Raw genomic sequence first — 57,177 nt, 5'->3', positions numbered from 1 at the left:
TGCCGGGGGCTCCGGCACCCGGTTGTGGCCCCTGTCGCGCAAGCACTTTCCCAAGCAGCTGATCGACATCATTGGCCGCGATTCCCTGCTGCAGACCACCGTACGCCGCCTGGCCGGCCTCCATGGCAGCGCCAGCGCTGACGCCGCGCCGATCATCGTCTGCGGCGAAGCACACCGTTTCATGGCTGCGCAGCAACTGGCCGAGGCAGGGGTGGACGCGCGTATCGTCGTTGAGCCAGTCGGGCGCAATACGGCGCCGGCACTGACGCTCGCCGCGCTGCTGGCCTGCGAGCAGGGCAACGACAGCATCCTCGTCGCCATGCCCGCGGACCACGTGATTGCCGATGGCAAGGCGTTCCGCCTCGCCGTACTGCGCGCGGCACGCTTTGCAGAACAAGGGGCCATCGCCACACTCGGGGTGCCGCCTACGCGCGCCGACACGGGCTTCGGCTATATCCGGCTCGGTGCGCAGCTCGAAGGCATGGCACGCCGGATCGACGCGTTCGTGGAGAAGCCCGCCGCCGAACTTGCGGCGCAGTACCTCGCGTCCGGCGAATACTGGTGGAACAGCGGCATCTTCGTGGTGCGCGCCAGCACCTGGCTGACCGCGCTGCAACAGCTTCAGCCGGCGATGCACGTAGCCTGCGTGAGCGCCTGCACGGCCGGCCGCAGCGACGGCGCGTTCTTTTATCCGCACGCGGCGTCGTTCACCGAGGTGCCATCGGACTCGATCGACTATGCCGTGATGGAGCACCTGGCGCGCGCCGACGCGCTCAAAGGCGTTGTGGTCCCGCTGGAGGCGGGCTGGTCTGACCTCGGTTCTTGGGATGCCGTATGGGATGCCATCGACAAGGACGACGACTGCAATGCCGCGCGCGGCCGCGTGATGTTCGAGGGCGCCTCCTCGTGCTACGCCCATTCGGAGGGACGGCTGGTGGCCTGCGTGGGTACGGTCAATCTGATCGTGGTCGAAACCGCCGATGCCGTGCTGGTGGTGGACCGCTCGCGGGTCCAGGCGGTCAAGGGCCTGGTCGAGCGCATCGCGCGCCAGCATGGGCCGGAGGCCGAGACCCATCGAAAGGTTCAGCGGCCATGGGGCAGCTATGACTCGCTCGACCATGGCGAGCGCTTCCAGGTCAAGCGCATCGTGGTGCATCCCGGCGCCGCTCTCTCCTTGCAGTTGCACCACCACCGCGCGGAGCACTGGACGGTGGTCCGCGGCACCGCGCGGGTCACGCGTGGGAACGAGCAGTTCCTGCTCAGCGAGAACGAATCCACTTACATCCCCATCGGCGTGACGCACCGGCTCGAGAACCCCGGAAAGCTGCCGCTCGAGATCATCGAGGTGCAGTCCGGCGCGTATCTCGGCGAGGACGACATTGTCCGCATCGCCGACACCTACGGGCGCTGCGGCTGACGGCCGTCCGACAGCCGCAGCCAGCGCCAAGGGAGATCGACTGCAGTCCAACCTCTACCATGGAGCGTCGTCATGTTTACAGTGAAATCACTCTTTGCAAGATCCGGTATCGTCCCCAGCCGCCTGACCGCGGCCTCTGCTGCCGCGCCGGGCATGGAGACCGGCTTGTCCGGCGCAATGGCGGCATTCGGGGCGCCCTCGCAGCCGTTGCCAGCAGGCGTGGACCTGCGATTTCCGTCACCGCTGGGACTGGGCGCCAAGCGGGCGTTCGATGTCGCTGCAGCGCTTGCGCTGTTGCTGCTGCTGTCGCCACTGCTGGCCATGGTGGCAATGCTGGTGATGCGTGACGGCGGACCCTGCGTGTTCGGACACACCCGCGTTGGCGTGGATGGCAGGAAGTTCAAGTGCCTGAAGTTTCGTTCGATGGTGCTCAACGCAGACGCCGTGCTGAAGGAATTGCTGGCGACCGACCCGGCGGCGCGCGCCGAATGGGAAAAGGATTTCAAGCTCAGGAACGATGTCCGGGTCACCCCGCTCGGGCGCTTCATCCGGCGTACCAGCATCGATGAATTGCCACAACTGTGGAATGTTGTGCGCGGCGACATGAGCCTTGTCGGTCCGCGCCCCGTCGTCGAGAAGGAGCTCGAGCGGTACGGCGACGCTGCGGCGTATTACCTCCGCGTCCTTCCCGGCATTACCGGCCCCTGGCAGGTCAGTGGCCGCAATGAAACGGATTACGGGACGCGCGTCTCGCTCGACGTCGCCTACGTCAGGAACTGGTCGTTCCTGGGTGACATCGGAATCCTGTTCAAGACGATCGGGGTGGTCCTGCATGGCCGCGGCGCGTACTGACCAGCTGCGTGGCCGGATCCTGGCGGCGACGCTGCTGCCAGGCCTGGCGGCCCTCCTCGGCGCCTGCACGATGGCGCCGGGGATGTCGTTCCAGTCCCAGTCCGGTCCTCTGCCCGATGCCGCTCGCGCGACGCAGCCGTCGTCCGTGGGGACCGTACCCGAGCTGCCATCGATAAAAGGCGTGCAGTCGGTCACTCCCGACAACCTGGTCGAGATTACCGGCACCCTGATCGATGCACAGCAAGCCGCCCGGCCCCAGGGTGTGCCGCAGGAGGTTCGCGCGCTGTTCGACAAGCCACGCGCCTATGTATTGGGGCCCGGCGACGTGCTGAGCATCGTGGTGTGGGGCCATCCGGAACTGAACATGCCGGCGCTGCAGGTCACTAGCGGCGTGGATACTGCCGGCTCCAACGCGGTGGTAACCGGCTATACCGTGGACGCTCGCGGCATGGTGCAGTTCGCTTTCGTCGGCATGGTCCCTGTAGCGGGCCTCACCGAGGCTGATGCGCGCGAGCTCCTCGCCAGGCGCCTGTCCGAGTACGTGCGCAATCCGCAGATCACCCTGCGCATCCAGGCATATCGCAGCAAGCGCGTCTATCTGGACGGCGCCGTGCAGAGCCCCGGCCTGCAGATCATCAATGATGTGCCAATGACCCTACCCGAGGCGATCAATCGCGCCGGTGGCTTCACCGCGACAGCGGACCGCTCCTGGGTGGCCCTGACACGTGGCGACAAGACCGTACGCATCAACCTGCCAGACCTCATCGCCAAGGGCGGGAATCCATCCGACATCCTGCTGCGCGACGGCGACCTGGTACGTTTCTACGCCGCCACCGACAGCAAGGTTTTCGTACTTGGCGAAGTGGCACGGGCGTCCACACTGACGCTTAATAACGGCAAGCTGAGCCTGAACCAGGCGCTTGGCGATGCCGGTGGCGTCAGCCAGTACTCTGGCGACGCGCGACACGTGTATGTCGTGCGTGGGGACAATGGCAACAAGCCAGTGGTGTACCACCTCGACGCGAGTACGCCATCGGCGATGGCGTTGGCAGACGGCTTTTCGCTGCAGGCCAACGATGTGGTGTTCGTCGATGCGTCGGCGCTGGTTCGCTGGAGCCGCGTTGTCAACCTGCTGTTGCCCACCGCCCAGACTGCGACCGTCGGCCGGGCGCTTGTCCCGTGAAATCAGCGCCTATGCACGATCGATACCCACGCAGGAGTGCGGCATGAAGAGCCCTTACATCGCGAACCCGGTCTATGAACTGCCCGGTCGCGCACCGGCCCGAGCCCTGAACAATCTGACGACACTGTACGCCGGCAGGTGGCTGATCGTGGTCGCCACTTCCGTGTGCCTGCTCGCCGGAATCGCGTATGCGTTGTTCACGCGCCCCCTCTACCGCTCCGACATTCTGATCCAGGTCGAACCCAGTTCCATCGGGACCCGGTCCACGTCCGATGACCCCAAGCTGACCTCCGAGATCAAGCCGGACACGACTTCTGAAATCCAGGTGCTGAACTCGCGCATGGTGGTATCACGCGCGGTCGAGAAGCTCAAGCTGTATATCGAGGCCGGTCCCCGCTATGTGCCGGTGATTGGGTGGTGGCTCGCCGCGCGCACGGATGGCTTGTCGCATCCGCTCGGTGGCTACGTGTACGGCGCGGAACGCATCGACGTGGCGATGTTCGACGTGCCGGCTTCCCAGCAGGGCAAGGCCTTCGTGCTGACGCTCGGTCATGAGGGTGCTTATGTCCTCTCCCTGCCCGGCTCGTGGGACGCGCCGCTGCTAATGCTTCACGGCAAGGTCGGTATGCCGCTACATGCCGAAACCCTGCATGGACCGATCGACCTGCTGGTCCGCGCCGCCGACGGCGAGCCGGGCGCGAGCTTTTCGATCAGGCGCTACTCCGAGATCGCCACCACCGAATGGCTGCAACGGACCATGGCCATCGGGGAACGCGGCAAGCAATCGAGCATCATCGGCGTGGCGCTGGACAGCGTCGACCCGGTCCGCGCCAGCCAGATCCTGAATGAGGTGGGCAAGGAGTACGTCGAGCAAAACGTGCGACGCCGCTCGGAAGAGGCCGACAAATCCATTCGCTTCCTGGATGAGCAATTGCCGCAGCTCAAGCGGCAACTGGAGGAATCGGAAAGCCGCTACAACGCGTTTCGTGCGCAACAGGGCACCGTGGACACCAGCCAGGAGGCGCGCGCCCTGCTCCAGCAATCCGTGGAAGCCGAAACGCGCGTCGTCGACCTGCGGCAGAAGCGCCAGGAACTGTCCATCCGTTACACGGACAAGCATCCCGCACTGCTGGCACTCGACGGCCAGTTGCAGGGAGCCATGGCAGAGCTCTCTGTCATCGAGGCGCGTACGCGCAGACTGCCCCTGATCGAGCAGAAGGTCCTGCAATTGCAGCGCAACATGCAGGTGGACACCGAGCTCTACACGAGCCGCCTTAACGCCCGCCAGCAGCTTACCCTGGTGCGCGCCGGCAAGGTCGCCAATGTGCGACTGATCGACCCCGCGACGCCACCCGAGACGCCGATCATGCCGCGGCGCGGCGTCGCAGTGGGCGGTTCGCTGCTAACCGGTTTGCTGGCAGGCGTGGTCCTGGCCGTCCTCCGCCGCCGCGTGGCGGGTACCGTCCAGGACCGCGAGGAGATCGAGGCAGGCACGGGGCTGCCGGTTTATGCCACGGTGCCGCGCAGCCGACTGACTTCCGATTTCCGCCCTGCCTGGCCCCGCATGCTCGCGGGCAGCACAGACCGCACGTTGTTGCCCGATGCAGCGATCGAAAGCCTGCGCGCCGTCCGCACCACGCTGCACTTCGCCTTGAACGATGCACCCAACCGTGTGGTGCTGATCACCGGCCCTACGGGCGGGGTTGGCAAGTCCTTCGTAGCCGCCAATCTCGCCACGCTGGCGGGTGCCTCGAAGCGGCGGGTGCTGCTGATTGACGCCGACCTGCGCAATGGCGTGCTGCACAAGCGATTCCATGTGGACCGCGGTCCGGGACTGGCCGAGGTGATCGCTGGTACGAGCCGGTACGAGGACGTGCTTCGCCACGATGTATCGCACGGTCTCGATTTCCTGGCCACCGGATGGCACATGTCCGGGCCAAGCGAGCTGTTGCTGCAGCCAGAACTGACCACACTTGTTCAACGCGTTGCCGGCCAGTACGACATGGTGGTGCTTGACGGACCGCCATTGCTGCCGGTGGCAGATGCGCTTGTGCTGGGACGCATGGCGGGCACTGTCTTCATCGTGGCACGGCACCGGGTCACCACGGTGGAACAGATCGACGAAAGCACGCGCCGGCTGGCGCAGGCCGACGTCGCCGTACGGGGCGTGATCTTCAACGACTTCACCGGCCACCTGCACCGCTACAGCTATGCCTACGGTGCCGACGCGTCCCGCCCGGGCGCGCCTGCATGATCAGCGGAAATGAGCGGTAATCAGCAGAAAAAAGGCAGTTATGAAATACACCCATCACAAGCGCATCACGTTGGTCACCGTAACCTACGGCGCGCGCCTGCACTTTTGCGCCGAACTCTTGCAGCGGGCGTTCGAGCACGAGGGCGTGGCGCACGCTGTGATCGTCAGCAACAATTCCTCGTCCGACCTTAGCCGGCTCGAGGACGACTGGGGCGCGCGGGTTACCGTGATCCGGTTGCCGACCAACACCGGGTCGGCCAATGGCTATGCCGTAGGCATCGACGCAGCGCTCAGCCGCGACACGGACTACCTGTGGCTGATGGACGATGACAATGCCCCGTGCCCCGGCGCACTCGACGTCCTCTGCCATCAGCTGGATCGGCTGACGCGCGGATTTGGCCGCAACCGTGCGGCGGTGCTTGGCTTCCGCCCGGATCACCAGGCCGATATCGCGATGGGTGTGCCTGTGGCGCTGGCGATGCCGCCGCGCTCCAGCTACTTCGGCTTTCATGTGGCCCGCATTCCCTACAAGCTATGGCGCCGCACGCCGTGGGGCCGCCCGAAGCCGACGGACATGCCGGAAGTCCTGCCGTTGCCTTTTGCGCCGTATGGCGGCTTCCTCGGGCACCGCGATCTCTACCTCGATCTCGGCTTGCCGGAACGGCAGCTCGTGCTGTATGCGGACGACATCGAATACACATGGCGCCTGACCGCGCGCGGCGGCCGCATTGCGCTGGTAACCGGCGCCCGCCTGGAAGACCTGGAGGGATCGTGGAACGTCAAGCGAGACTGGAAGAATCATTTCGAGTGCCTGCTGTTGAGCCGGTCGGACTTCCGCGCCTACTACAGCAGCCGCAACCAGGCATGGTTCGACAAGCACTACTGGTCGACCTCCAGCCTGACATACCGCCTGAACCGCCTCGTCTTCCTCGCCCTGCTGCGGATCTACGGCAGACGTCATGGTGCTGCTGCCAGGCTCGCTCTGCTGGAGCGCGCGATCGCCGACGGCGAGGCATGCCGCCTCGGCTTGCACGCCGACTATTCCCTGTAGCCAACATCCACCGCAGAGGCCGTCATGCCGACCAACTCCTCCCCCGCCCTTCTGACGATCGTCATCTGCAACTACAACTACGCGCCGTACCTGGGGGGAGCCATTGACTCCGCGCTATGCCAGACGGCGCCAGGGGTCAGGGTAATGGTGATCGACGACGGCTCCAGCGATGGTTCGCGTGACATCATCCTGGGCTACGGCGACAGGATAGAAGCCGTGTTCCAGCCAAACGGCGGGCAGGTCTCGGCCTACAATCACGCGCTGCGTCGGCTCGATACGCCCTGCGTGATCTTCCTTGACGCCGACGACCAGTTGCAGCCGGACGCCGCCGAGGCGGTGCTGGCCGCCTTCGCAGCCGGCGACTATGTCAAGGTTCAGTTCCGACTGGAGGTAATGACCGAGGACGGGACCCTCACCGGGGTGCAGGTTCCGCAATCCAGCGACGTGACAGACTGCGGCATGCGGCTGCGGGACGGATGGCTGTACCCGTCACCGCCCGGGTCGGGAAACGCCTATCGCGTGGATGCACTCCGGCGCATCTTTCCTGTCCCGGTCACCGCAGACAACATACACGGTGCCGACTTCTACGCCATCTATGGCATTGCGCTGGTCGGCAGCGTTGGCTCGCTTGATCGTGCGCTCGGCCGCTATCGCGTGCATCGGCATACCACGGCGCAAGCAGGCGATGCGGGCAGCGCCAACCTGTCGCTCGCCAATGCCGAAGATGCACTGGCGGGAGCCAGGCAGTCTGCCCGGCGCTGGGCCATCCTGCGCGGGCTGGCCTGGGAACGGCTTGGCGTCGTCCTGCCTGCCGAATTTCTGGATTTCTCCGCGGAGAAGGCCCACTTTGCCACCCTTCTCCATGGCGCGCCGTTGACTCGGCGATGGCGCTGGTTCCGTCATGAGTCCAGCCGCTACTTTCATACGGTTGCCGCCAATCCCTTCTGGAGCGCGCGCAAGAAGCTCGCCGTATGGTGCCTGACCGCACTTTGCCTGGTGCCGGTGGCATCCATCAGCAATCGGGCGGTTCGCTACATCGCCAATCCCCTCGCCCGTGCGGGGTACTGAACCGTATCGGAAATGGCCACCGTGTCCGCCTCCGCAACCGTCTCCATCAACGGCCGCTTCCTGGGCAGGCGCGCGACCGGCGTCGACCGCTTTGCCTACGAAGTCGTACGCGGCATCGACCAACTCGTTGCGGACCACGACCCTATTACTGCCGGGCTGTCGTTCGAGATTCTGGTGCCGGCATCCGTCAAGGTGGATCCACAGCAGTTCCCGCACTTGCGGATCCGGACGGTCCATGGCGGCACGGGCCAATACTGGGAGCAGGTCAGCCTGGCGCTCGCTGCCCGCGGCACGCTGCTGCTGAACCTTTGCAACGCGGCGCCGTTGCTGTTTCCGAACCAGGTCACAGTCATGCATGACGCCGCGCCAGTACGGATTCCGCAAGCCTACACACGCGCGTTCCGCGCCTGGTACCGCATCATGGCACCGTGGGTCGGACGCATCGCGCGGCGTGTGCTCACTGTGTCGGAGTTCTCACGCCGCGAACTCTCCCAGGCCTATCGCATTCCCGACCGCAAGATCGGCGTGCTGCCAATGAGCGGTGATCACATGCAGCGCCTGCCGCAAGCCCCGGACGTCCGCAGAAAGTTCCAGCTATCGGGCCGGCCCTACGTCCTGGCTGTCAGTAGTGCCAGCCACCACAAGAACTTCAGGCTCGTGGTAGAGGCCATCGAGCTGCTCAAGACGACGGAATACGAAGTGGTCATCGTGGGGGCCACGTTGCCCGTGTTCCAGTCGGTGCAGCAGGTAGCGCCAGATTTCGTCAAACGCGTGGGCTATGTTGATGACGACGACCTCAAGGCATTGTTCCGCCATGCTGCCTGCTTTGTTTTCCCGTCGCTCTATGAAGGCTATGGCTTGCCCCCCGTGGAAGCCATGACGCTTGGCTGTCCGGTCCTTGCGTCCAATCTGCCTTCGGTGCGCGAGGCCTGCGGCAACGCCGCGCTCTATTTCCGCCCGACCAGCGCTCGCGAACTTGGCGAGCTGCTGACTTACGTCATGCGTGACAGCACCTTGCGAGACAGATTGCGCGCGCAAGGTTATGCCCACGTGGAACGGAATTCATGGCGCACCACTGCCGCCAAGCTACTTAGCGAGATCACTCCATGGCTCCCACGGCGATGAATCCTCCCCCATTGCGCACCGCAGACGAGTTCGGCAGGGTCGCGGTGGTACACGAGTGGCTGACTACCTACGCCGGCTCCGAACGCGTCCTCGAACAGATTCTGAAGATCTGGCCTGATGCCGACCTGTTCAGCGTGGTTGACTTTTTCCCGGACGCAGAGCGGGCCGTCCTGCAAGGCAAGCATGCCAGGACGTCCTTCATCCAGCACCTGCCGCGCGCCCGGCAGTCGTTTCGCGCCTATCTGCCCTTGATGCCGCTGGCGGTGGAGCAGTTCGACCTGTCCGGATACGACCTGGTGATCTCGTCCAGCCATGCCGTGGCCAAGGGCGTGATCACCGGCCCCGGCCAGCTGCATGTCAGCTATGTGCATTCACCGATCCGCTACGCGTGGGACCTGCAACATCAATACCTGGAAGAATCCCGCCTGACCCGTGGCCTCAAGAGCTGGCTGGCCCGCGCCATCCTGCATTACATGCGGATCTGGGACCACCGGACCGCACACGGTGTCGACCTGTTCGTGGCCAACTCCGCCTACGTCGCGCGTCGCATCCGCAAGGTCTACGGCTGCGATGCCTCGGTGATCTACCCCCCAGTCGATATTGAACGGTTCAGCCTGGGCGATCGCCGCGAGGATTTCTTCCTCACCGCATCGCGTCTGGTGCCGTACAAGAAGGTCGGGCTGATCGTCGAAGCCTTTGCTGCCATGCCGGACAAACGTCTGGTTGTCATCGGCGCCGGTCCTGATCTCGCACGCATCCGGGACATGGCGCCCTCCAACGTCCAGCTGCTCGGCTATCAGTCGACGGACGTACTGATCGACCATATGCAACGCGCCCGTGCCTTTGTCTTTGCAGCGGAAGAAGATTTCGGCATTGTGGCCCTGGAAGCGCAGGCGTGCGGGACACCGCTGATCGCCCTGGGACGGGGCGGTTCTCGCGAGACGGTCATTGACAGCCTGGACCGTAATATCCGCACCGGCGTCTTCTTTCCGCGCCAGACCGTAGAAGACATCGTGCGCGCCGTGTGCCGATTCGAGGAGAGCGGACCATTCAACCCTGCCGCATGCCGGCGCAATGCGCTCCAGTTCTCACCCGAGCGTTTCCGGCGGGAGTTTCTCGCCATGGTGCGCAGCGCGATGGCGCAGGCATCGACCACGCCGCTCGCAGGGATTGGCCATTCGGCTGACATCCAGCGCGACGTGGCAGCGTTGCCGGTGCCGGTGATCGCCGACACGCTCGAATCGCTGCCGCGCTGACGGAGCCGCTACGATGCCCAACACGCCCGATCACCATGAAGGCTATTGGTGGGAAGACCCCGCCAGGCTACTGCTGTACTTCATCCTGCCGCTATACATGCTGATTGCACTGGACCTGCTTGGCGAACAGAAGGCCATCGAGCGAGTCTACTTCACCAGCTTCCATGCTCTTGCCGGGGCCCTCTTTCTCGGTGTACTCACCGTCGCGGCATACGCCGAACGTATCCTCGTGCCGCCCGCCCGCGCCGAGCCCCCCGAAATTCCGGTACGAGTCCTTGATGCCATGTTCGGCCTCGCACTGGCCGGTTACCTGGTCATGATGGGCGGCGTGATCGCCCAACCTGCCATCCTCCTGTCCTTCCTGAACGGCGGAGCAAATACCTACGACGTCCTTGAACTGAAGGGCCGCATTGCCGGCATCAGCACGCTCACGCAAGCCACCGTGGCTTACGTGCCGCTGTACTTCTATGTCTTCCGCACGCCTGTGCGCGGCTTCAATCGTTACAAGGCCTACATGGTCGTGCTGGGCGTGCTGACGTTGTTGCGCAGCTTCATTTTTGCCGAGCGGCTCGCGCTGGTAGAGGTACTCCTTCCCTGGGCCCTGATGGCTGCCCGCTTCAGCAACCTCCCGAGGCACTCGGTGCTGCTCGCGCTAGGACCCTTCGCCGCGATCGTGCCGATGATCGGCTTCTTCATCGCGAACGAATACAGCCGCTCCTGGCAAACCTACTACGTCAACATCTACGACAACATCCTCGACTTCGCCCTTGAGCGGCTGGCGATGTATTACTCGACCGCGCTGAACAACGGCGCTGGCCTGCTGACGATCATGGGCTGGGGAACCGGCGAGCCAACCTTTACGTTCGACTGGCTCATCAGATTTCCCGTACTCGGGGAGTTTTTCCGGCCGCTAGTGGGTGGCGGCAACGGCTACGGGCTGTTTCTGAATAACTTTGGCGATCCCGAGTTCAACAATCCGTCCGGTATCTTCGTGCACTTCTACGAGTGGGGATGGTTCGCACTGCTGCTGGCAGCGCTCATGGGCTGGATGCTGGCACGCAGCTACGCCGGCTGGAGGGCGGGCGATGGCTTCTGGTGTTGCGCCCATGCCGTGCTGCTGGTGTCGCTGATGGAGATGCTGCGCGTGCCGAACCTGTTCAGCGGGCGGAACTTCGTGCCGCTCGCGCTGCTTTGGCTGGTCTTCCAATGCTTCGGTCAGCCGGCCCGACACCGGATCTCGCACAAGGTGCCCCCGCACCATGCCAGGCGCAGCGCCCCGCTACCGGGCCCACCATGACGTCTCCATATATCAACAAGCCCATGCCCCCATCGATCCGTGCGACCGCTGCCTACCTTCTCCTCATCCAGGCAGGCAACTACCTGTTCCCGCTACTGCTCTTACCGTTTCTGGGCCGAGTGCTTGGCGTCAAGGAGTTTGGCGTCCTGGCCTACTGCCAGGCGCTGGCGCAATACCTGATTCTGCTGACCGACTATGGCCACAATCTCACGGCGACCCGCCTGGTGTCCCTGCAACGCGACGATCCGCAAGCGGTAGCCGAGGTGTACTCAGCCACCATGGGCGCCAAACTGCTGTTGACCCTTGTGTCGGCGCTGCTCATGCTGGGCGCGGTGGGCATGGTGCCAAGCTTGAGGGAGCACTGGGAGATCCTGGCCGCGGCGTTCGTAGGCGTCGTCGCCAACGCGATCACTCCGTTCTGGCTGTACCAGGGGCAGGAGCGCATGAAGTCGCTCGTGCTGCCAAATTTCATCTCCAAGGCGGTCAGTCTTTCATGCGTCATCGCGTGGGTTCGGGGGCCCGGCGATGCAGCGCTGGCGGCGCTGGGGATCAGCATCGGCACTGCCATCCTGGCCGCCGCAGCGCTATGGGAGGTGCACCGGCAGCGCATTGCCACGCTGGTCGCCGTGCCAATGCGCGCGATCGTGGCGTCCTTGCGCGAGGGGTATCCAGTGTTCCTTTCCCTTGTGCTGGTCAGCTTCTACGTGAACTTCAACGCGATCCTGCTCAATTATTTCCACGGCCCGGTCGCGGTCGGGCAATTCTCCATGGCGGACAAGATCCGCATTGCGGGCCAGACTGTCTTTACCGTCATCGGCACCGCGTTCTTCCCGCGTATCAGCCAGTACAACGCCACGGATGCTGCCGCAGCGCAGGCGCTGATGCGCAAGGCCATGCTGGCGGTGTTCGGCAGCTCGGTGGCGATGTTCATCGCGATCGAGCTGTTCGCGGATCTTGGCATCCGGATGTGGCTGGGCGAACCGTTCCACGCCGCGATCTTCTTGCTGCGGCTGGAGGGCGTGCTGCTGCCGGTTACCAGCATTGCCTTTGTTTTCGGCAACCTTGGCCTGCTCGCGTTGGGGCGCCACCGCCTCGTGCAGAACATCTACGCGGCGGCGACGTTGCTCCATCTCGTTTATGTGGTCCCGCTTGTGTGGTACCTGGGCGCCGAAGGGACGGTGATTTCCGTCATCCTGACTGAAGCGTTCGGAGCCGCGGCCTTCGCGGTCTGCTATCGCCGCGAAACAGCTTCCAGCGCATCGATCCTGAAGATACAGGAAAGACCATCCACGACGGAGATTCAGGCATGACCCGAAAAGGCATCATTCTGGCCGGTGGATCCGGCACCCGACTGTATCCGGTCACGCAGAGCGTTTCCAAGCAACTGCTGCCGGTCTACGACAAGCCGATGATCTACTACCCGCTGTCAACGTTGATGACTGCCGGCATTCGCGACGTGCTGGTCATTTCCACCCCGCAGGACACCCCTCGCTTTGCCGGCATGCTCGGTGATGGCAGCCAGTGGGGTCTCGACATCCGGTACGCGGAACAGCCTTCGCCCGATGGGCTGGCGCAGGCATTTATCATCGGACGTGAGTTTGTCGGCCGGGATCCATCGGCGCTGATCCTCGGCGACAACATTTTCTATGGGCACGATCTCGCCAGACAACTGACCCGGACGAGCCGACGCGAGGAAGGCGCCACGGTATTTGCCTATCACGTCCACGATCCCGAGCGGTATGGCGTGGTCGAATTCGATGAAGACTTCCGCGCATTGTCGATCGAGGAAAAGCCCGCTTCGCCACGGTCCAGCTATGCGGTGACCGGTCTGTACTTTTACGACCATGAGGTGTGCGACATTGCGGCAGATATCCGGCCATCTGCCCGCGGCGAACTGGAGATTACCGACATCAATTCGCGCTACCTCGCAGCGGGCAAGCTAAGCGTCGACATCATGGGCCGCGGCTATGCCTGGCTCGACACCGGCACGCATGATTCGCTCATCGAGGCGGCGCTGCTGGTCTCCACGTTGCAGAAGCGCCAGGGGCTGATGGTGGCATGCCCGGAAGAAATCGCGTACCGTCATCGCTGGATCGATGCAGAGCAGTTGAGTCGGCTCGCCTCCCCGCTCGTAAAAAGCCACTACGGCAGATACTTGCTGCAACTGTTGGCGGAAACGCCGCGGGTCAGGTGACCATCTTGCGCAGATTGCGCCAACCGGGGGCGAAGCGCTGTGCGTGGGCTTCCCTCAACCCGAGCGTGCCTGGCACGCTGGCATCGAGGCCTGCAGGCCTTGGCGCAGGGAGGTACGCACCGGCGGCAGGCGGCCCGCGTCCGCGCCGGAAATCGGGATGGTGCCCGCGCTGGAACATCCTGGTGGGGCTGCGAGGCTCACACCATCGAGCGTATTGGCGTCGCAGATAAACTGCGTCGCCGTACAGTTTCGGTACTGCAGCGACAGGGCGAGGCCACCGATCGCAGCAAAGCGGTTGCCTGAGACGCGGACGCCGCAAACATTGTTCATGGCCCGGAATCCGTCGAACCTCGCGCGCGTTACCTGGTTTCCCGTCACCAGTACCTGCGTCACTGCTCCGCTGCCCGTGTTGATGTCGATAGCTGCATGGCCTGCGGCGGGACGGTCGTTCCCAGGTTGTGTCGCGTTCTGGTCGTCGGAGATGATATTGTTCGCGACCAGGACATTGGTCACGCTGGCCGTACGGTAGCCATCCTCCTGCGCCACCAGCACCGCCGCAGCCTTCTGCACACCTTCGATCCGGTTGCCGGCGACCGTCACGTCGGCACCGCCGACGATAGCAACGCCCCTGCCCCACGCGTTGCCTGCCAGATAATTTCCCGATACGTAGATGTTCTGGCTGAGCACACCGTCCCGCTGGTAGCTGACGATCCCCACCATGTCGTCGCCGGTGGCGGTGACCGCGTTGTCCTGCACGAGCACGTCGCGTGAACCGCCTGTGATGTGGATGCCGTCGGCCAGCGTGCCATGGACCTTGTTGCCGACCAGCGCAATGCTGCTGCCGCGCGAGACAAAGATGCCGACACTCGCACCGCCATTGATGTTGACATCGAGCACCTGGATGCCCTGTCCGTCCACGGCGACCTTGGTCGACGTGGCCGACTCGAGCCGCTGCGTGCCGATGCCCGTCAGCGTCACGCCAACCAGCGTCGAGTTCGCGCCAGTCATCATGATGGCCTGCTCGTCAGGGTTCGTGGCGACCAGCGTCGCGCCATAGCCCGATACCACAACCTGCTCGCCGCGCACTGCAAGCACGTGGCCCACCACATAGGTGCCCGGCGCCAGCACCAGGCGCTGTCCCGCCTGCAGGTTGTCGAGCGCCGCCTGCAGGCTATCTGCCTGGTCTGCGCCGCCGGGTGCAGGCTGCACCGATACATCGGCCGTCGCGCCTACCGCGGCGAACGCGCGGACCGAAGCTCGCGGACTACCGGTCAATACGGCGACAGTACCCGCGACCAGACCTGCCAGCATGGTGCCTGCGACGCAGGCTCTGCGTAGGGATGACTTCACGATGGCCTGCCTGGCTCAGCATCGATCACGGCCTTCAACGGGTTGCCGGGATGTTTCATCGCTGCCGCCTCCATCCAGTGCTGGTCGATTTTCCGCTTGCATCATAGCTTCTAAGGCTGACAGGAACGGCCGCCTGTCCGGAAGTGCCGAGAACTTGGCGGATATTGACGGACGTCGCGCGCATGCGCGGGGTAAGAAAGTCGGCCGAGAGTCGCATCGGCAGCAACGGTTGCCGTGTCGGCGCGATACGACACCGCCGTTCGCCTCACTGGCTATTCCGCCAATCCCTCGGCGCTATCGGACATGCGCCTGATTCTGCCCAGACTGCGGTCTATGCTTGCCGGAAGCTAGCGGAAGCTGTCGGCGTCGTTCCGTCAACCGAGGCCGGCTTAATGAAAAAGGGGGGCATATGAGGCTCGCGCACGTCGCCGGGGGAAGAAAGGACGAAAACAATTTCAACCTGATGCGGATCACAGCCGCGCTCGCTGTGCTTGTCACCCACAGTTACTCACTGGTCTCCGGCGACGTCAATGACGAGCCCTTGCGCAGGCTGATCGGGGTGACCCCCGGAACGATTGCCGTCGACGTGTTTTTCGTCACCAGCGGCTTCCTCGTGACCAAAAGCCTGCTGACGCGCGGAAGCGTGCTCGAGTTCCTGTGGGCGCGCTTCCTGCGGATCTATCCGGCGCTGCTTGTCATGGTCACGCTGGTGGTGTTCGGCCTGGGCATGGTGTTCACGGCGCTGCCGGCCTCTGCATACCTCATCGATCCGGCAACGCGCCAGTTCTTGCTGAAGACGACCACGCTGGTCGCCGGCGCAGTCTATCCCTTGCCCGGTGTATTCGCGATCAATCCGTATCCGGATACGGTGAATGGCTCGCTGTGGACCATGATGTACGAGATCCGAATGTACTTCGCACTGGCCGCGATATGGGTCATCTCCATGGTCGCATGGCCCGCTCACCAGCGCGCGTTCCGTGCGGCGGTACTGGTGGTCACGGCGGCCTCGTTCCTGTATTGCGTCTTCGCAATCCTCGGCGGCTCTGCAATGCAGAAGACAGCATTGCCGCTGATGTTCTTCGCGGGCGCCAGCCTGTTCATCCTAAGCGCGCACGTGGAACTGTCCGCTCCCGTCGCGGGGCTGCTGCTCGCCGCCGTCGTCGGCAGCGCCTTCGTGCCGAATCACCATGTGTTCGCGCTGATGTACCTGTTGGCAATGCCATACCTGGTGCTTTTTGCAGCGTTTCTTCAGTTACCTGCCCTGTTCCGCTACAACCGCCTGGGCGACTTTTCGTATGGCATCTATATCTACGCCTTCCCGATCCAGCAGTCGATCGTCGCCTTGTTTCCAGGCATCTCAGTCATGATGTTGCTCCTGTCTTCCGGTGTCGTGACGCTGGCGCTTGCGGTGCTGTCGTGGCATCTGGTAGAGAATCGTGCGCTCAAGCTCAAGGCCCCTCTGGTCGGGGCGACCATGCGCGCGCTGGGGCAGGCGTCATGATGGGCCGCGGCTGAGCATCTCCGAAAGTCAAGTTGAGGCCCAGCCGAGCCAGAGATCTTCTGCACTGCCCCGGGTAGGGGTATCAGCGCGCCCGTCATGGGGCAATCTATATGAACGCGTCTCACCCGTTTCTTTGCTTTCGTATCGCACGGCTTTCTGGCCGGTATTCTGGCCAGCTTCTGGCGCCCAGGCCGTGTTGACAAGGGCGTGGGCTGGTGGATCTTCGATGGCCTGCGGCTTGCGCTGCTTGGCGAGCCAGCGAAGGTAGAGCTCCATCTGTCCCTCGTCGGCGGCCTTGAACTCGCCCAGCTTCATCTCGATCGCCACCAGGCGTTTGAGCCGGCGATTGTAGAACAGCAGGTCGATATAGAAGTCGTCGTTGTCAATCTGCAGCCGCTTCTGGCAAGCAACAAAGGTGAAGCCTGCTCCGAGTTCCAGCAGAAAATGCTCCAGCTCGCGCAGGATGGCGTCCTCCAGGTCGCGCTCTAGCAGGCTGTTGAAAAGCACTCCGTCACGAAGGGCGCAGCGCAGCTAAACACGACTCAACATGCAAATGGCCGCTGAATTCCTACCATGCCATGCAATTGGGTGCCCCAATTCCGAGGCGCGCCAGCATGGCGCCGTGCGGCAGCCCCGCTTTGGCCGCTCATTGCACCGCTCCTCGCGGCACCGCAGCCAGTATTCGTGCAATTCGGGTCAAATTGCTGGCGATCATCGTCAGCTTGAAGTGTTGGTCCACGCGTTCGAGGCCACGATATACAGTTTGTCGAAGCCGTCCGACGTCGCGCAGCATTACGTCGATGCTGCGCTTGAGCGATTGCTCGAGGGCAAGCCTGAGCGGGCGGGCATCATCCTTGAACCAGCCGTTGTCACCGGTGAAGGGCTTTGCCTCGGCGCTAGCGGAGATATACCGGGTGCTCCATACCTGAGCGCCCGATGCATCCTTCAGCGTGGTCTTTACCACCACGTAGGGCCGCACGTCGGTGGGCGTGTGAGCTTAGCATTGCTGCTTATGCCGGAAACCTCAGCGGAAAGTGGGGTTGTCGTGGACGCACAACGCCGCTGATCCGCCCCTCGGAGTTCTAAAGGCGAACGCCCGCCCCCCTGCGCTTGCTTTGTCCCGCCCGTGACACCGGGGACGTGCTGTTATATGCTCCAAGCCACACTTGCCTTTCAGGCCGGCGACACAAGAACAAGGCACCAGCCAAACCTGCATGTTCAAATTCATCGGGCATTTTCGACAACGGCTGCGCTACCTGGACCTGAGCCTGAAGGCCAGCCGGTCCGTCCGGATCCGGGTCGTCGAGCGGCCCGGCTTGTGGATGGATGCCCGGCAGCTCGAAGCCATGCTGGCCGAGATGCGCGGCATCGTGCAGCGGGGAATCGGCAAGGACCTCGATTACGGGGTGCTTTCCGGCGATCCTGAAAGGCTGCGGCGGGCCGTGATCACGCTGCTTTATGACCGGGACAGCGGCCAGCCGATTGCGTTCAATGCGCTGTCGGTCATGCCGATCGAGGTCAAGGCCCGCCCGGTCGAGGCGATTCACCTTGGGCTGGTGATGGTCGATCCGGGCTATCGCACGCAAGGACTGTCCTGGGTGCTGTACGGGCTGACCTGCATCCTGCTTTTCTTCCGCCGCGGCCTGCGCCCGATCTGGATCAGCAATGTGACCCAGGTGCCGGCGATTATCGGCAAGGTCGCCGAGGTCTTTGTCACGGCCTATCCCAATCCCTTTGAGCCGTCGCGGCGCAGCTTTGAACACCTGAGCGTGGCCCGCGAGATCATGAAATCGCATCGGCATGTCTTTGGCGTTGACGGGGCGGCGGGATTTGACGAGGCGCGGTTCGTGATTACCGATGCCTATACCGGCGGCTCGGACAATCTCAAGAAAACGTTCGAGCAGGCGCCGAAGCATCGGGACGAGCGCGCCAACGAACTCTGCCGGCGGGAACTCGATTACCAGCGCGGCGACGATTTCCTGCAGGTCGCCTGCCTGGACCTGGCCAGCGCGCGGAAATACCTGTTGCGGGAAGTGCCTCGGGACTCGTTGCCCGCCATCCTTTATCAGATTGCGTTCCTGGCTGTCGGTCGGATCGTCCTGCCATTGTTCCACTGGCTGAATCCGCGCGAGCCGCTGGGAGACCTGCGCGCTAGGAAGAGTCAATGATTCCACCGTTCTCCTACGAGGAATTCACGACCCGCAACATCGGTTTCGTGACCGACGCGGAACAGCAGCAATTGCGCAATGCACGGGTGCTGATCTGTGGCGTCGGCGGCATGGGCGGCGCCTGCCTGCAGGCGCTGGCACGGGTGGGCATTGGCGGCTTTGCGCTGGCGGACTTCGATGCGTTCGACGTGTCGAACCTGAACCGCCAGGTGTTTGCCAGCCTGGATACCGTTGGCGTGAACAAGGTCGAGGCCACCGTGGCGCAGATCCGGCGCATCAACCCGGAACTTGCCATCGAGACCTTCGGCGCCGAGTGGACCGACAGGCTCGACGACCTGCTGGGCCGCTACAAGATCGTGGTCAACGGCATGGATGACATGGCCGCGGGCCTCGCGCTCTATCGCAAGGCGCGGGAGCATGGTGCGACCGTCATCGACGCCTATACCGCTCCCCTGCCCTCCGTCACGGTTGTCCGTCCGCAAGATCCCAGGCCCGAGGAGCGTCTTTCCTATCCCACGGCCGGCATTGACTGGAAGTCCCTGACGCCGGAGCTCAGGCAGGAATGCCTGGGCAAGGAACTGGAATATGTGATGGTCAACTCGAGTTCGGTCCGGCATGTGGAGCTCGGCATCGCCAAGGACCTGCTGACCGGCAAGCGCAAGCGCATGTCGTTTGCGCCGATGGTGATCACCACCGGCAACCTGATGGCGTTCGAGGTGATCAAGCTGGTGCTCGGTCGGCGGCGGCTGGCCGGTGTGCGCGGCTACTTCTTCAATCCCTGGACCATGCGTGTCGAGACGCCGCGCAATGCGCTGACGGCATGGGCCGTGCGCGCGCTGGTACGGCGCTTCATGGCGAGGTTGATGCGAGATGAGGATTGCGCGTGATTGACGCCCTGGCAAGCGATGTCGCCGTTACCTGGCTCGGCGCGGTGGGCTGCGGGCTCTGCCTGCATTTCCTTTGGTCCCGGCGCGAGGCCGGGGCCGGCACGGGCCTGTTCCTGTTCGGGGTGCTGACGGCACTGCTGGCAGTCCGGGGCTTTTCCTGGCTGATTGGCGGCACGCTGCTGGCGCAACTGGTGTTTGCAGCGGCAACCCTGTTGCCCATTGCCATGACCCTGTTTGCCGAGCACCTGGTGCGGCGCCACCACCCGTTGTGGCTTAAGCTGCTGGCGCTGGGCGTGTCGGTGGTGTTCTTCGTCATCAATCTCTTTACCGATCTGTCGGGCAATACGCCGCTGCTGCTGATGTTCCTTGGCTGCTTCGCCGTGGTGACCGCAAGCAATGGCTGGTTCCTGCTGTGGCTGCGCGATGCCGAGCTGTCCGACAACGAGGCACGCCTGGCCCGGGCGGTAGTGGTGGTCGTGGCCCTGGCCGTCCCGCTCGCGGCCACCGACTTCCGCGAGGAGCTCGGCCATGTGCCGGTTCGCCTGGGGGCGCTCGGGGCGCTGGCATTCGTCTATGTGTTCCTGAACCTGTCGGAATCGCGGCGGGTCGTGCGCGGGCTGCTGGTGCATATCGCAGCCGCCCTGCTCTTCGCCGTCGTGCTGGCCAGCGTGATGGCGCTGGCTTCGCGCGGGCCCGGCCCGGGCTTTGCCGAGGCGGGCCTGCGCAGCATGCCGGTTGCCATTGCATGGGTGCTGCTGACGGCCATTTTTGTCCGCATTCGCGCCGTTTCGCTGGCCGGTGATGGCAACGCGTTCCTGCGCTGGCTGCTCCATGCCCGGCTGGATACGCCAGAGGGTTTCCTGCATTCGCTCAGGCGCCTGCCGCAAACCGCCGACCATGTGGTGCTCGGCAACACGGAGCTTGCTGATTACGCCCTCGACGCGCTGTTCGACCTGGCCGGAAAGCGGCGGGAGCCCGTGTCGATCGGCGACGCCAGGGCGTGGACCAGGATCCGGGAAGGCGATCGGGTCGAGGCCGCGGAACAGCTGGTAGACCTGCTCGAGCGCCATGAAATGACCCATGCCCTGCTGATCGCGCGCCAGCCCGCGCAGGTGGTGTTGCTGAACCTGCCGCAAGGCGCCAACGCGGCGATCGGCGAGCTGCGCGCGGCGGTGATCCTGCGGCTGGCGCGCCATCTCGGGCAGCGGGAGGCGGCATGACAACCGTGCTGCGTGAAGGCGATTTCGACGCGTTCTTCGAGGCGCCGTTTGCCTGCTATGGCCGCGATACGCATTTTGTCTCGCCGATGAAGGGGGATCTTGCGCGCGCGCTGGACCCGGCGAAGAACCCGCTGTTCCGGCAGTTTGCGCGCCGCACCTGGTTCACCGCCCATCGGGACGGGCGGATCGTGGGCCGTATCCTGGCCCATATCCACGATGCATCCAACCAGCAATACGCTCAGAAGCGCGGCTGCTTCGGCATGTTCGACTGCGTCGATGACGTGGAGGTCGCGCAAGCGCTGCTCGACGCGGCGGCGGCCTGGGTGAAGCGCAACGGCTGTGACGAACTGGCTGGCAGCTTCAACCTGACGATCACGCAGATGATCGGCATCGTCACCGAGGGCTTCGAGCATCCGCCATACACCTACCAGGAATACACGCCGCCGCATATTGCCAGGCTGCTCCGGGCATGCGGCTTCGAGCCGTTCTTTCCGATGCGCACGTTCGAGCTCGACGTGCGCAGCTACGATCCGCAGCAGTTGATCGGCAACAAGCAACGCGCGCTGCTGGATGATCCCGCCTGGCAATTCAAGCCGATCCGGCGACGCGGCTTTGACCGGCGCCTGCTGGAGGCATGCGCTGTCCTGAACGATGGTTTCTCCGGCAACCCGATGTTCGTGCCGCTGACGGAGGAGGAATTCCTGTTTCCCTGCGCCGGCATGATGTGGATCATCGACGAGCGGCTGTCCTATACCGCTTATTTCAACGGGGAGCCGGTCGGGGTGCTGCTGTGCGTGCCGGATCTCAACCCGTTTCTGCGCGCCACCGGCTTCCGCCTGAAGCTGTCCACGCTCTGGCATCTGATCAGGTTCCGCGCCAGCCGCAAGCGTGCGGCGATCATCTTCTTTTCCGTGCGCAGGGACTACCACAGCCGCGGCGTCAACGGCGTCATGCTGCACCATCTGCTCACGGCGATGCGCGGTGCCGGGTACTCGCACCTGGGCATCAGCTGGGTGTCGGATTCGAATGGCGCCAGCCAGAAGCAAATGGAGAAGATGGGCGCCAGGCCACTGCATCGGCTGCATCTCTTCAAAAAGGCCATCTAGCGACATGCTCACGCGCGATCAGCATCTCACCCTGCTTGCACAGGCTGGCCGCGCTCCCAGCGCGCACAATATCCAGCCCGCGCGCTGGCGCTTTGCCGGCGACAAGGTTGAACTGCTTGAAGACCCTGCGCGATGGCTGTCCGTGGGCGACCCCACCGGGCGGGACAACCAGATCGCCCTGGGCATGGCCTGGGAAGGCATGGCCATGGCGTTGTCGACGCTCGGGTTGGGGCTCACGCAGCCCGTGGTCTCCGGCCTGCCCTACCCTCCCGCTGCCCAGGGTCTGCGCCCGGCCGCATCCGGCCTGATCACATCTGGCGCAAGCCCGGATCCCCTTGCCGCCTTCGTGGACGCGCGCCGCGCCTATCGAGGCAAGTTTCTCCGTGCGACCCCGGCGCAGATCAGGTCGTTGGGCGAATGCGCTGCGGCCCACGCGGAGTTCGTCACGCTGGCCAGCGAGAACAGCACGGCGCAAATCGCCAGATGGTATGACGACGCCGCGGCTGCGGGATTGAATGACCCGCGGTTTGCCGAGGAGCTTTACCACTGGCTGCGCTTGTCACCGCACGATCCAGGCTGGCCGCGCGACGGGCTTTCGGCCGAATGCATGGCACTGTCGCGGTGGGAAGCCTGGGGCGCGTCAATTGCGCTGAGACCTCGTGTGCTCCGGCTGCTCTCGGCGCTTTCGCTGACCCGCCTGCTGACATCGGAAAGCGCAAAAGTGAAAAGCGCGGCGCGGATCGTCCTGATCCATGCCGCACCCGAGGTCACGAGCTTTGATATCGGGCGCCGCTGGTACCGGTTCTGGCTGGCCATGACTGCCAGGGGCTTTGCCGGCGTGCCGATGTCGGCACTGGCCGATTCACCTGGCCATGCCGCCATGCTTGCCGAAAGCCAGCGCTTGCCGCGGGGGAATCGGCTCGTCAATGTGATGCGCTTCGGGCCGGTGCCGGACCGTGGCATTGCGCAAAGCGCCCGGCTCCCAGTCGCGGAACTGCTGCAGGATTCCTGACGGCAGCTAGAGCAATTTCAGGAATTCCAGCAGCGCATCCTTGTCGCTTTCGGCAAGGGTCGAGAATTCCTTCTCGTGGCCGCGGTTGTCGCGCCCCGCCGTCGCCGTGTCGTAGAGCACGGGTTTCGACCACGGCCGGTAGCTGGCCGGATAGGTCCAGGTACCGGCCGCATCGAGCCTGCCGGCGATGCCCAGCTTGTCGTAGTCCAGGGCATGGCCTCCGACCCAGAAGCGCCTGGGCCGCGCCTGCGGATGCATGAGATGCCAGAGCGTGGGCACGGAGCCGTTATGAAGGTATGGTGCCGTCGCCCACACGCCGGAGAGGATGGGCGCGACATAGCCACTGGTGTTTGCCGCGTCGATATGCCTGCCCAGCTCGGAGCGCGAGATGGCTTGCAGCAGGCCGGGATCGATTGCTTGCCAGCGCGTCGGGTCAGTCCCGATATCCGCCTGTGCCACCAGCCGGTTGGGGAAGCTGACAAGGCGCGGGCGCTCTGGGTCCTGGCTGTAGCTGCCATGGCACTGGGCGCAGTTGGCATCAAAGACGGCGCGGCCGCGCGCGGCGCGGGAGCGGTCAACCGGCCCCGGAAACGGCGGCGGGGTGTAGCCCGCCATGAACCGCATGACGTCTTCCACCTGCGGAATCGCACGGACGGCGCGATCCGGTGGCATGCCCATGGTCGGCACGGTGAAGAAGGCCACGATATGCGCCAGCCGCCCGGCATCGTTGGCGGCACCGGGTGCCACTGGCGCAAAGCGCGGCGCGCCCTTGCTGGTATAGACGCCGTCATAGAGCAGCGATGAGCGCAGGCTGCGGTAGCCCAGTTCCGGAATCGAGGTGGAACCACTGGCGGCCGTGCCCGCCGAGAGCAGATGAAACTGGAACTTGAGTGCCGCGACCCCATTGGTGCTGCCGGCCGCGCCGTTGCTGAACGGCAGCGGCTCGTCACCGCTGGCTTCGAGTTCCGCCACCCGTTTTACCAGCCGCGGCCAGACGAATTTCCGGATGGTATCCAGTTCCTCGTTGCTGGTTTCGGGGTAAAGCTGGTGGATGGCGGAGAGGAGCTTTTCCGGATCGGATTTCACCTGCTTCACCGCCTGATAGACCGCGGTGACGAAGGCATCGAGGTTGAGGGAGGTATTCGGCAGGCCCAGCCAGACATCGTTGGTGGGACGCCCGTCCATGTCGTAGGTGATGCCCGCATGGCACGATGCGCATCCCAGGTTGGACACTTCCAGGCGGATCTTCGGGAGATCCCGGCCGATCACTCCGCTGACCACGCCCAGGGGCTTGTCGAACCTGGGCTGTTGCTGGCGCGGCCAGTTGCGGATCGCATCGGGATAGATGAAGCCAAACTCGCGCAGGGCCCGGCGCAAGGCGTCCTGAGTGACCGGAACGTTGGGGCCGCCGGCCAGCAGCAGTGCGGTCGTTGCCAGCTTCCACGGTAGCGCATTGGTCTCAAGGGTATCGGTGCTCAGGCCGCCGAAGTCATCGAAGACAAAGCGCGCCGCCCCGAGGTCATCGGCACGATCCCCGGCCCGGAAGTCCCGCATGACCTCGGATTCGCCCTCAGCGTAGCCGCGCAGGAAATCGCATCCCGCCAGCAAACCTATCAGCAGACCGATCGCGAGCACGCGTACAAGGGGCATCGTAGTCATCGTCCGACAATGCGCGCCAGGGGAATCCGGACCGCGCCGCGCTGATGGTAGCCGACCATGCATGCTGCCTCAATCCAAGCGCTGCAGCCAGGCCACTGCCCAGGTGGCGCTGGTCGACAGCACCAATCCGATCGCGACCGGCACGGTGAAGCGCAGGCCGCCCGCCGCGGATGCCACGATCTTTCCCGGCGGCGGCCTGGCTGCGCTCGCGCTCCAGCCCGATCGCCAGGCCGATGCCCAGTGCCACCGATGCGGAAATGATCATAGAGTCCATGGCCACCGCCCAAGGGTCCTGTAGTCGTCATGAGCCTGGCTACAGTATCGGCGCAAGCGGCGATTTGCGCACGCCCAGCGATGACCTGCGACCAACTGGCGGGCAGCTTTATCCGGCGGGCGCCGTTACCATCACCACGTGCGCCTGCATCGGACCGGCCAATGGCCCGTCGCCATAAGCCTCCAGGAGCGCCTGTTCGCAATGGTCGGTTGCCCGGCCGAGCGCATCCGGCCCGCGCCGCTCCAGGTCGGCGCGCAGCGGCGTGCCCTGGCAGAATGCCACCGCCGGGATGCGGGCGGCGCTGGCGCGGCTGGTTGCCGCGACGGTTTCAAAGACCGGGGAGGACTGGAATCCGCCAAGGCGCAGGTCCTGCTCGATCGCGGCCTGGCTGTGGTAGCCATGCGGTACGCGGGCCATGAACTCGGGCGGTGCGTCGGGAAACAGCGTGGCGAGTGCCCCGGTGACATCGCGGGCAAAGGCGTTGAATTCCAGCTGGTCCCAGACATTGAAGATCAGGGTGCCGCCCGGCACCAGCACGCGGCGGGCTTCGGCGAAGGCGCGGCCCTTTTCGGGGAAGAACATCACGCCAAACTGGCAGGCGACCATATCGAAGCTGGCATCGGCGAACGGCAGCGCCATGGCGTCGGCCTCGCGCCAGTGCACCGGGCGGCTCGTGCCGGCCTGCTCCGCCCGCGCCAGCATCGGCGCGTTGAGGTCGGTGGCAACGATCAGGGTCTCGGCCGGCAGCCGCCCGGCGATTTCCCGGGTCAGCACGCCGGTGCCGGCGGCCAGTTCCAGCACCCGGCGCGGCTGCAGCGCGGCGATGCGGGCAGCCATGTCGGCAGCGTATGGCGCAAAGATCATCGGCACCATCAGGGCCTCATAGACTTCCGGAATCGCGCCCGCGAAGACTTTGTCCGAGTGTTGCAAGTCCATGAAACCCCCTGCCCTGGCGTGGAAGATGCCGGCATCGCCTGACTGGGTGTAGGACACATTGCGGCGAAAGTAAACCGTCGCGGCCATACCTAGTCGCGGATGCGCGGCATCCAGCCGCTGCCGCGCGTGCGCGGATCCACCGGCAGCTGGCGCTGCAGCGCGGCCTTGGCCAGCATGTGGGCACTGATCGGCGCGGTCAGGAACATGAAGGCGGTCACCAGCAGTTCATGCAGGCTGGCATCGCCCCGGAAGCTGAAGTACGCCACCGAGGCCAGCACTACCCCGCCCACGCCCAGCGTGGTCGACTTGGTCGGCCCATGCAGCCGCATGAAGAAGTCCGGCAGCCGGAACAGCCCGACCGCCCCGACCAGCATGAACACGCTGCCCACCAGCAGCAGCGCGCACACGATGAATTCCGCAACAGGATGCAGCATCTGGCGTTCCCTAGTATTCGATGATGTCGCCGCGCTGCAGGTACTTGGACAGCGCCACGGTGCCGACGAAGCCCATCACCCCGATCAGCAGCGCGGCCTCGAAGAACAGCGCCGAATCCAGGCTGATGCCTAGCACCACGATCAGCGCGATGGCGTTGATATTCAGCGTGTCCAGCGCCACGATGCGGTCCGGCAGGCTGGGTCCGCGCAGCAGCCGCGCCAGGGTCAGCAGGAAGGCCAGGCCCAGGATCACCAGGCAGACCGGTATCACGATGGCAAGCATTGGAAGATCTCCTTGAGCGGGGTTTCATAGCGCGACTTGATGAGCTCGACCAGCGCGGCCTCTTCCTCCAGGTCCAGCACGTGCACGAGCAAGGCGCGGCGGTCGTCGCTCAGTTCTGCGCACAGCGTGCCGGGGCTGAGCGAGACGATGCTGATCAGCGCGGTGGTGGCAAGCTCGTGCTCGACATCGAGCGGCACCACGATAAAGGCGGGGCGCAGGCGCGCGGTGGGGCCCAGCACCATGATGGCCACTTCCACGTTGGCTTTCACGATATCGAACAGCACATGGATGCTGAGCCGCAGGATCAGGTCGGGCCGCGACAGGCGGAACGCGCCCAGCACCAGCCAGCGGTCGGCCAGCCGGCCGATGGCCCAGCCCAGCAGCGCCCCCAGCAACCAGTGCCCGGGGGCCAGGCTGTTGGTCAGCAACAGCCACATGATCATCAGGATCAGGCTCAGCCACGGATGGGGAAGCAGACGCTGCAGCATGGCTTACCCCGGCTGCCCGGGCAGCACTGCCCGGAGATAGGCGGCGCGGTCCAGCAACTGCGCCGCCGCGTCGGCCACATAGTCGCTGACCGGCCGCGCGCATGCCGTCAGCGCGATATTGCCCGCCAGCAGCAGTGCGCAGCAGGCCAGCTTGCGCGCATCGGGCCGCACGCGCACGCGTGCCGCGCCGGGATGGTCTTCGTCTAGGTACTCATTCCCTTCCGGCACGTGCTCGGCCTCATGCGGCAGCCGCCACAGCAGCCGCGTGCCGGTGCGGGACACGGCAACCAGCAGCAGCAGGCCCGACACCAGCACCGCGGACCACAGCGCCGGCACCCACGGCGGCGGGGTCGCGCGCAGCACCATGGCCTTGCCGAGGAAGCCCGACAGCGGCGGCAGCCCCACCGCTGCCACCACGCCCACCAGGTACAGCAGCCCGGCCAGCCGCGAGGCACTGACCGGGGCCCCGTCCTCGCGCCCAGGCTCCGGCTCCAGCGCGTCGGCCAGCAGGAACAGCGCGGCGGTGCACAGCGTGGTGCTGAGCAGGTAGAACATCGCCGCGGCCCAGCCGGCTTGCGTCTGCATCGATACGCAGGCGGCCAGCAATCCGACCGATGCCACCACCAGGTAGCTGGTCATCGCGCGCAGCGTGCCGGCGGCGACGGCGCCCAGCGCGCCGACCGCGAGCGTGATCAGCGCCAGCAAGAACACCCAGTCATGCAGGAACGGCCCCAGCAGCCCTTGCGGGCCGCCGAAGATCAGCGCATCGCAACGCAGCATCGCGTAGATGCCGACCTTGGTCATGATGGCAAACAGCGCCGCGACCGGGCCGGTGGCGCTGGCGTAGGCGCGCGGCAGCCAGAAATACAGCGGGAACAGCGCCGCCTTCAGCGCAAAGACCAGCATCAGCATGGCGCCGGCGGCCACCGCAAGCGGCTGGTCCTGGGCCGGCAAGCCGGCCAGGCGCAGGCCCAGGTGCGCCATGTTCAGCGTGCCCGACAGCCCGTACAGCACGCCAACCGCCACCAGGAAGAATGACGACGCCACCAGGTTCAGGATCACATAGTGCAGCCCGGCGCCGATGCGCGCCCGCCCTGCCCCATGCACCAGCAGGGCATAGGACGCGATCAGCAGGATCTCGAAGAAGACGAACAGGTTGAACAGGTCGCCCGCCAGGAAGGCGCCGTTCAGGCCCATCAGCTGGAACTGGAACAGCGCATGGAAATGCCGGCCCTGCCGGGCCGTGCCCTCTCCCGCCGCCGCCAGCGCGGCGACGGCCAGCACCACGGTCAGGGCCAGCATCATCGCACCGGTGCGGTCCAGCTGCAGCACGATGCCGAACGGGGCCGACCAGTTGCCCATCGCGTAGACCACGATCTCGCCGGTAGCGGCCTGGCGCAGCAGGTGCACTGCCACTGGCGCCAGCAACAGCGTGGCCACGGCGCAGACGATGCGCTGCGCGCGCAGCTGCTGGGCCGGCATCGCGGTCAGCAGCGCACCGGCAAACATGGGGATCAGGATGGGCAGCAGCACGGCGTGGTTCATGGCCGCGGATCCTGCTTGCCGCCATCGGCGGCGCGCTCGTCGGGCTGGCCGGCGGCGTCGACATGGTCGCTGCCGGTAAGCCCCAGCGAGCGCAGCGCCAGCACTACCGCGAACGCCGTCATGCCGAACGCGATCACGATGGCGGTCAGCACCAGCGCCTGGGGCAGCGGATCGGCATAGCTGGCGCCCGCCACGATCACCGGCGGCCGCCCGATCGACAGGCGCCCCATGCCCAGCAGGAACAGGCTGACCGCATACGACAGCAGCGTCAGCCCCAGCACCACGGTGAAGACGCGCTCGCGCAGCAGCAGGTAGATGCCGCCCGCGGCAAGGATGCCGATGGTGATGGCGTAGAGCGCGGCCATCAGGCGTCCTCCGCGGCCTGTGCCGGCGGCAGGTTGCGCACGCCCAGGTGCGATACGATCACCAGCGTGGTTCCCGTCACGGTGCAGAAGACTCCCAGGTCGAAGATCATCGCCGTGGCCAGTTCCACCTCGCCGATGCCCGGTATGTGGAAATGCCCGAAGGCGGTGGTCAGGAACGGATAGCCGAAGGCCAGGCTGCCCAGTCCGGTCAGACCCGCCAGCAGAATGCCGCCGCCGGCAATGGCGCGATAGTCCGGCGCAATGCGCGCTTCGGTCCAGCGCACGCCGCTGGCAACGTACTGCAGCAGCAGCGCCACCGATGTGATCAGCGCCGCGACGAAGCCGCCGCCCGGCAGGTTGTGCCCGCGCAGCAGGATAAAGACCGCCACCAGCAGCGTCAGCGGCAGCATCAGCCGCGCCAGCATGGCCAGCAGCAGCGGATGCGCCTGGCTGCTCCACGGCAGGCCATCGGGCGCTGCCGACGGCGTGTCCAGCCGCATGCCCTTGAGCAGCGCCTGCACCGCCAGCCCTGCAATCAGCAGCACGCAGATCTCGCCCATGGTGTCGAAGCCCCGGAAATCCACCAGCAGCACGTTGACCACGTTGTGCCCGCCGCCGCCGGGCACGGACTGGTCGATGTAGAAGGCAGACACCGGGTCATACGGCCGCGTCATCACGGCGTAAGCCGCCACTGCCAGCAAGGTGCCACCGCCGAGCGCCAGCACCGCATCCCGCCCGCGGCGCGCAGCCCCGGCGCGCTCCGGCGTCTCGTGCGGCAGGTAGAACAGCGCCAGCACCAGCAGCAGGATCGTCACCACCTCAACCGAGATCTGCGTCAGCGCCAGGTCCGGCGCGGAGAACCGCAGGAACGCCATCGACACCATCAACCCGCAGCCGCCCAGCAGCACCAGCGCGAGCAGCCGCTGGCGGTGCGTCACCACCACGCCCACCGCGCACAGCCCGAGCAGCGCCAGCGTGGCAGCCCCGATCAGGTCGATGGCGCCCGCCGGCACGCTGCCGCCGAGCCATTCCAGGTCGGCCAGGAAGTATGCCGGCACGGCCAGCAGCGCCAGCAGCATCCAGGCGACATAGGTCTGCAGCGAGCCGTTCTCGAGCCAGCGCGTGACGGCAGCGGCAAAGCGTTCCAGCGCATGCATGCCACGCTCGAACGACTGGCGCGCGCTCAGGTGGTCGATTGCCTGCTGCAGGCGCCGCAGCGCGTCGCGGCGCAGGAAGAACAGCGCCGCGCCGCCGGCCATCGACACCAGGCTCATCAGCAGCGGCAAATTGACCCCGTGCCACAGGTTCAGGCTGTACTCTGGCAGGGGCGCGCGCAGCGTGGCAAGCGAAGCCGCCGCCAGCAGGTCGCCCACGGTATAGGCCGGCACCAGCCCGACCACCAGGCAGATCACCACCAGGAACTCCACCGGCACCTTCATGAAGCGCGGCGGCTCGTGCGGCGGGTAGTTGGGCACGTCGGGCTGCCGGGCGCCGAAGAACACGCCGTAGATAAAGCGCAGCGAATAGGCCATCGTCAGCGCCCCCGCCAGCGTCGCCGCGGTCGGGATCACCCAGTTGAAGTCGCCCAGCAGGCCCTGCGCCAGGGTCTCGCCGAAGAACATTTCCTTGCTGAGGAAGCCGTTGAACAACGGCACCCCCGCCATCGACAGCGATGCCACGATGGCCAGCACTGCGGTGTGCGGCATGTAGCGCGCCAGCCCGTGCAGGCGGTCGAGGTCGCGCGTGCCGGTCTCATGGTCGATGATGCCGGCCGCCATGAACAGCGACGCCTTGAACACGGCGTGGTTGATGATATGGAAGATGGCCGCCACCGTGCTGAGCTGGGTATCGAGCCCGAACAGCAGCGTGATCAGGCCCAGGTGGCTGATGGTGGAATAAGCCAGCAGCCCTTTCAGGTCCCGCTGCAGCAGCGCCAGGCCGGCGCCCACGATGAGCGTGGCCAGCCCGGTCATGCTGACCAGGTAGAACCAGCTGTTGGTGCCGTCCAGCACCGGATAGAGCCGCGCCAGCAGGAACACGCCGGCCTTGACCATGGTGGCCGAGTGCAGGTAGGCCGAGACCGGCGTGGGCGCGGCCATGGCATGCGGCAGCCAGAAGCTGAACGGGAACTGCGCTGACTTGGTGAAGACTGCCAGCAGGACCAGCACCAGCATCGGCAGGTAGAGCGGGTGGTGCTGCACCTTGCCGGCCTGCGCCAGCACCACGGACAGCTCGAAGCTGCCGCAGATATGGCCCAGCAGCAGCACCCCGGCCAGCAGCGCCAGCCCGCCGCCGCCCGTGACCGCCAGCGCCATGCGCGCGCCCTGGCGCGCATCGGTGCGCCATGACCAGAAGCCGATCAGGAGGAACGACAGGATGCTGGTCAGCTCCCAGAACACCACCAGCAGCAGCAGGTTGCCTGCCAGCACCACGCCCAGCATGGCCGCCATGAACAGCAGCAGCAGGCAGAAGAAGCGCACCGCGGATTCATTGCGCGCGAGGTAGTAGCGCGCGTACAGGATCACCAGCAGGCCCACGCCGAGCACCAGCAGCGCAAACAGGTACGACAGGCCGTCCAGCCGCAGCGACAGGTCCAGCCCGAGCTGCGGCAGCCACGCCACGCGCCAGCCCAGCGCATGCCCCGGCTGCTCGAAGACCGCGCCGCGCAGGCTCAGCAGCAGCACCAGCGCGGCCAGCGGCAAGCCGATGATGACAGGCGCCAGCATGCGCGCGGCGCGCATGCCGATCAACCACGTCAGCGCCGCGGCCAGCAGAGGCAGCGCGATCAGCAGCACCAGCGCCATGCGCCCCCCTAGCCGTTGCCCGGGATCACGGCCGGCGTGTGCCGGGCGGCAAGCCGGGCCGATGGTGTGGGTCTTGCAAATGGGGCGGTGGTCATGGGCCAGGTCCTCTGTGCGGGCAGTCGTTCCCCCTACTTTCCGGATTCTGCCGGCATTGCGCAAGTCATGCGTGCCTTATTGCGCGGCGCACGAAAAAATTCATCGCCTTGCAAAAGGAATCTGAATACGCGCGGCGACGGCGCGTGCTGCGCAGCAGCGCCGCCGCGTAGTACCATCGGCCGCGAGGCGGCTTCCAGCTCGGTGGCGCCGCACATCATCGCCATGGCGGAGGCGCTGGGATTCGAGGTCGTGGCCGAGGGCATCGAGCAGCAGGCGCGCTTCCTGCGAGAGCGCGGCGCGCAGTTCGGCCAGGGGTGGCTGTTTTCACGCGCCTTGCCGGCAGACGGCCTGCAGGCCTACCTGTCATCGCCGGCGCGCCCCTGAACGGCAACGCGTAGCTGGCCGAACGCTTCCTCGCCGACGGCACTTGGCGGCGATAGTCCCCGCGTGCGCGGGCCGGTTGTAAGATGCCAGCGTATCGCCATCACGCCTGCGCGCGCCGATACCGGCACGCGCGGCCATCTTCAGGAGACGCCCGTCCAATGAGCGAAGCGCTTTGTCTTGCCAGCGCCGCCGAACTGCAGCAGCGCATCCGGCGCAAGGAAATCTCGCCGGTGGAACTGACCGCTGCGGTGCTGGCGCGCGCCGAGCGGCTGCAGCCGGTGCTGAACTGCTTTATCACGCTGTGCGCGGACGAGGCCATGGCCGCGGCGCGCGCGGCGGAAGCGGAAGTGATGTCCGGCCGGCCGCTGCCTCCGCTGCACGGCATTCCGTTTACCGCCAAGGACATCGTCAACACGCGCGGCGTGCGCACGACCTTTGGCGCCGTGCCGATGCGCGACAACGTGCCGGCCGAAGACGCCGTGGCGGTGGCGCGGTTGCGCGCGCAGGGCGCGATCCTGGTCGGCAAGACCACCACGCCGGAATTCGGCTCCAAAAGCCTGACCGATTCGCCGCTGTTCGGGCGCACCCGCAATGCCTGGCACGCCGAGCGCACCAGTGGCGGCTCCAGCGGCGGCGCCGCGGTGGCAGTGGCCAGCGGCATGGCGCCGCTGGCGGTGGCGACCGATGGCGGCGGCTCCACGCGCATTCCTGCCGCCTGCAATGGCGTGGTGGGCATCAAGCAGAGCCAGGGGGTGATTCCGCACAGCCAGGCGCAGGACCTGTTCGGCAACCAGACCTACGTGACGCCGACCACGCGCACGGTGGCCGACACCGGCCTGATGCTGCAGGCCATGGCCGGCGAACACCCGTGCGACCCGTGGTCGATCGGAGTGCCCGCCGCCGACTACGTGGCCGCAGCGCAGCCGCAGGGCGACCTGCGTGGCCGGTGCATCCTGTATTGCCTGGCGCCGCCGGGCCGTCCGGTGTCGGCGGACGTGGCGCGCGCGTTCGAGGCCAGCCTGGACAAGCTGCGCGCACTGGGCGCCGAACTGGAGCCGTTCGGCGGCGAGGGGTTCGACGTCGAGCCCGTCTGGCGTGCCATCAACCACACCGTATGGCGCACGCGCTTTGCGCCGATCGTGGCCCAGCACCGCGAGGCGCTGAGCCCGACCTTCGTGCGCCAGGTGGAATCCGCCGCCGCATTCACCGCAGTGGAATACCAGCAGGCGATGTTCGAGCGCTCGCAACTGTTCCTGCGCGTGCAGGCGCTGCTGGGACGCGCCGACCTGCTCGCCATGCCCACCATCACACGCACCGCGCTGCCGCTGGAGCAAGACCTGTTCGGCCAGATCGAAATCGACGGCCAGGACTATCCCGATGTGCGCGCGAACTGGTTCCCGTGGACCATGCCGTTCAATATGACTGGGCATCCGGCCATCAGCCTGCCCTGCGGCTTTGGTGGCGACGGGCTGCCGATCGGGCTGCAGCTGGTCGGGCAGTTCCGCGGCGACGCGCAGCTGCTGCGTGTGGCGGCCTTGTACGAATCGGTCCATGACCTCACGGGCCAGTGGCCCACCCTGCCCTGACACTCTCTCAACATCGTTCCCTGACTGCCATGACTGATCAAGTCCGATTGACGCGCCGGCTGCTGGCCATGACCGCCGTCGCTGCCGCCACCTTCGCCATGACCGCTCCGGCTAGCGCGGCCGATGCCGAGCCGATGCATATCATCGTCGGCTACGCCCCCGGCGGCGCCGCCGACAGCCTTGCCCGCCTGTATGCCGAGCAGCTGCGCCAGGACGGCCACGGCACGGTGGTGGTCGAAAACCGCCCCGGCGCGTCGGCGCGCCTGGCGCTCGACTACGTGAAGCGCGCCAGGCCCGATGGCAAGACCGTGTTCATCGGCCCCTCGCCCCTGTTCACGATCTTTCCGCTGACCTACAAGAAGCTGTCTTACGACGCCGACAAGGACCTGGTGCCCGCAGCGGTACTGACCGATGTGCCGACCGCGGTCGCGACCGGCGTGCAGCAGCCTTACCAGAACATGAAGGAATACGTGAGCTGGGCCAGGCGCAACCCGGGCGGCGCCAGCCTGGGCCTGGCCACCATCGGCAGCGCCGGCCACCTCGGCACGGTGGCGCTGGGCAAGGCCGAAGGCATCGCCATCACGCCCGCGGCGTATCGCGGCGCATCGCCGATGCTGGTGGATGTGGTCAGCGGCAATGTGTCGATCGGCTGGGATGCCGTGGCCAGCATGATGCCGCTGTACAAGGGCGGCAAGCTGCGCTTCCTTGGCGTGAGCGGCACGCGCCGCGCCAAGGCGCTGCCCGAAGTGCCCACCATGAAGGAACAGGGCTTCAGCCAGTACGACCACGCCACCAGCTGGTACGGCGTGTTCGTCCCGGCAGGCACCCAGCCTGACGTGGTGGCGCAAGTGGAAAAGATGTTCCTCGCGGCCTCGGCCAACGCCGCCACCGCGGCCAAGCTGGAAGCGCTGGGCCTGGAAGTGGTGGCGCGCCCCGGCCACGAAGGCCGCCGCCGCATCCAGCTGGAACGCGCCGCCTGGAAGCCGATCGTGGAGGCGACCGGCTTCCAGGCCGAGGACTGAGGCCCGGCCCTGCCCTCAGGGCTTGGGCCGCACCGCGTCAGCGGTCCCCTGGATGAAGGCCTTGATCTTCTCGACATCGTCCGGCGTCAGCTTGCCTGTGAAGTCAGGCATGCCGCGCGCCATCGCCGGCCCCTTGAAGACCACCTTGTCCAGGTTCTCGATATAGGCGGCATCGATATAGCCCAGGTTGGGGATATTGCCGCCGCGGTCCACGCCGGGAACGCCGTGGCACAGGACGCAGTTGCTGACGTACAGGCCGGTGCCCGCCTTGACCTGCGCCGGGTCATATTTCACGCCCTGCAGCAGCTTGGCGGTGCGGTACTCGGCAAAGGCCGGCAGCGGTGCCTTGCCACCGAGGGCGAAGGTGTAGACCGTGCCCGGCCCCTGCCGGTTGGTGGCGCGCTGGGCCTGCCCGTAGACCCCGCCCCAACCCACTGCCACCGACACATACTGCTTGCCGTTCAACTCGAAGCTGACCGGCGCCGCCACCACGCCGGTGCCGGTGGGCGACTCCCACAGCTTGTCGCCGCTGCGCGCGTCATAGGCGACAAAGCGGCCGTCGGCGGTGCCCTGGAACACCAGGTTGCCGGCCGTGGTCAGCGTGCCGCCGTTCCACGGCGACACATGTTCCTGCGTCCACGCGGCCTTCTGCTGCACCGGGTCCCACGCAATCAGCCGGCCGAAGGGCTTGCCCTTGGGCGGCTCGGCGTTCAGGAATTTGGCGGTGTTCCAGCCCACGTTGCCATGCGGCGTGCCGGGTTTGCCTTCATTGAAGTTCCAGGCCTTGTCGTCCATCAGGTTGATCGGCACGTTCTGCGCCGGCAGGTAGACCAGCCCGGTCTGCGGGTTGAACGACATCGGATGCCAGTTGTGCGCGCCGTACGGACCGGGGACCGAGTCATAAGGCTTGTCGGTGGCGCGCGCCTCGGGCCGCTCGATGGGGCGGCCATTGGCGTCATAGCCGGTGGCCCAGTTCACGTCGACAAAGTTCTTTGCCGAGATGAACTTGCCGTTGGTGCGGTCGATGACGAAGAAGAAGCCGTTCTTGGGCGCGTGCAGGATGACCTTGCGCATCTGGCCATCGAGCTTCAGGTCGGCCAGGATCATCGGCTGGGTCGAGGTGTAGTCCCAGTTGTCGCCCGGGGTCTCCTGGTAGTGCCAGACGTATTTGCCGGTGTCGGGATCGAGCGCGACGATCGATGCCAGGTAGAGGTTGTCGCCGCCGGCCGGGCTGCGCTTGCTGCGCGACCATGGCGCGCCGTTGCCGGTGCCCACGTACATCAGGTTCAGCTCGGGGTCGAAGGCCAGCGTGTCCCAGGCCGTGCCGCCGCCGCCCGCCTCCCAGTATTTGCCGCTGGGGTCCCAGGTCTTGGCCGCCGCAGCCATCGACTCATCCTCGAACGGCTTGGAGGGGTCGCCCGGCACCGTGAACCAGCGCCACTTCTGCTCGCCGGTGCCGGCGTCATAGGCGGTGATGTAGCCGCGCACGCCATATTCGGCGCCGCCGTTGCCGATGATGACCTTGCCCTTGAACACGCGCGGCGCGCCGGTGATGGTGTACGAGTACTTGCGGTCGATGATGGTGTCTTTCTCCCACAGCTTGCGGCCGCTGGCGGCATCCAGCGCGATCAGCCGGCCATCGTAGGCGGCCACGAACACCTTGCCCTGGTACAGCGCCACGCCGCGGTTGACCACGTCGCAGCAGCCGCGATAGCCGAGCGAGCGGTCCACCTTGGGATCGAAGGTCCAGAGCCGCTTGCCGGTGCGCGCATCGACCGCATGCACCACGCTCCATGACGCGGTGACGTACATCACGCCGTCCACCACCAGCGGGGTTGCCTCCACGCCGCGGGTCGACTCCAGGTTGTAGGTCCACACCAGCCCCAGGTCGCGCACGTTGGCGGCATCGATCTGCCTGAGCCGGCTGAAGCGGGTCTCGGCATAGTCCAGGCCGTGGCTGGGCCAGTCGCGGGCGGTGCTGGCGGGCACTGATAAAGGCGCCGTCAACCTTGGCGGCCGCATTGCGCGGCGCCGCGGCGCCGGCGGGCAAGACCTGCATCACCAGCGCCAGGGCCGCTGCCAGGAAGCCTGTGGCGCGCCTCATGGTGCGGTGGGGGTGCATTGCAACATCGGGGGCAACGGGGTCCGTCGCCTGCGTCAACGCATGGCTCATATCGTCTCCTGTAGGGCATTCTTGTTGGAATTCGGGACTGCAGGATTACGGAACTGCGCGATGCCGCGCGGTGGCCGGGGCCTATAGATAATCGGTGAGCGATTCGATTATGGGTACAGGGATTACCCGCAGAAAGTCGCGCCGCCGGCGCAAGATGGCTGGCGTCCCGGGCCTGCCCAGCGATATGTGCAGGATATTGCTGATGAAGAAATGAATATTGGACGGTGCGGGCGCCGGTGGCTTAGCCTTGGCGCCAAGGCAGGCAACCAGCCTGCATCGCGCATCCGGAGACACCACCATGAGCAACTTCCTTCTCTACGAGCAGCAGGACCATATCGTCACCCTGACGATGAACGAGCCCGAGCGCCGCAACCCGCTGACCGGCAATACCGCCGTGGCGGAGTTCCTGGCCGCGATCGACCGCATCCACGGCGACCGCAGCGTGCGCGCGGTGGTCATTACCGGCGCGGGCACGGCGTTCTCGTCTGGCGGCAATATCAAGGACATGGAACGCCAGGCCTCCGGCGCAGTGCCGGGCATGGAAATCCGTCAGGACTACCGCTGCGGCATCCAGCGGCTGCCGCTGGCGCTGTTCAACCTGGAAGTGCCGGTCATCGCCGCGGTCAATGGCGCGGCCATGGGCGCGGGGCTGGACCTGGCGTGCATGTGCGACATCCGCATTGCCTCGGAGCGGGCGCAGTTTGCCGAGTCCTTTGTCAAGCTCGGCATCATCCCCGGCGACGGCGGCGCATGGCTGCTGCCGCGCGTGATCGGCCTGTCGCGGGCGGCGGAGATGACCTTCACCGGCCAGCCGATCGATGCCAGGCTGGCGCTGGAATGGAACCTGGTGTCGCGCGTGGTCGCGCCCGAGGCGCTGCTGCCCACGGCCTATGAGCTGGCCGGCCGCATCGCCGCCAACCCGCCGCACGCGGTGCGCCTGGCCAAGCGCCTGATGCGCGAGGCCATGCATACCCGCCTGGATACGCTGCTGGAACTGTCCGCCGGCTTCCAGGCGCTGTCGCACCAGACCGCCGACCACCGTGAGGCAGTGCAGGCGTTCCTGGACAAGCGCACGCCAGTGTTCACAGGCAACTGACCAGCTGAGCGTCAGGCGGACTGCTGTGCCGCTCAGCCTGCCACGCCCAGCGCTCCCTCTACATTGCGCACCAGGCTCACCAGGCGCGGGCCGATGTCTTCCTCCATCTGCTTGCTCTGCTGGCTGAATACCGGCACCGAGGCGGCAAAGATCCACGCCTCGCCGTCGCGGCGGGTGCGCATCGGCACGGCAACCGACTCCACCTCGCGGTGCAGGTCGCGGTGGCCGCGGCAGAAGCCGTGGTCTTGCAGGTCGCGGGCGGCATCGGCCAGGCGCTCCTGCAGCCAGTCGGCGCGCTGCGGATCGGCAGCGCGGAGCTGGGCGAGGTACGCCTCGCGCTCGGCCTCGGTCAACAGCATCAGGTAGCCGCGTCCGGAACCCGTGCGCGAGACCGACACGCGCGTGCCGACCTCGGGCCGGAACACATGACTGCCCACGCCCTGGGCGATTTCGACGTAGGTCAGCGCATTGCCGCTGCCGACGATCAGCTCCACCTGCCCGGCGATGTGGTCCGCCAGCTCCTGCATGGCCGGCCGCGCCAGCTGGCGGATCGTCATGCGTGCCAGCGCGGGTGCGGCCAGGTTGATCAGCCCGACCCCGGGCACGTAGCGCGACAAGCGCTCCGAATAGTGCAGCAGGCCCAGTTCGCACAGGGTGTCGAGCAGCCGGAACAGGGTCGGCTTGGCCAGGCCGGTGCGCTCCATCAGTTCGCGGCTGCTGAGCTCCTGCACCGTCGGGGAAAAGCAGTTGAGGATCGAAATGCCCCGCGCCAGCGCGCTGACAAGGCGCGCCTCGCCGTCGGCATCGGCGGGCGGCGGGGTCAGGGAGGCGTGTGGTGCATTCGTCATGTTATTGCCTTGATTCAAGGTTTTTTGATACGTGCGTCTCAAAACCCGGATGTTGCCCTTCGTTTTTTCCAAAGTCAAACCGGGTTATTTGGGTTTACACGACGCTTTTCCGAAGCCAGAATCCCAATTCATCGTATTGGACGATCACATTTCGGTACAGACGTCTCAATATCCCAGCCACGACTCGCAACGTTCAGCCTTTTCAGGAGACACCGCATGCAACAAGCCGTCATCGTCGACGCCATCCGCAGCCCGATGGGCCGCTCCAAGCCAGGCTCGGCCTTTACCGAACTCCATGCCACCGAGTTGCTGGCCCAGGTCATCAAGGGCCTGGTCGAGCGCAACAAGCTGGACCCGGGTTTGGTCGACGACGTCATCACCGGCTGTGTGACCCAGGCGGGCGAGCAGTCCGCCGGCCCGGGCCGGGTGGCGTGGCTGGCGGCAGGCTTTCCTGACCACGTGCCGGCCACCACCATCGACCGCAAGTGCGGCTCCAGCCAGCAGGCGGTGCATTTCGCCGCGCAGGGCATCATGGCCGGCGCCTATGACATCGTCATCGCCTGCGGCATCGAGTCGATGAGCCGTGTGCCGATGGGCTCGGCCCGCATTGGCCAGAACCCGTACGGCCCGTCGATGGAAGCGCGCTATGCGCCGGGTTTGGTGTCACAGGGTGTTGCGGCCGAGCTGGTGGCCGCCAAGTACGAACTGTCGCGCCACGACATGGACAGCTATTCGGCCCGCTCGCACGAGCTGGCCGCCACCGCGCGCGAAAGCGGTGCCTTCCGCCGCGAGATCCTGGGCATCAGCACGCCCAACGGGCTGGTCGAGCAGGATGAAACCATCCGCCCGGGCACCTCGGTGGAGAAGCTGGGCACGCTGCAGGCCTCGTTCCGCAATGACGAACTCAGCGCCCGCTTCCCGCAGATCGGCTGGAACGTGACCGCGGGCAATGCCTCGCAGATCAGTGACGGCGCCTCCGCCATGCTGCTGATGAGCGAATCCATGGCGCAGCGCCTGGGCCTGAAGCCGCGCGCTCGCTTCGTGGCGTTCGACGTGTGCGGCGACGATCCGGTCATGATGCTGACCGCCCCGATCCCCGCCAGCCAGCGCGCGATCAAGAAGAGCGGCCTGAAGCTGGACCAGATCGACCACTACGAGATCAACGAAGCCTTTGCCTGCGTGCCGCTGGCCTGGCAGCGCGCGCTCGGCGCCGACCCGGCACGCCTGAACCCGCGCGGCGGCGCCATTGCGCTGGGCCATCCGCTGGGCGCCTCCGGCGTGCGGCTGATGACCACCATGCTGCATGCACTGGAAGACAGCGGCCAGCGCTATGGCCTGCAGTCGATGTGCGAGGCCGGCGGCATGGCCAACGCCACCATCATCGAGCGCCTGTAAGCGGCGCCTGAACCAGACATCCAGTCAAGGAGACACAGCATGAAACTGACCAATATGTCCGCCGTCGTGACCGGCGGCGCTTCCGGCCTGGGCCTGGCCTGCGTGCGGCGCCTGGTGGAACGCGGCGTCGACGTCGTGATCGCCGACCTGTCGGAAGAGCGCGGCAATGCCGCGGTCGACGAGTTCAGCGGCAAGGTCCGCTTCCTCAAGGCCGACGTGACCGACACCGACCAGATGAACGCCGTCTACGACGCCGCCGAAGCCATTGCCCCGCTGCGCGCGCTGATCCATTGCGCCGGCCTGGGCGGCCCGGTGCGCGTGGTCGAGAAGGACGGCTCGCCGGGTTCGCTGGAAAAGTACGAGTCGATCGTGCGCATCAACCTGATCGGCACCTTCAACGCGCTGCGCCTGGGGGCCGCGCGCATGGCCAAGAACGAACTGATCGACGGCGAGCGCGGCGCGTGCGTGCTGACCGCGTCGGTGGCCGCCTACGAAGGCCAGATCGGCCAGATTCCCTATGCCTCGGCCAAGGCCGGCATCGTCGGCATGACCCTGGTGGCCGCGCGCGACCTGGCACAGCGCGCGATCCGCGTCTGCACCATCGCCCCGGGACTGTTCGACACCCCGCTGCTGGCCAAGCTGCCGGAGAACGTGCGCGCCTCGCTCGGCGCCATGGTGCCGCACCCGCCCCGCCTGGGCGCACCGGATGAATACGCGTCCACCGCGCTGCACATCCTGGAGAACCCCATGCTCAACGGCGAAACCATCCGCCTGGACGGCGCCATCCGCATGGCACCGCGCTGAGCCGCGCGCTGCACCGATACCGACTTCTGACAAGGAATCCCGCATGAGCGACACGCTGCAACTGGAAACCCGCGGCAATACGCTGCTGATCACCATGAACCGGCCCCAGGCGAAAAACGCCATGGACTTCGAGACCGCGACCGCGCTGGCCGCCGCCATCGACCAGCTGGAAAGCCGCGACGACCTGAGCGTGGCCATCCTGACCGGCGCGGGCGGCACCTTCTGCTCGGGCATGGACCTGAAGGGCTTCCTGGAAGGCAAGCGTCCCAGCCTGCCTGGCCGCGGCTTTGGCGGGCTGACCGAGAAGCCGCCGCGCAAGGTGCTGATCGCCGCCGTCGAAGGCTATGCGCTGGCCGGCGGCTTCGAGCTGGCGCTGGCGTGCGACCTGATCGTGTCGTCGAACGCGGCCAGGTTCGGCCTGCCTGAAGTCAAGCGCGGGCTGGTGGCCGGCGCCGGCGGCCTGATGCGCCTGCCGCGCCGCGTGCCGTACCACATCGCCATGGAATACGCGCTGACCGGCAATATGCTGGGCGCCGAACAGGCCCACGCCTATGGCCTGATCAACCGCCTGACCGAACCAGGCCAGGCGCTGGCAGGCGCGCTGGCGCTGGCCGAAGAGATCGGCGCCAACGGCCCGCTGGCGGTTGCGGTCAGCAAGCAGATCGTGGCCGAGTCCGCCGACTGGAGCGCCGAGGAGATGTTCGAGCGCCAGCGCCCGCTGCTGGCGCCGGTGTTCACCTCGGCCGATGCCCGCGAGGGTGCCGCCGCATTCGCCGAGAAGCGCAGGCCGGTGTGGACGGGCAAGTGATGGCCCACGCCAGACCGAGGGCATCGATGTCATCCGCCCTGGGCTAGAGAACGGCCGGCCGCAAGCCGGCCGTTCGCACATGCCAAGCAGCACACAGACCAGAACATGGAGGAGACCCATGAAACACAAGCTGCCAGAATCGCTGTTCAACACGTCCGCGGCCCTGCTGCTGGCGACCGCCGCCGCCACGCTGCCGCTGCCCGCCAGCGCCGCGTCCTGGCCTGAGCGCCCCATCACCATCATCGTGCCCGGCGCGCCGGGCGGCACCACCGACATCCCGACGCGCCTGGTGGCGCAGAAGCTGTCGGCCATCCTGGGCCAGCCGGTGGTGGTCGACAACAAGCCCGGCAGCGGCGGCATCATCGGCACGCAGGCCTTCATGCGCGCGGCGCCGGACGGCTACACGCTGCTGGTCGGCAATACCGGCTCGCACGCAATCAACTACAGCGCCTACAAGCAGTTGTCCTACCAGCCACAGGACTTCATGCCGCTGACGGACCTGATCTCGTTCGCCAACGTGCTGGTGGTCGGCGCGCAGGCGCCGGTGCGCAGCGTGTCCGAGCTGGTGGCGCAGCTCAAGCAGTCCCCGGGGAAGTATTCCTACGCCTCGGCCGGCATCGGGCAGACCACGCACCTGACGGCGGAACTGTTCCGGCTGCGCACTGGCACCGAAGTAATTCACGTGCCATACAAGGGGTCGACACCCGCCACCACCTCGGTGCTGGCGGGCGAAACCACCTTCATGTTCGACAACCTGACGCAGGCGCTGCCGCAGATCCGCGCCGGCAAGCTGCGCGCGCTTGCGGTGACCAGCGCCGAACGCCTGCCGGCACTGCCGGACGTGCCGACGATGGCGCAGGCCGGCGTGAAGGATTTCGTGGTGATGGGCTGGCTGGGCTTCTTTGCGCCGGCCAGGACCCCGCCGGCCATTGCCGCCACGCTGCAGGAAGCGCTGGGCAAGGCCATGCGCGACCCCGAGGTGGTGGCCAGGTTCCGCGACATGGGCGGTATCCCTGGCGGCGAACCGCAGCCGAAGTTCGCCGCGCTGGTCAGCGGCGACATCAAGCGCTGGGGCGAGACCATCCGGGCATCCAAGGTCAGTCTGGACTAGCGAGGTGTGGGGCCGCCTTTGGCAAAGCGGAAGGCGGACCCGCCCAAAGCCAAATTGACACGGTTGAGCCTGGCGCATACGCTCGCCCTACCCTGCGGTATATTCAGCGCACGCTTAAATGTAAAGACATGGAAAGCGCCCCGGGGCTCACAACGATAACGACAAGCGACGAGACCACACCGTGCCTACCCCCACCGCGCCTTCCCGCTACGAAGCCCTGCGCCCGGCCTTGCCGATCCTGATCGGCGCCTCCGTGATGCTCAGCCTGGCCATGGGCCTGCGCCAGAGCCTTGGCATCTTCATGCCGCCGCTGACGCGGGACATCGGCATCTCGGTATCGGATTTCACCATCGCCATCGCGGTACAGAACCTGGCGTGGGGCCTGCTGCAGCCGCTGGCCGGGGCCTGGGCCACGCGGATCGGCTTCCGGCCGCTGATGCTGGCCGGCTCGCTGCTCTATGTGACCGGACTGGTGCTGCTGGCGACCGCGCACAGCATGGTCGGCGTCACGCTGGGCGCGGGCGTGGCCATCGGCGCGTCGATGGCCTGCACCGGCAGCGCCCTGGCGATGGCGGTGGCGGCGCGGCCGGTGTCGGCGGCGCTGCGCAGCACGGTGCTGGGGCTGGTGTCTGGCGCGGGCTCGCTGGGCGCGCTGCTGGCGGCGCCGATCGGGCAGATGGTGACGCAGGCCTACGGCTGGCGCGCCGGGCTGGCAGCGTTCGTGCTGCTGGCGCTGGTGATGCTGCCCGCGGCGTGGTTTGCCGGGCGCGTGGACCGGCTGCCGCTGGTGTCGCCCGCAGGGCGCGGCCAGGACAGCGCGCGTGAAGCGCTGGGCACCGCGCTGCGGCACGCGCCGTTCGTGGTGATGGCGCTGGCGTATTTCGTCTGCGGCATGCAGCTGGTCTTCCTGACCACGCACCTGCCGTCGTATCTGGACGTGTGCGGCATGGACCCGATGCTGAGCGCGCAGGCGCTGGGCGTGATCGGCGGCTTCAACGTGCTGGGCAGCATCTTCTTCGGCTGGGCCGGCGGCCGCTTCAACAAGCTGATGCTGCTGGGCGGCATCTATACGATTCGCTCGCTGGCGCTGACCTGGTACTTCACGTCCGCGCCCACGCCGCAGAGCACGCTGGTGTTCGCCGCGGTAATGGGCTTCCTGTGGCTGGGCGTGGCGCCGCTGGTATCGGGCTGGATCGCCGAGACCTTCGGCCTGCGCTGGCAGGCCATGCTGGGCGGCGTGGCGTTCTTCAGCCACCAGATCGGCAGCTTTTTCGGCGCCTTCGGCGGTGGGCTGGTCTACGACGCGCTGGGTTCCTACACCGTGGCGTGGCAGGTCGGCGTGACGCTGGGGCTGGCCGCGGGTCTGGCGCAAATTGCATTTGCCGTGGCCACGCGGCGGCGCCCGCCGCTGATGGCCACGTCCTGAAACACTGTGCCGGGCCGCCCCGAACGGGGGATGCGGAGCGCGCGCTTAGCACCTAGCATGAACACTGAGCGGTCCGGTCTTGGATCCTCAGGCCTTTTCAAGCCCGCCCCCGCGCGGGTTTTTTTATGGTTCGTCGCTGAATTGGGTGGCACGCGCGCCAGGCGCCCTTCCCTGGCCCATACCAATATGCGCGCTCGCCGGCGCCAAAGACAGTCCCCTAACACGTACAATCTCGGCTTTCCTTCCCGCCCCATCCGCTGCCATGACCACACTCGGAACGCCTCTCTCCCCCTCTGCCACCAAAGTGATGCTGCTCGGCTCCGGCGAGCTGGGCAAGGAAGTGCTGATTGCATTGCAGCGCCTGGGCGTGGAAACCATCGCCGTCGACCGCTATGACAATGCCCCCGGCCAGCAGGTAGCCCACCACGCGCGCACCATCGCCATGAGCGACCCGGACCAGCTCAAGGCGCTGATCGAGGCGGAAAAGCCGCACCTGGTCGTGCCCGAGATCGAGGCCATCGCCACGCCCATGCTGGAAACCCTGGAAGCCGCCGGCACCGTGCGTGTGATCCCCACCGCCCGCGCCGCGCGCCTGACCATGGACCGCGAAGGCATCCGCCGCCTGGCCGCCGAATCGCTCGGCCTGCCCACCAGCCCGTACAAGTTCTGCGATTCGCTGGATGAACTGCAGGCTGCCATCGACGGCGGCATCGGCTACCCGTGCGTGGTCAAGCCGGTGATGAGCAGCTCCGGCAAGGGCCAGAGCAAGATCGACGGCCCCGAGGGCGTCAAGGCGGCCTGGGACTACGCCATGGCCGGCGGCCGCGTCAGCCACGGCCGCGTGATCGTGGAAGGCTTTATCGATTTCGACTACGAGATCACGCTGCTGACCGTGCGCGCCATGGGCGCCAGCGGCCAGGTGGAAACGCAGTTCTGCGCTCCGATCGGCCACGTCCAGGTCAGCGGCGACTACGTCGAAAGCTGGCAGCCGCAGCCGATGCACCCCGCCGCGCTGGAAACCGCCCAGCGCATCGCGCAGGCGGTCACGGCAGACCTGGGCGGCATGGGCCTGTTCGGCGTGGAGCTGTTCGTAAAGGGCGAGCAGGTCTGGTTCAGCGAAGTCAGCCCGCGCCCGCACGACACCGGCATGGTCACCATGGCCACGCAATGGCAGAACGAGTTCGAGCTGCATGCCCGCGCCATCCTGGGCCTGCCGGTCGACACCACGCTGCGCAGCCCCGGCGCCAGCGCCGTGATCTACGGCGGCGTGGATGCCCAGGGGGTGGTCTTCGATGGCGTCGACCAGGCACTGAGCGTGCCGCAGACCGAGGTGCGCCTGTTCGGCAAGCCCGAGAGCTTCGTCAAGCGCCGCATGGGCGTGGCGCTGGCGTACGCCGACGATGTCGACACCGCCCGCACCCGCGCCAAGGAAGCCGCCAGCCGCGTGCGTCCGCGCGCGGTCGGCTGAGCGTCAGGCGCAGCTCAGATCGGATGGCTGCTCGCGGCGGCGCCGTGGGCAGGCGCATGATGGACGGCGGCCTGTGCCGCCGCCACCTGCGCCGCGGCCAGCACCGGCGAGATGCGCACGCCGGTCAGGTCCGCGCCTGAAGGCGCCTGGTACAGGCGCAGGCCCAGCTCGGGCAGGATCGCCAGCAGGTGGTCGAAGACATCGCCCTGGATGCGCTCATAGTCCATCCACGCGGTCAGCGCGGTAAAGCAATAGATCTCCACCGGGATGCCCTGCGAATCGGGCTCCATCATGCGCACGTTCAGCAGCAGATCGTGGTGGATCTCCGGGTGCGCCTTCAGGTAGGCAATGCCATAGGCGCGGAAGGTGCCGACATTGGTCAGCCGGCGCCGGTTGACCGGGTCATTGCCGGCGGCAATCAGCAGGCGGTTGGCCTCGTCGACCTCGGCCTGCTTCTCCTCCAGGTAGTCGTGCAGCAGCCGGAAGCGCATCAGCGCCTGCACTTCCCGGTCCTCCAGGAAGCGCACGCTGCCCGCATCCAGCCGCAACGTGCGCTTGATGCGCCGCGCGCCGGATTCGAACATCTGCCGGTAGTTGCGGTAGCTCTCGGAGAACAGCTTGTAGGTCGGCACCGTGGTCACGGTGTTGTCCCAGTTCTGCACCTTGACGGTATGCAGCGCGATGTCCCTGACGTAGCCGTCGGCATTGCACTGGGGCATCTCGATCCAGTCGCCGATGCGCAGCATGTCGTTGGAGGTCAGCTGAGTACTGGCCACCAGCGACAGCAGCGTGTCCTTGAACACCAGCAGCAGCACCGCCGACAGCGCGCCCAGGCCAGACAGCATCCACAGCGGCGAGCGGTTGATCAGGATCGACAGCACCAGCACCGAGCACACCAGCCCCAGCCCGAGGCGCCCCACCTGGATATAGCCCTTGATCGAGCGCGTCTGCGCCTGGCGGCTGCTGGCGTATACGTCCTGCCAGGCACTCAGCACGCCGCCAAGCATCAGGAAGAAGCAGATCCACAGGCCGGCATGGGCCAGGCGCTCGATGGCCAGCGCATAGCGGCCCATGTGCGGCACTTCGCCGATGCCGACGGTGATCACCCCGAACCCGACCGCATAGCCGAAGCGCCGATAGGCACGATATCGCGTCAGCGCCTTGCTCCAGGGCGCCTTGCCCCAGACCGTCAGCAAGCGATGGGCGATGCGCGACATCACGTGGCCGAACAGCCACTGCGCGACCACGGCGATCAGCACCAGCACCAGCAGGTACGAGGCAATCTGGGCCCACGGATGGGCTGGAATACGTTGCTGGAACAACTCCAGCAGGGCATCGAAACTCATAGGGGGGCGTCTGCAGCCGGGTGAATCGACCTGATAGTGTACAAAACGCGCCTGACACCCTGCTCGTTCCGCCTCTACCGGCACCGCGATCGCCCGGCACCCGGCGTGTCTCGCGGCCCCCCCGTCAGCTTGCTCGGCTCGACGCAGTAGGCATGCATGCGCTGCTGCACGGCCGCAAGGCAGAGGCGTTCGCGCGCATGCCCTTGAAGCTGGCGATGGGCGAGCCGGGCCCGACCACTACCATCGGCGCAATGCCGAAGATGCCGACTGGCACGAAGTCCTTGATCGGATCGAACGGCAAGGAATGGAACATGCCGGGATACATCGCCGTCGTCGACTATCAAACCGGGCATAGTACCAATACACATATGGTGCGGAACTTGCGTTAATGCCGGATGCCTGTTGAGCGATGGATCCAGCAAGATCTCCACAGCGGGATCCATTGACGCCCAAAGTCTAGTGGATGGCGGGCTCCGACCGGGAAAGCGCTGAAGCCACGTCGGTTCGAAATGGCGGAACGGTTGAACGTCATAACTAGCCGAAGAGGGACACCCCCAAAATTATGAAGGCTTTAGATGCTCAGATAAGGCTATTCCTGGCGATAGCGCAGGCCCGCTCCATTTCAGGCGCTGCAATGACGCTTGGTCTAACCCAATCCGGCTTAAGCCGTCAGCTGGCCCACCTCGAGGCAGCAGTAGGTCAAAAATTGTGCGAACGCCACGGGCGCGGGGTCGCCCTTACTGACGCAGGCCACAAACTGCAGGCTGCCGCCCAGACCGCATATGACGTTATCGACAATACGATTCTCCTGTTGTGCGAGGAGCAGGGAGTCAGCCAAGGCAACCTCCGAGTGGCTGTTATTCATACCCTCAGCTACTACTTCATGCCAGATGTTGTCTCCCGATTCATGAGCCAGCGCCCAAATGCCAACGTCTCGCTCATGGGGCGGAGTTCACCGGAAGTTGTAGAGCTGGTGGAGACGGGCAAAGCGGATATAGGCTTTGTTTACGACGTAGCGGTAGCCTCGGATGCCGTGGAAATCGTGCCGCTATTCGACGATGTCATGACGTTGATCGTCAGCCAAAATTCGCCCTTGGCCGCACTCGAAGGGGTCGACCTAGAGGCGCAAAGAGTACCGCTTGTCGCTTTTCCTGAGCACTATGCGCTAAGACGAATGCTGCACAGGAAGAGATTGGACACAAATGTCGTGGCGGAAGTGGACACGGTCGATGCGATGCTCAGGCTCGTCGCATCAACCGGCGGTCAGTGCGTTTTGCCAGACCGAGTACCGACGCAACTGCTCGAGAACTATGGGCTGTCACGAGTGCGCATAATAAACCCTCGTCTCAGTCGGCGCGTTGTCGCCATTACCAAGCGAGAAAGAGCTCAAACAGCGCTGATAAAACACATGCTGAAGATCGCTCAAACAGTCTGAGGTAGTACGCCCAGTCATAGGAAGTATGAGCGCTCCGCGCTATCTCAGCCCCTTCTGACTTCCCATAATCCAGTCGTACCGACATCCCACCGGCCAAGTCGGGATGGCGCCAAAGTGTGCTCCCCACGGGGGGCAGCAGAGGCGTTCTGGAGTCGTCGGGCCCAGTCTACGCCCGGCAACCAATACGACTGGAAACAAAATGGAACTTCGCTCTAAGGAATACTTCGACGAACGCGCAACGCAGGAGATGCGTGCCCATCTCAAGCCTCGCAAGCGCACGCTGCAGCAAACGCTGGCCTATGCTTGCCGCATCCTGGCCATGACCGGGCAGGAAGCTGGCTTGGCTGGCCAGATCAGTGCACGCTCGGAGCGCCCAGGCGCCTACTGGACCCTGCGCTTCGGTCTGGGTTTTGACGAAGCCACCGAAGCCGACTTTATAGAAGTCGACCAAGACCTGAATACCCTCAGCGGCACTGGGATGGCTAATCCGGCAACGCGGTTCCATCTGTGGGTTTATGCCGATCGCCCCAACACCCATAGCATCATTCATACGCATTCTCCGTATGTGTCGGCACTTGCCGCGGCCAAGCAACCGCTAATCGTCTCGCAAATGGACATGACGCCGTTTCACAACGATTGCGCGTTCCTTGCGGAATGGCCTGGCGTTCCCATCGCTGACCAGGAGGGCGTGATCATATCCGGCGCTCTGGGCAGCAACCGCTCGATCCTGCTGGCCAGCCACGGTCAGTTGAGCACCGGCTGTAGCGTGCAAGAAGCGACCTATCTTTCTGTCTACATGGAGCGCGCTGCCCGCATGCAGGTGCGCGCCCGTACCTTCGGGCCGCTTACCTCGCTACCCGACGATCTCGCCCGTGAAGCTCACGACTACCTGCTCAAGCCTTCGATCGTCAACGGTACTTTTGATTACTGGTGCCGTCAGACGGAGCGTTGAGTCGCACCACCTTCAGCCTTCGGTCCCAAAAGACGAGCCGACGACCTCCAGCATGATTTTGCCCCGTTAGCAAAGGTGGCAAGTGTTCCCATGGCCATCTTGGCCCGACTGGCACTACCAGCCAACCCGATTTTTTTCGGTAGCGAGCGGCTGGTCCTTCGGAAGGGGGACAGGGTCATACCGAGATTGGCACGCACAGATGCCGCTAGTCACCACCGGAGACGCAATGAATAACCCCGTAAGGCAAACATCGACCACCACCGGCGCAGTACATATCCCCCCAGCAAAGAAGCGTGCATTTGAGTGACCACGCTCGAGCACATCGCCCCCATCAAGCAAGTCACAGAGGCATTCTATGTATCCCGCCAATTCACAAGCAGGCATCGCCAGCGCAAATGCCGGGACGGCCAAGCAGCACACCGTCGCAGGCATTGCCAGCATGCTCGGCACGACTATCGAGTGGTACGACTTCTTCATTTACGGAACTGCCGCCGCGTTAATTTTCAACAAGATCTTCTTTCCCAGCTTCGATCCGATCAGTGGGACCCTCGCCGCGTTCGCGACCTACTCCGTCGGCTTCTTCGCCCGGCCCCTTGGAGGCATTGTCTTCGGCCACTTTGGTGACAAGGTTGGGCGAAAATCCATGCTGCTGATCACGTTGATGATGATGGGTATCCCGACCATCATCATCGGCCTCATTCCGACCTATGAGCAAATTGGTTACTGGGCCGCCGTGATCCTCGTATTGATGCGCCTTCTCCAGGGGCTCGCCGTCGGTGGCGAATGGGGCGGCGCCGTTCTCATGGCCGTGGAACATGCCCCCGAAGGTAAGAAAGGCTTCTTCGGTAGCCTTCCTCAAACCGGCGTCGCTCCTGGCCTTATCCTCTCATCGTTGGCAATGGCAAGCGTTGCGAGACTGCCTGAGGCGGATATGTTGAGTTGGGGCTGGCGCCTTCCGTTCCTGGCCAGTGTGTTGCTTCTGGCTGTCGGATGGTTCATCCGCATCCGCGTCGCCGAGTCCCCTGACTTTGAAAAGGTCAAGCAAAGAGGCCATGAGGTCGAGGTGCCGGTGGTCCATGTCGTCAAACACCACTGGTTGTCGTTGCTCAAGGTATCAGGCGCGCGGATGGCGGAAGTCACGTGGTTCTACACGGTCGCTACCTTTGCCCTGACCTACGGTACGGTAACACTTGGCTTACCCAAGACGATGATGCTGAATGCCGTGATCGCGGGTGCTGCCGTCGCACTGTTCACAATGCCTCTCACTGGCTTGCTCGGGGATAAGATCGGGCATAGGAAGATCTTTGTGGTCGGATCGGTCGGAATTTGCCTCTTCGGGTTCGCGTTTTTTAAGCTTCTTGGCTCGGGAAGCGTCGGCGCGGTATATCTCGCCATGGTGATCGCCATCGGCCTTATCTACGCCATGCTGTACGGCCCCGAAGGTAGCCTATTTTCTGTGCAATTTCCCCCGGAAGTTCGCTACAGTGGTATTTCCCTTGCCGTGCAAGTCTCGGGTGCTATCGGTGGCGGACTGGCCCCGCTGGTGGCGACCTGGCTGCTTAAGCTCGGCCAAGGTAGTCCGCTGTATCTCGCCGGCTACCTCACTGCCCTGGGGTGCTTGTCGATCTTCTGTGTATCTCGCATGAAGGCAACTGAGCAATGACCAAGGCAATTGACTATTACTTTTGGATCAATTCGGACTGGGCCTATCTCGGACACGGCCGTCTTGTGGAACTTGCCAAACGCCAAGGCGCCGCGATCAACTATATGCCTGTGGACCTGCCGTACGTTTACTCGCAGACGGGGGGCATTTTGCTTGGGCAGCGCTCTCAGGAAAGGCAGGCTTACCGGATCACCGAACTCGCCCGTTGGTGCAAGCGGCTAGGGATTCCGGTCAATCCGCAGCCTAGATACATGTGCCCAAACGGTGATCTCGCTTCGTGCATGGTCATTTCTGCGAAGCACGCGGGACTTTGCGAAGGCACCTTGGCCCAAGCGATTCTTCATGCCGAATGGTTGGAGGACCAGGACATCTCCTCACCAGAGACGCTGCAAACCATCGCCCGCTCGCTGGACTTGGATGGCGAGGCGCTTCTCTGCCAAGCCGCATCTCCAGTAATCAAAGCGGAGTACAGACAATACACCGACAACGCTATCTCAGCCGGTGTCTTCGGCTCGCCTGCATACGTCTACCGTGGAGAAGTGTTCTGGGGCCAGGATCGCCTCGATTTCCTTGAGGACACCCTGGCCTGCACCTAAGAATGGGGCGGCTTAAGTGCAAGGCAGACGATTGGCTCCAGGCTGGGTGATCTGCCGCACGAACAGCTTTTCTTAGCGGTCGCGCAACTGGATCATGTCGTTAGGCGGGCCCGCTGCTCTTCGTTGACGCGCCCCATCAGCTGGGGCTTCCAGGCTGGAAAGCCTCTATCGTGAGATCCGCGCCTTGCGCATCTGCGAAGGCGCCACCGAAGTGCAGCAGCTGATCATCGCCCGCGAGGTGCTCAGGCCGGGCGCCAGCCTTGGGGCACAACACGCCTGAGCGCGGCACGGCCAGGGCCGGGGCTCAGGCCGGCAGCAGCTTCAAGCCGCCAATCCCGACGAAGATCAGCCCGATCAACACCAGCCGCATCGGCGCCGCGCTTTCGCCCAGGAACAGGATGCCAACCACCGTCACCCCGATCGCCCCGATCCCGGTCCAGATTGCGTACGCAGTCCCGACCGGCAGGTGCCGCAGCGCCGCGCTGAGCAGGAAGATGCTGGCCAGCGCCGCCCCGATGCCCAGTGCCGTCGGCCCGGGCCGCGTCCAGCCGTCGGTATGTTTGAGCGCCAGCGCCATCACGATCTCGATCAGGCCCGCCAGCACCAGCAGCATCCACGCCATTGCCATGTCTTTCGTCCAGGTCTGCGGCCCGACACCCATTGCCGGGCACGCCACGCCACTGTAGGCTGTGCAGATCAGCACGAGAACTGGCGAATTCCGCAAAGGGGCTATGCAAACATGCAGGAAGCAGACTGGGACGACCTGAAGTATTTCCTTGCCGTGGGCCAGTCCGGCTCGCTCGCCGGCGCCGCGCGCGCCCTGCATGTCAACCATTCCACGGTGCTGCGCCGGCTGGCGCGGCTGGAAGAGACCCTGGGCACCCTGCTCTTCGAACGCCATGCCACCGGCTACGCCATGACCGCCGCCGGCGAGGCCCTGGCGCACCGCCTGGCCGGCGTCGGCGAGCAGATCGATGCGGCCCAGCGCCAGCTGTCCGGCCTCGACAGCCAGCTGAGCGGCCCGTTGCGCGTGACCACGACCGACACGCTGCTGGGTGGACTGCTGATGCCCCTGTTTGCGGAATTCAGGTCGATGCACCCGCGCATCCAGCTGCAGATCGTCGTCAACAACAGCTTCCTGAGCCTGAGCCGGCGCGAGGCCGATGTGGCGATCCGGCCGGCGAATGCGCCGCCGGAGTACCTGGTGGGCCGCCGTATCGGGCGGCTGCAGACGGCACCATACGCGGCGCGGCGCTACCTGCAGCAGCTCGGCCTGCCAACGGAAGCCGACCATCCGCGGCTGGCGGACTGGTCGGCCTATGACTGGGTCGTGCCGGACGAAGCGCTGTCACACCTTGCCCAGGCGCGCTGGATACGCGACCACGTGCCCGAACCCCGCCGCGCCGTCAGCGCCGACAGCCTGGTGGCGATGGCGGATGCCGTGCGGCACGGCATGGGCGCCGGCATGCTGCTGTGCCTGCTGGCCGGGGCCGACCCAGAGCTGGTGCGGCTGGCGCCAGTCGATGTAGCCATGGATACCGATTTATGGGTGCTGACGCATCCGGATCTCAGGCACAGCGCGCGCGTGCGGGTGCTGGGCGATTTCCTGTATGAGCGGCTCAGGCAAGGGGAATGGGTGGCGGGCTGAAGACTTGCCCCCCGGTTCATGCCGCCGCCGCATACATCTCCATCAGCTGCTCATCCGCATACCCCCAGTCAGCGGCATTCTCGAACGCCACCACCGTTTCGTCGCTGTGGCGCAGGTCGATCAGTTCGGTGGGAGTCGGCCTTGACTGCGACACGGAATAGAACGCCATCACCTTCGGCCGCAGCGGATCGGCCTCGTTCTGCGCGCAGACCACCGCCAGCCGGTTCGAACGCAGCCGCAGCACGGTGCCGAGCGGGTAGATGCCGACGGTGCGGGTGAAGGCCTTGAACACGCGCCGGTCGAACAGCGTGTCGACACGCACGGCCATGTATTCCATGGCGCGGGCCGGCGACCACGGCTGGTGGCCCGGGCGGCTGGAAGTGAGCGAGTCATAGGCATCGCAGATTGCGCCGATCTTGGCGTGCACGCTCAGTTCGCTCCCCGCCAGGCCGTAGGGGAAGCCGCGCCCGTCCACGCGTTCGTGATGGTGGACGCAGACATCGAGCGGGATGTTCGAATAGAGCCGGGCCTCGTTCAGGATGCGGTAGCCAGCCGAAGGGTGCCGGCGGTAGATCTCCTCTTCCTCGGGCGTGCGTTCGCTGGCCTTGTGCACCGGAGTATCGGGCAGCGTCAGCTTGCCGATGTCGTGGACCAGGCCGGCCAGGCCGAGCTCGCGCACCTCGTCGTCGGGCAGGCCCAGCGTGCGGCCGACGGCGATCATCAGCGCGCAGACGGCGAAGGCGTGCAGGTAGTTTTCGTCGCCACGCGCCTTGAGCCGCGCCAGCGCCAGCAACGCCTGCCCATGGCGCGACAGCGAGCGTGAGGCGGAATCGACCAGCAGCAGCGCGCCGTTGACCTCCAGCGCCCGGCCCATGCGGATGTCGGCGAACATCGAGCCGATCACGGCCTTGCCGGATTGCAGCAGCTCGCGCGCGCGGACAATCTCGGCATCAAGGGTGGCGGCGGGTGGCGGTGCGGTGGCCGGGTCCATGGGGTCGGGCGCGGACTGCGGGACCGGTCCGGGCATTTCCGGCGTGTCCGGCGCTGCTACGTTGCGGCCCTTCAGGATGTCGATCCAGACCTCCTGCACCCCTGCCGACTGTATCTGCCGAACCTGCTCCTCATTGGCGACCAGGAACCTGGCGCGCCAGAACGGATGGCTGATCCACGGGCCGCCAAGCCTGGCGACAAACATCCCGACCTGCAGTTGTTCCGACCGTATGCGTCTCAACATGCGCTACCCCCTCGGATGATGGTTTTCTTGTTTTCGATCCGAATATCGGCAGCCGTCGGCAGAACTTTAGTCCCCGTTGCGGGGAGAACCGTGCTGCCCGCCCTTGTCAAGCGCTGCCCGAATGCCCGGACGGCGTCCTCGGGCATTGCCGGGGGCGGTACCGCCGGCGCTACAATGGCCTGCCCAGTGCTCACAGACGCCAGCCAGTCGCCCCCGTTCACCCATGTCCGGAACGTACACGCTAGTCGGCATCGCCCGTGCCAAGACCCACCGCCGCGAGGCGCTGGTATCCCAGCTCACCACGCTGCGCTCGCGCGGGCTGACCGAGCCCGGCTGCCTGGACTACCACGTCGGGCAAGACGCCGAAGATGCGCGGGTATTCGTGATCTACATGGTCTGGGACTCCAAGCGCGCGCTCGAATCGCACCTGAACCGGCCCTATATGCGCGATTTCCACGCATCGCGCGCGGATTTCGTCGAAGGCGATTTCAGTTTCCGCTGGCTCAACGCCGCCTGATCCGCCCGGCCACGGGCAATCCCGATCACTTTCGGCCATCCCCCTGCTTGTCATTCCCGCCGCACCGATCTATCACTCAATGTGACGCCCGCAGCGGGCACGGCAGGAGTGCACCATGGAAGTCAGGGATGGATTTGCCGGCACCATCGGCCACACCCCGCTGATCCGGCTGGCCGGCCTGAGCGCCGAGACCGGCTGCGATATCTACGGCAAGGCGGAATTCCTCAATCCTGGCGGCTCGGTCAAGGACCGCGCGGCACTCTACATCATCCGCGATGCCGAACGGCGCGGGCTGCTGACGCCCGGCGGCACGGTCATCGAAGGCACCGCGGGCAATACCGGCATCGGCCTGGCCCACCTGTGCGCGGCGCGCGGCTACCGCTGCATCGTCGTGATACCCGATACGCAGTCGCCCGAGAAAATGGAGCGGCTGCGCATGCTCGGCGCCGAGGTCCGCGCGGTGCCCGCCAAGCCTTACGCCGATCCGGACAACTACCAGAAGATTGCCGGCCGGCTGGCCGACGAGACCGACAACGCGATCTGGGCCAACCAGTTCGACAACCTAGCCAACCGCCAGGCCCACTACGAGACCACCGGCCCCGAGATCTGGCACGCCACCGGCGGGCATATCGATGCCTTCACCTGCTCGACCGGCACCGGCGGCTCGCTGGCCGGCATCGCGCGCTGCCTGAAAGAGCACAAGCCCGGCGTGCGCATCGTGCTGGCCGACCCGCACGGCAGCGCTCTCTATAACTTCGTCAAACACCGCGAGCTCAAGGCCGAGGGCAGTTCGATCACCGAGGGCATCGGCACCAGCCGCGTCACCGCCAACCTGCAGGACACGCCCATCGACGATGCGGTGCGGATCGACGACCAGACCTGCGTGGACATGGTCTACCGCCTGCTGCGCGAGGAGGGCTTGTTCCTGGGCGGGTCGTCGGGAATCAACGTCGGCGCCGCGGTGGCGCTGGCGCGCGAGATGGGGCCGGGCCATACCATCGTCACGCTGCTCTGCGACCGCGGCGACCTGTACATGGCACGGCTGTTCAATGAAACCTGGCTGGAGGGCAAGGGGTTGCAGCCGATTCCGTTCCGGCGCGCCGGCCCAGCCGGGTAAATGCCAGCGCGGTTCACGCTGCCTTGAGCCGCCGCCACAGTGTGGTCGGGCTGATGCCAAGGATATGGCAGGCCGCGGCGCGGTCGCCGCCGCACTCGGCCAGCACGCGCCGGATATGCTCGACTTCGCTGGACTGCTTCACGCCGGCCAGTGAACGGCGCGGGCGTGTTGCCGGCGCGGCGGGCTCAGCGTCGGCCTCGGCCTCGGCCTCGGCCGGCGCCAGCATGCCATCGCCGAACAGCTCCGGCACGGCCGCCTGCAGCTCGCGCTGCAGCGCCTCGCTGTCCAGCCGGCGCCCGGCCACCAGCACGGCGATCCGTTCGGTCACGTTTTCCAGCTCGCGGATATTGCCCGGCCAGCGGTAGCGCGCCAGCCGCGCGCGGGCCGCGGCGGGCAGGCGCTGCGGCCGGTCCATGCCCAGGCGCTCCTGGGCGCGCCGGTACAGCAGCTCGGCCAGCTCCTGCAGGTCTTCGGAGCGGTCGCGCAGCGGCGGCATCTCGATGCGCAGGATATTGAGGCGGTAGTACAGGTCCTGCCGGAAGGAACCATCGCGCACCATCGCGGCCAGGTCGCGGTGGGTGGCGCCGATCACGCGCACGTTGACCGGCACCGCGTCGAGCCCGCCGATCGGCAGCACCTGCTTTTCCTGCAGCACGCGCAGCAGGCGCGTCTGCAGCGCGGACGGCATGTCGCCCACCTCGTCGAGGAACAGCGTGCCGTTGT

At 65.8% G+C, this 57,177-nt stretch carries 49 protein-coding genes and 5 pseudogenes (2 of these 54 cut by a window edge); 37 read left to right on the top strand and 17 right to left on the bottom strand.

Translation table 11 applies throughout. The features are described 5' to 3' along the window. The 11 genes and pseudogenes from I6H87_RS16650 to rfbA all read left to right on the top strand — a co-directional run. Positions 1–1,417, top strand: the 3' portion of a protein-coding gene (locus I6H87_RS16650; protein ID WP_010812055.1) for a mannose-1-phosphate guanylyltransferase/mannose-6-phosphate isomerase. It extends 113 nt beyond the left edge of the window; 1,417 of the gene's 1,530 nt are visible here — the last part of the coding sequence; its start codon lies beyond the left edge, outside the window; it ends in the stop codon at positions 1,415–1,417. A gap of 258 nt (positions 1,418–1,675) precedes the next feature. Beyond that, a pseudogene (locus tag I6H87_RS16645) lies at positions 1,676–2,269 on the top strand (sugar transferase); the annotation flags it as partial. Next, positions 2,250–3,452: a polysaccharide biosynthesis/export family protein gene (locus I6H87_RS16640; RefSeq protein ID WP_010812057.1), complete on the top strand. Its 1,203-nt coding sequence runs from the start codon at positions 2,250–2,252 to the stop codon at positions 3,450–3,452. The pseudogene I6H87_RS16645 and the gene I6H87_RS16640, both read left to right, overlap by 20 nt. A 43-nt stretch (positions 3,453–3,495) precedes the next feature. Next, a complete protein-coding gene (locus tag I6H87_RS16635) occupies positions 3,496–5,706 on the top strand; it encodes a GNVR domain-containing protein (protein WP_011615358.1) in 2,211 nt (736 codons plus the stop codon). Positions 5,707–5,746: 40 nt separating this feature from the next. Continuing rightward, a complete protein-coding gene (locus I6H87_RS16630) occupies positions 5,747–6,757 on the top strand; it encodes a glycosyltransferase (protein ID WP_010812059.1) in 1,011 nt (336 codons plus the stop codon). 24 nt (positions 6,758–6,781) lie between these two features. Continuing rightward, a complete protein-coding gene (locus tag I6H87_RS16625) occupies positions 6,782–7,825 on the top strand; it encodes a glycosyltransferase family 2 protein (RefSeq protein ID WP_037024469.1) in 1,044 nt (347 codons plus the stop codon). 12 nt (positions 7,826–7,837) lie between these two features. Continuing rightward, positions 7,838–8,950 (top strand): glycosyltransferase family 4 protein, encoded by a 1,113-nt coding sequence (locus I6H87_RS16620; protein ID WP_010812061.1) that lies wholly within the window; start codon positions 7,838–7,840, stop codon positions 8,948–8,950. Beyond that, on the top strand, positions 8,932–10,206 hold the full coding sequence (locus I6H87_RS16615; RefSeq protein WP_011615360.1) for a glycosyltransferase family 4 protein: 1,275 nt from the start codon (positions 8,932–8,934) through the stop codon (positions 10,204–10,206). Before I6H87_RS16620 ends, I6H87_RS16615 begins: the two co-directional genes overlap by 19 nt. Before the next feature lie 13 nt (positions 10,207–10,219). Continuing rightward, positions 10,220–11,503, top strand: coding sequence for an oligosaccharide repeat unit polymerase (locus I6H87_RS16610; RefSeq protein WP_011615361.1), 1,284 nt, complete (start codon positions 10,220–10,222; stop codon positions 11,501–11,503). Between the two features lie 23 nt (positions 11,504–11,526). Next, positions 11,527–12,813 (top strand): oligosaccharide flippase family protein, encoded by a 1,287-nt coding sequence (locus tag I6H87_RS16605; protein WP_010812064.1) that lies wholly within the window; start codon positions 11,527–11,529, stop codon positions 12,811–12,813. Further along, positions 12,810–13,697, top strand: coding sequence for a glucose-1-phosphate thymidylyltransferase RfbA (gene rfbA / locus I6H87_RS16600; RefSeq protein WP_010812065.1), 888 nt, complete (start codon positions 12,810–12,812; stop codon positions 13,695–13,697). The genes I6H87_RS16605 and rfbA overlap by 4 nt, the downstream gene beginning before the upstream one ends. A 54-nt stretch (positions 13,698–13,751) precedes the next feature. On the opposite strand, the gene I6H87_RS16595 is transcribed toward rfbA, so the two are convergent. Then, positions 13,752–15,008, bottom strand: a complete 1,257-nt coding sequence (locus tag I6H87_RS16595; protein WP_051398480.1) for a right-handed parallel beta-helix repeat-containing protein — start codon at positions 15,006–15,008, stop codon at positions 13,752–13,754. 448 nt (positions 15,009–15,456) lie between these two features. Here I6H87_RS16595 and I6H87_RS16590 point away from each other — a divergent pair, with 448 nt between their 5' ends. Then, positions 15,457–16,548, top strand: coding sequence for an acyltransferase family protein (locus I6H87_RS16590; protein ID WP_011615363.1), 1,092 nt, complete (start codon positions 15,457–15,459; stop codon positions 16,546–16,548). 213 nt (positions 16,549–16,761) lie between these two features. Here the strand turns inward: I6H87_RS16590 and I6H87_RS16585 are convergent. Together I6H87_RS16585 and I6H87_RS16580 are read right to left on the bottom strand one after the other, a co-directional pair. Next, positions 16,762–17,037 (bottom strand): annotated as a pseudogene (locus I6H87_RS16585) (PDDEXK nuclease domain-containing protein); the annotation flags it as partial. A 157-nt stretch (positions 17,038–17,194) separates the two neighbouring features. After that, positions 17,195–17,335, bottom strand: a pseudogene (locus tag I6H87_RS16580) (IS5/IS1182 family transposase); the annotation flags it as partial. A gap of 427 nt (positions 17,336–17,762) precedes the next feature. On the opposite strand from I6H87_RS16580, the gene I6H87_RS16575 reads away from it, so the two are divergent. From I6H87_RS16575 to I6H87_RS16555, 5 genes are read left to right on the top strand one after another with little or no spacing between them, the layout of a single operon-like run. After that, complete coding sequence (locus I6H87_RS16575; RefSeq protein ID WP_010812070.1) at positions 17,763–18,716, top strand: hypothetical protein; 954 nt, start codon at positions 17,763–17,765, stop codon at positions 18,714–18,716. Then, positions 18,713–19,603, top strand: a complete 891-nt coding sequence (locus I6H87_RS16570; protein ID WP_010812071.1) for a HesA/MoeB/ThiF family protein — start codon at positions 18,713–18,715, stop codon at positions 19,601–19,603. Before I6H87_RS16575 ends, I6H87_RS16570 begins: the two co-directional genes overlap by 4 nt. After that, positions 19,600–20,823: a hypothetical protein gene (locus I6H87_RS16565; RefSeq protein ID WP_011615364.1), complete on the top strand. Its 1,224-nt coding sequence runs from the start codon at positions 19,600–19,602 to the stop codon at positions 20,821–20,823. The genes I6H87_RS16570 and I6H87_RS16565 overlap by 4 nt, the downstream gene beginning before the upstream one ends. After that, the gene (locus I6H87_RS16560; RefSeq protein WP_011615365.1) at positions 20,820–21,929 is read left to right on the top strand and encodes a GNAT family N-acetyltransferase; all 1,110 of its coding nucleotides are present in this window, start codon (positions 20,820–20,822) and stop codon (positions 21,927–21,929) included. The genes I6H87_RS16565 and I6H87_RS16560 overlap by 4 nt, the downstream gene beginning before the upstream one ends. A 4-nt stretch (positions 21,930–21,933) precedes the next feature. Further along, a complete protein-coding gene (locus I6H87_RS16555; protein WP_011615366.1) occupies positions 21,934–22,941 on the top strand; it encodes a hypothetical protein in 1,008 nt (335 codons plus the stop codon). Between the two features lie 6 nt (positions 22,942–22,947). Here the strand turns inward: I6H87_RS16555 and I6H87_RS16550 are convergent, their stop codons facing one another. Beyond that, positions 22,948–24,591, bottom strand: coding sequence for a c-type cytochrome (locus tag I6H87_RS16550; RefSeq protein ID WP_011615367.1), 1,644 nt, complete (start codon positions 24,589–24,591; stop codon positions 22,948–22,950). 70 nt (positions 24,592–24,661) lie between these two features. On the opposite strand from I6H87_RS16550, the gene I6H87_RS16545 reads away from it, so the two are divergent. After that, entirely contained in the window at positions 24,662–24,898 is a 237-nt protein-coding gene (locus tag I6H87_RS16545; protein WP_136227769.1) for a hypothetical protein, read from the top strand. Positions 24,899–24,982: 84 nt separating this feature from the next. Here the strand turns inward: I6H87_RS16545 and I6H87_RS16540 are convergent, their stop codons facing one another. The 7 genes from I6H87_RS16540 to I6H87_RS16510 form a co-directional block, all read right to left on the bottom strand. Then, positions 24,983–25,810 carry a class I SAM-dependent methyltransferase gene (locus I6H87_RS16540; protein WP_011615368.1) on the bottom strand — a complete coding sequence of 276 codons (828 nt, stop codon included), beginning with the start codon at positions 25,808–25,810 and terminating at the stop codon, positions 24,983–24,985. A gap of 89 nt (positions 25,811–25,899) precedes the next feature. After that, complete coding sequence (locus tag I6H87_RS16535; RefSeq protein WP_011615369.1) at positions 25,900–26,244, bottom strand: Na+/H+ antiporter subunit G; 345 nt, start codon at positions 26,242–26,244, stop codon at positions 25,900–25,902. A gap of 10 nt (positions 26,245–26,254) precedes the next feature. Next, on the bottom strand, positions 26,255–26,527 hold the full coding sequence (locus tag I6H87_RS16530) for a K+/H+ antiporter subunit F (protein ID WP_010812078.1): 273 nt from the start codon (positions 26,525–26,527) through the stop codon (positions 26,255–26,257). Continuing rightward, positions 26,512–27,015 carry a Na+/H+ antiporter subunit E gene (locus I6H87_RS16525; protein WP_010812079.1) on the bottom strand — a complete coding sequence of 168 codons (504 nt, stop codon included), beginning with the start codon at positions 27,013–27,015 and terminating at the stop codon, positions 26,512–26,514. The genes I6H87_RS16530 and I6H87_RS16525 overlap by 16 nt, the downstream gene beginning before the upstream one ends. Positions 27,016–27,018: 3 nt before the next feature. Further along, a complete protein-coding gene (locus I6H87_RS16520) occupies positions 27,019–28,560 on the bottom strand; it encodes a monovalent cation/H+ antiporter subunit D (protein WP_011615370.1) in 1,542 nt (513 codons plus the stop codon). Then, complete coding sequence (locus tag I6H87_RS16515; RefSeq protein ID WP_011615371.1) at positions 28,557–28,925, bottom strand: Na+/H+ antiporter subunit C; 369 nt, start codon at positions 28,923–28,925, stop codon at positions 28,557–28,559. The genes I6H87_RS16520 and I6H87_RS16515 overlap by 4 nt, the downstream gene beginning before the upstream one ends. After that, positions 28,925–31,729: a monovalent cation/H+ antiporter subunit A gene (locus tag I6H87_RS16510; RefSeq protein WP_011615372.1), complete on the bottom strand. Its 2,805-nt coding sequence runs from the start codon at positions 31,727–31,729 to the stop codon at positions 28,925–28,927. Before I6H87_RS16510 ends, I6H87_RS16515 begins: the two co-directional genes overlap by 1 nt. Before the next feature lie 297 nt (positions 31,730–32,026). Here I6H87_RS16510 and I6H87_RS34900 point away from each other — a divergent pair, with 297 nt between their 5' ends. The 3 genes from I6H87_RS34900 (at position 32,027) to I6H87_RS16495 (ending at position 34,817) form a co-directional block, all read left to right on the top strand. Continuing rightward, the gene (locus I6H87_RS34900; RefSeq protein WP_041687372.1) at positions 32,027–32,209 is read left to right on the top strand and encodes an EAL domain-containing protein; all 183 of its coding nucleotides are present in this window, start codon (positions 32,027–32,029) and stop codon (positions 32,207–32,209) included. A gap of 158 nt (positions 32,210–32,367) precedes the next feature. Then, a complete protein-coding gene (locus I6H87_RS16500) occupies positions 32,368–33,795 on the top strand; it encodes an amidase (RefSeq protein WP_011615373.1) in 1,428 nt (475 codons plus the stop codon). Positions 33,796–33,863: 68 nt separating this feature from the next. Then, positions 33,864–34,817 (top strand): Bug family tripartite tricarboxylate transporter substrate binding protein, encoded by a 954-nt coding sequence (locus I6H87_RS16495; RefSeq protein WP_011615374.1) that lies wholly within the window; start codon positions 33,864–33,866, stop codon positions 34,815–34,817. A gap of 15 nt (positions 34,818–34,832) precedes the next feature. Here I6H87_RS16495 and I6H87_RS16490 read toward each other — a convergent pair. Next, positions 34,833–36,990: pseudogene (locus I6H87_RS16490) on the bottom strand (PQQ-dependent dehydrogenase, methanol/ethanol family). A gap of 298 nt (positions 36,991–37,288) precedes the next feature. On the opposite strand from I6H87_RS16490, the gene I6H87_RS16485 reads away from it, so the two are divergent. Continuing rightward, complete coding sequence (locus tag I6H87_RS16485; protein ID WP_010812087.1) at positions 37,289–38,086, top strand: crotonase/enoyl-CoA hydratase family protein; 798 nt, start codon at positions 37,289–37,291, stop codon at positions 38,084–38,086. 32 nt (positions 38,087–38,118) lie between these two features. Here I6H87_RS16485 and I6H87_RS16480 read toward each other — a convergent pair whose 3' ends face one another. Continuing rightward, positions 38,119–38,934, bottom strand: a complete 816-nt coding sequence (locus tag I6H87_RS16480) for an IclR family transcriptional regulator (RefSeq protein WP_010812088.1) — start codon at positions 38,932–38,934, stop codon at positions 38,119–38,121. A gap of 216 nt (positions 38,935–39,150) precedes the next feature. Between I6H87_RS16480 and I6H87_RS16475 the strand changes: the two genes are divergently transcribed. The 6 genes from I6H87_RS16475 (at position 39,151) to purT (ending at position 45,946) form a co-directional block, all read left to right on the top strand. Next, positions 39,151–40,329: a thiolase family protein gene (locus I6H87_RS16475; protein WP_010812089.1), complete on the top strand. Its 1,179-nt coding sequence runs from the start codon at positions 39,151–39,153 to the stop codon at positions 40,327–40,329. A gap of 39 nt (positions 40,330–40,368) precedes the next feature. Beyond that, positions 40,369–41,133, top strand: a complete 765-nt coding sequence (locus I6H87_RS16470) for an SDR family NAD(P)-dependent oxidoreductase (RefSeq protein ID WP_010812090.1) — start codon at positions 40,369–40,371, stop codon at positions 41,131–41,133. Between the two features lie 43 nt (positions 41,134–41,176). Beyond that, positions 41,177–41,941, top strand: a complete 765-nt coding sequence (locus tag I6H87_RS16465) for a crotonase/enoyl-CoA hydratase family protein (protein ID WP_011615376.1) — start codon at positions 41,177–41,179, stop codon at positions 41,939–41,941. 118 nt (positions 41,942–42,059) lie between these two features. Continuing rightward, complete coding sequence (locus I6H87_RS16460; RefSeq protein WP_011615377.1) at positions 42,060–43,052, top strand: Bug family tripartite tricarboxylate transporter substrate binding protein; 993 nt, start codon at positions 42,060–42,062, stop codon at positions 43,050–43,052. Between the two features lie 181 nt (positions 43,053–43,233). Then, positions 43,234–44,478 carry an MFS transporter gene (locus tag I6H87_RS16455; protein WP_010812093.1) on the top strand — a complete coding sequence of 415 codons (1,245 nt, stop codon included), beginning with the start codon at positions 43,234–43,236 and terminating at the stop codon, positions 44,476–44,478. Positions 44,479–44,740: 262 nt separating this feature from the next. Then, positions 44,741–45,946, top strand: coding sequence for a formate-dependent phosphoribosylglycinamide formyltransferase (gene purT / locus I6H87_RS16450; protein WP_010812094.1), 1,206 nt, complete (start codon positions 44,741–44,743; stop codon positions 45,944–45,946). 14 nt (positions 45,947–45,960) lie between these two features. On the opposite strand, the gene I6H87_RS16445 is transcribed toward purT, so the two are convergent. Further along, the gene (locus I6H87_RS16445; protein WP_011615380.1) at positions 45,961–47,292 is read right to left on the bottom strand and encodes a mechanosensitive ion channel family protein; all 1,332 of its coding nucleotides are present in this window, start codon (positions 47,290–47,292) and stop codon (positions 45,961–45,963) included. 152 nt (positions 47,293–47,444) lie between these two features. Here I6H87_RS16445 and I6H87_RS16440 point away from each other — a divergent pair, with 152 nt between their 5' ends. From I6H87_RS16440 to I6H87_RS16415, 6 genes and pseudogenes are all read left to right on the top strand, one after another. Beyond that, a complete protein-coding gene (locus tag I6H87_RS16440) occupies positions 47,445–47,681 on the top strand; it encodes a hypothetical protein (protein ID WP_011615381.1) in 237 nt (78 codons plus the stop codon). A gap of 173 nt (positions 47,682–47,854) precedes the next feature. After that, positions 47,855–48,727, top strand: coding sequence for a LysR family transcriptional regulator (locus I6H87_RS16435; RefSeq protein WP_011615382.1), 873 nt, complete (start codon positions 47,855–47,857; stop codon positions 48,725–48,727). Between the two features lie 199 nt (positions 48,728–48,926). Continuing rightward, on the top strand, positions 48,927–49,679 hold the full coding sequence (locus I6H87_RS16430) for an aldolase (RefSeq protein WP_010812098.1): 753 nt from the start codon (positions 48,927–48,929) through the stop codon (positions 49,677–49,679). Between the two features lie 355 nt (positions 49,680–50,034). Then, positions 50,035–51,342 carry an MFS transporter gene (locus tag I6H87_RS16425; RefSeq protein WP_011615383.1) on the top strand — a complete coding sequence of 436 codons (1,308 nt, stop codon included), beginning with the start codon at positions 50,035–50,037 and terminating at the stop codon, positions 51,340–51,342. Further along, entirely contained in the window at positions 51,339–51,938 is a 600-nt protein-coding gene (locus I6H87_RS16420) for a 2-hydroxychromene-2-carboxylate isomerase (RefSeq protein WP_011615384.1), read from the top strand. Before I6H87_RS16425 ends, I6H87_RS16420 begins: the two co-directional genes overlap by 4 nt. A gap of 154 nt (positions 51,939–52,092) precedes the next feature. Continuing rightward, positions 52,093–52,218, top strand: a pseudogene (locus I6H87_RS16415) (acyl-CoA dehydrogenase family protein); the annotation flags it as partial. Between the two features lie 24 nt (positions 52,219–52,242). Here I6H87_RS16415 and I6H87_RS16410 read toward each other — a convergent pair. Then, complete coding sequence (locus I6H87_RS16410; protein ID WP_010812101.1) at positions 52,243–52,560, bottom strand: DMT family transporter; 318 nt, start codon at positions 52,558–52,560, stop codon at positions 52,243–52,245. A 117-nt stretch (positions 52,561–52,677) separates the two neighbouring features. On the opposite strand from I6H87_RS16410, the gene I6H87_RS16405 reads away from it, so the two are divergent. Next, positions 52,678–53,586 (top strand): LysR family transcriptional regulator, encoded by a 909-nt coding sequence (locus tag I6H87_RS16405; protein WP_010812102.1) that lies wholly within the window; start codon positions 52,678–52,680, stop codon positions 53,584–53,586. Positions 53,587–53,602: 16 nt separating this feature from the next. On the opposite strand, the gene I6H87_RS16400 is transcribed toward I6H87_RS16405, so the two are convergent. Next, on the bottom strand, positions 53,603–54,820 hold the full coding sequence (locus I6H87_RS16400; protein ID WP_037024475.1) for an HD-GYP domain-containing protein: 1,218 nt from the start codon (positions 54,818–54,820) through the stop codon (positions 53,603–53,605). A gap of 223 nt (positions 54,821–55,043) precedes the next feature. Between I6H87_RS16400 and I6H87_RS16395 the strand changes: the two genes are divergently transcribed. Beyond that, entirely contained in the window at positions 55,044–55,337 is a 294-nt protein-coding gene (locus I6H87_RS16395; protein ID WP_010812104.1) for a putative quinol monooxygenase, read from the top strand. 115 nt (positions 55,338–55,452) lie between these two features. Next, the gene (locus I6H87_RS16390; RefSeq protein WP_010812105.1) at positions 55,453–56,454 is read left to right on the top strand and encodes a cysteine synthase A; all 1,002 of its coding nucleotides are present in this window, start codon (positions 55,453–55,455) and stop codon (positions 56,452–56,454) included. Between the two features lie 13 nt (positions 56,455–56,467). Here the strand turns inward: I6H87_RS16390 and prpR are convergent, their stop codons facing one another. Continuing rightward, positions 56,468–57,177, bottom strand: partial view of a propionate catabolism operon regulatory protein PrpR gene (gene prpR / locus I6H87_RS16385; RefSeq protein ID WP_010812106.1) — the 3' end only. 1,267 nt of this gene lie beyond the right edge of the window; the window shows 710 of its 1,977 coding nt (coding positions 1,268–1,977); its start codon lies beyond the right edge, outside the window — the gene reads right to left on this strand; its stop codon occupies positions 56,468–56,470.

Source organism: Cupriavidus necator (assembly GCF_016127575.1).
Lineage (GTDB): Bacteria > Pseudomonadota > Gammaproteobacteria > Burkholderiales > Burkholderiaceae > Cupriavidus > Cupriavidus necator_D.
Note: the sequence above shows the minus strand (reverse complement) of the source record. Positions and strands in the feature narration are given on the sequence as shown.

Coding starts and splice junctions, on each gene's coding strand:
- I6H87_RS16615 (WP_011615360.1), top strand. CDS start 8,932: ATGGCTCCCACGGCGATGAATCCTCCCCCATTGCGCACCGCAGACGAG.
- I6H87_RS16590 (WP_011615363.1), top strand. CDS start 15,457: ATGAGGCTCGCGCACGTCGCCGGGGGAAGAAAGGACGAAAACAATTTC.
- I6H87_RS16475 (WP_010812089.1), top strand. CDS start 39,151: ATGCAACAAGCCGTCATCGTCGACGCCATCCGCAGCCCGATGGGCCGC.
- I6H87_RS16550 (WP_011615367.1), bottom strand. CDS start 24,591: ATGCCCCTTGTACGCGTGCTCGCGATCGGTCTGCTGATAGGTTTGCTG.
- I6H87_RS16420 (WP_011615384.1), top strand. CDS start 51,339: ATGACCAAGGCAATTGACTATTACTTTTGGATCAATTCGGACTGGGCC.
- rfbA (WP_010812065.1), top strand. CDS start 12,810: ATGACCCGAAAAGGCATCATTCTGGCCGGTGGATCCGGCACCCGACTG.
- I6H87_RS16640 (WP_010812057.1), top strand. CDS start 2,250: ATGGCCGCGGCGCGTACTGACCAGCTGCGTGGCCGGATCCTGGCGGCG.
- I6H87_RS16535 (WP_011615369.1), bottom strand. CDS start 26,244: ATGCTGCATCCTGTTGCGGAATTCATCGTGTGCGCGCTGCTGCTGGTG.
- I6H87_RS16480 (WP_010812088.1), bottom strand. CDS start 38,934: ATGACGAATGCACCACACGCCTCCCTGACCCCGCCGCCCGCCGATGCC.
- I6H87_RS16515 (WP_011615371.1), bottom strand. CDS start 28,925: ATGGCCGCGCTCTACGCCATCACCATCGGCATCCTTGCCGCGGGCGGC.
- I6H87_RS16595 (WP_051398480.1), bottom strand. CDS start 15,008: ATGCTGGCAGGTCTGGTCGCGGGTACTGTCGCCGTATTGACCGGTAGT.
- I6H87_RS16445 (WP_011615380.1), bottom strand. CDS start 47,292: ATGAGTTTCGATGCCCTGCTGGAGTTGTTCCAGCAACGTATTCCAGCC.
- I6H87_RS16555 (WP_011615366.1), top strand. CDS start 21,934: ATGCTCACGCGCGATCAGCATCTCACCCTGCTTGCACAGGCTGGCCGC.
- I6H87_RS16605 (WP_010812064.1), top strand. CDS start 11,527: ATGCCCCCATCGATCCGTGCGACCGCTGCCTACCTTCTCCTCATCCAG.
- I6H87_RS16470 (WP_010812090.1), top strand. CDS start 40,369: ATGAAACTGACCAATATGTCCGCCGTCGTGACCGGCGGCGCTTCCGGC.
- I6H87_RS16635 (WP_011615358.1), top strand. CDS start 3,496: ATGAAGAGCCCTTACATCGCGAACCCGGTCTATGAACTGCCCGGTCGC.
- I6H87_RS16485 (WP_010812087.1), top strand. CDS start 37,289: ATGAGCAACTTCCTTCTCTACGAGCAGCAGGACCATATCGTCACCCTG.
- I6H87_RS16410 (WP_010812101.1), bottom strand. CDS start 52,560: ATGGCGTGGATGCTGCTGGTGCTGGCGGGCCTGATCGAGATCGTGATG.
- I6H87_RS16625 (WP_037024469.1), top strand. CDS start 6,782: ATGCCGACCAACTCCTCCCCCGCCCTTCTGACGATCGTCATCTGCAAC.
- I6H87_RS16620 (WP_010812061.1), top strand. CDS start 7,838: ATGGCCACCGTGTCCGCCTCCGCAACCGTCTCCATCAACGGCCGCTTC.
- I6H87_RS16435 (WP_011615382.1), top strand. CDS start 47,855: ATGAAGGCTTTAGATGCTCAGATAAGGCTATTCCTGGCGATAGCGCAG.
- I6H87_RS16545 (WP_136227769.1), top strand. CDS start 24,662: ATGCTGCCTCAATCCAAGCGCTGCAGCCAGGCCACTGCCCAGGTGGCG.
- I6H87_RS16575 (WP_010812070.1), top strand. CDS start 17,763: ATGTTCAAATTCATCGGGCATTTTCGACAACGGCTGCGCTACCTGGAC.
- I6H87_RS16390 (WP_010812105.1), top strand. CDS start 55,453: ATGGAAGTCAGGGATGGATTTGCCGGCACCATCGGCCACACCCCGCTG.
- I6H87_RS16610 (WP_011615361.1), top strand. CDS start 10,220: ATGCCCAACACGCCCGATCACCATGAAGGCTATTGGTGGGAAGACCCC.
- I6H87_RS16425 (WP_011615383.1), top strand. CDS start 50,035: ATGTATCCCGCCAATTCACAAGCAGGCATCGCCAGCGCAAATGCCGGG.
- I6H87_RS16395 (WP_010812104.1), top strand. CDS start 55,044: ATGTCCGGAACGTACACGCTAGTCGGCATCGCCCGTGCCAAGACCCAC.
- purT (WP_010812094.1), top strand. CDS start 44,741: ATGACCACACTCGGAACGCCTCTCTCCCCCTCTGCCACCAAAGTGATG.
- I6H87_RS16525 (WP_010812079.1), bottom strand. CDS start 27,015: ATGCTGCAGCGTCTGCTTCCCCATCCGTGGCTGAGCCTGATCCTGATG.
- I6H87_RS16630 (WP_010812059.1), top strand. CDS start 5,747: ATGAAATACACCCATCACAAGCGCATCACGTTGGTCACCGTAACCTAC.
- I6H87_RS16430 (WP_010812098.1), top strand. CDS start 48,927: ATGGAACTTCGCTCTAAGGAATACTTCGACGAACGCGCAACGCAGGAG.
- I6H87_RS16510 (WP_011615372.1), bottom strand. CDS start 31,729: ATGGCGCTGGTGCTGCTGATCGCGCTGCCTCTGCTGGCCGCGGCGCTG.
- I6H87_RS16560 (WP_011615365.1), top strand. CDS start 20,820: ATGACAACCGTGCTGCGTGAAGGCGATTTCGACGCGTTCTTCGAGGCG.
- I6H87_RS16540 (WP_011615368.1), bottom strand. CDS start 25,810: ATGGACTTGCAACACTCGGACAAAGTCTTCGCGGGCGCGATTCCGGAA.
- I6H87_RS16530 (WP_010812078.1), bottom strand. CDS start 26,527: ATGCTTGCCATCGTGATACCGGTCTGCCTGGTGATCCTGGGCCTGGCC.
- I6H87_RS16465 (WP_011615376.1), top strand. CDS start 41,177: ATGAGCGACACGCTGCAACTGGAAACCCGCGGCAATACGCTGCTGATC.
- I6H87_RS16495 (WP_011615374.1), top strand. CDS start 33,864: ATGACCGCCGTCGCTGCCGCCACCTTCGCCATGACCGCTCCGGCTAGC.
- I6H87_RS16440 (WP_011615381.1), top strand. CDS start 47,445: ATGCATGCGCTGCTGCACGGCCGCAAGGCAGAGGCGTTCGCGCGCATG.
- I6H87_RS16400 (WP_037024475.1), bottom strand. CDS start 54,820: ATGTTGAGACGCATACGGTCGGAACAACTGCAGGTCGGGATGTTTGTC.
- I6H87_RS16520 (WP_011615370.1), bottom strand. CDS start 28,560: ATGAACCACGCCGTGCTGCTGCCCATCCTGATCCCCATGTTTGCCGGT.
- I6H87_RS16460 (WP_011615377.1), top strand. CDS start 42,060: ATGAAACACAAGCTGCCAGAATCGCTGTTCAACACGTCCGCGGCCCTG.
- I6H87_RS16405 (WP_010812102.1), top strand. CDS start 52,678: ATGCAGGAAGCAGACTGGGACGACCTGAAGTATTTCCTTGCCGTGGGC.
- I6H87_RS16570 (WP_010812071.1), top strand. CDS start 18,713: ATGATTCCACCGTTCTCCTACGAGGAATTCACGACCCGCAACATCGGT.
- I6H87_RS16500 (WP_011615373.1), top strand. CDS start 32,368: ATGAGCGAAGCGCTTTGTCTTGCCAGCGCCGCCGAACTGCAGCAGCGC.